The sequence below is a fragment of the Thermodesulfovibrionia bacterium genome (genome assembly GCA_030646035.1).
Taxonomy (GTDB): domain Bacteria; phylum Nitrospirota; class Thermodesulfovibrionia; order UBA6902; family UBA6902; genus JACQZG01.
Genome location: JAUSMY010000053.1, coordinates 1 through 55,430, shown reverse-complemented (window position 1 = coordinate 55,430; position 55,430 = coordinate 1). Strand labels below are relative to the sequence as shown.

57 protein-coding genes are annotated in these 55,430 nt (G+C 45.9%); 17 read left to right on the top strand and 40 right to left on the bottom strand.

Going from position 1 to position 55,430, the window contains the following annotated elements; translation table 11 throughout:
- The 4 genes from Q7U10_08380 to Q7U10_08365 all read left to right on the top strand — a co-directional run.
- Positions 1-270 (top strand): hypothetical protein (locus Q7U10_08380; protein MDO8282620.1); only part of this gene is annotated, 270 nt, incomplete at its 5' end.
- A gap of 226 nt (positions 271-496) precedes the next feature.
- Positions 497-1,567: a 3-isopropylmalate dehydrogenase gene (locus Q7U10_08375; GenBank protein MDO8282619.1), complete on the top strand. Its 1,071-nt coding sequence runs from the start codon at positions 497-499 to the stop codon at positions 1,565-1,567.
- Positions 1,568-1,606: 39 nt separating this feature from the next.
- Positions 1,607-2,620, top strand: a complete 1,014-nt coding sequence (locus tag Q7U10_08370; protein MDO8282618.1) for an aspartate-semialdehyde dehydrogenase — start codon at positions 1,607-1,609, stop codon at positions 2,618-2,620.
- Positions 2,621-2,634: 14 nt separating this feature from the next.
- Entirely contained in the window at positions 2,635-3,957 is a 1,323-nt protein-coding gene (locus tag Q7U10_08365) for an amidohydrolase family protein (GenBank protein MDO8282617.1), read from the top strand.
- Positions 3,958-3,969: 12 nt separating this feature from the next.
- Here the strand turns inward: Q7U10_08365 and Q7U10_08360 are convergent, their stop codons facing one another.
- The 5 genes from Q7U10_08360 to Q7U10_08340 all read right to left on the bottom strand — a co-directional run bounded on the left by Q7U10_08360 (position 3,970) and on the right by Q7U10_08340 (position 8,395).
- Positions 3,970-4,668: a septal ring lytic transglycosylase RlpA family protein gene (locus Q7U10_08360; protein MDO8282616.1), complete on the bottom strand. Its 699-nt coding sequence runs from the start codon at positions 4,666-4,668 to the stop codon at positions 3,970-3,972.
- Positions 4,669-4,741: 73 nt separating this feature from the next.
- Positions 4,742-5,986 carry an AmpG family muropeptide MFS transporter gene (locus Q7U10_08355; GenBank protein MDO8282615.1) on the bottom strand — a complete coding sequence of 415 codons (1,245 nt, stop codon included), beginning with the start codon at positions 5,984-5,986 and terminating at the stop codon, positions 4,742-4,744.
- A gap of 7 nt (positions 5,987-5,993) precedes the next feature.
- Positions 5,994-6,716 carry a DUF1460 domain-containing protein gene (locus tag Q7U10_08350; GenBank protein MDO8282614.1) on the bottom strand — a complete coding sequence of 241 codons (723 nt, stop codon included), beginning with the start codon at positions 6,714-6,716 and terminating at the stop codon, positions 5,994-5,996.
- 128 nt (positions 6,717-6,844) lie between these two features.
- Positions 6,845-7,609 carry a GW dipeptide domain-containing protein gene (locus tag Q7U10_08345; GenBank protein MDO8282613.1) on the bottom strand — a complete coding sequence of 255 codons (765 nt, stop codon included), beginning with the start codon at positions 7,607-7,609 and terminating at the stop codon, positions 6,845-6,847.
- A gap of 123 nt (positions 7,610-7,732) precedes the next feature.
- Positions 7,733-8,395 carry a YceH family protein gene (locus Q7U10_08340; protein ID MDO8282612.1) on the bottom strand — a complete coding sequence of 221 codons (663 nt, stop codon included), beginning with the start codon at positions 8,393-8,395 and terminating at the stop codon, positions 7,733-7,735.
- A 147-nt stretch (positions 8,396-8,542) separates the two neighbouring features.
- On the opposite strand from Q7U10_08340, the gene Q7U10_08335 reads away from it, so the two are divergent.
- From Q7U10_08335 to Q7U10_08315, 5 genes are read left to right on the top strand one after another with little or no spacing between them, the layout of a single operon-like run.
- A complete protein-coding gene (locus tag Q7U10_08335) occupies positions 8,543-8,764 on the top strand; it encodes a hypothetical protein (GenBank protein MDO8282611.1) in 222 nt (73 codons plus the stop codon).
- A gap of 8 nt (positions 8,765-8,772) precedes the next feature.
- On the top strand, positions 8,773-8,982 hold the full coding sequence (locus tag Q7U10_08330) for a hypothetical protein (protein MDO8282610.1): 210 nt from the start codon (positions 8,773-8,775) through the stop codon (positions 8,980-8,982).
- A 20-nt stretch (positions 8,983-9,002) separates the two neighbouring features.
- Positions 9,003-10,613, top strand: a complete 1,611-nt coding sequence (locus Q7U10_08325; protein MDO8282609.1) for an AAA family ATPase — start codon at positions 9,003-9,005, stop codon at positions 10,611-10,613.
- Positions 10,613-11,335 (top strand): general secretion pathway protein GspB, encoded by a 723-nt coding sequence (locus Q7U10_08320; GenBank protein ID MDO8282608.1) that lies wholly within the window; start codon positions 10,613-10,615, stop codon positions 11,333-11,335. Before Q7U10_08325 ends, Q7U10_08320 begins: the two co-directional genes overlap by 1 nt.
- Before the next feature lie 5 nt (positions 11,336-11,340).
- The gene (locus Q7U10_08315) at positions 11,341-11,670 is read left to right on the top strand and encodes a PilZ domain-containing protein (protein ID MDO8282607.1); all 330 of its coding nucleotides are present in this window, start codon (positions 11,341-11,343) and stop codon (positions 11,668-11,670) included.
- A gap of 26 nt (positions 11,671-11,696) precedes the next feature.
- Here Q7U10_08315 and Q7U10_08310 read toward each other — a convergent pair whose 3' ends face one another.
- Positions 11,697-11,945 (bottom strand): hypothetical protein, encoded by a 249-nt coding sequence (locus Q7U10_08310; protein MDO8282606.1) that lies wholly within the window; start codon positions 11,943-11,945, stop codon positions 11,697-11,699.
- Positions 11,946-12,175: 230 nt separating this feature from the next.
- Here Q7U10_08310 and Q7U10_08305 point away from each other — a divergent pair, with 230 nt between their 5' ends.
- Complete coding sequence (locus Q7U10_08305) at positions 12,176-12,376, top strand: cold-shock protein (protein ID MDO8282605.1); 201 nt, start codon at positions 12,176-12,178, stop codon at positions 12,374-12,376.
- 111 nt (positions 12,377-12,487) lie between these two features.
- Entirely contained in the window at positions 12,488-12,955 is a 468-nt protein-coding gene (locus tag Q7U10_08300; GenBank protein ID MDO8282604.1) for a tRNA (cytidine(34)-2'-O)-methyltransferase, read from the top strand.
- 6 nt (positions 12,956-12,961) lie between these two features.
- On the opposite strand, the gene Q7U10_08295 is transcribed toward Q7U10_08300, so the two are convergent.
- From Q7U10_08295 to Q7U10_08255, 9 genes are all read right to left on the bottom strand, one after another.
- Positions 12,962-13,195, bottom strand: a complete 234-nt coding sequence (locus Q7U10_08295) for a heavy metal-associated domain-containing protein (protein ID MDO8282603.1) — start codon at positions 13,193-13,195, stop codon at positions 12,962-12,964.
- 6 nt (positions 13,196-13,201) lie between these two features.
- Positions 13,202-13,615: a hypothetical protein gene (locus tag Q7U10_08290; GenBank protein MDO8282602.1), complete on the bottom strand. Its 414-nt coding sequence runs from the start codon at positions 13,613-13,615 to the stop codon at positions 13,202-13,204.
- 9 nt (positions 13,616-13,624) lie between these two features.
- Positions 13,625-13,861 (bottom strand): hypothetical protein, encoded by a 237-nt coding sequence (locus tag Q7U10_08285; protein ID MDO8282601.1) that lies wholly within the window; start codon positions 13,859-13,861, stop codon positions 13,625-13,627.
- A gap of 7 nt (positions 13,862-13,868) precedes the next feature.
- Positions 13,869-14,591 (bottom strand): restriction endonuclease, encoded by a 723-nt coding sequence (locus tag Q7U10_08280; protein ID MDO8282600.1) that lies wholly within the window; start codon positions 14,589-14,591, stop codon positions 13,869-13,871.
- Between the two features lie 48 nt (positions 14,592-14,639).
- Positions 14,640-15,566: an ACP S-malonyltransferase gene (gene fabD, locus Q7U10_08275; protein MDO8282599.1), complete on the bottom strand. Its 927-nt coding sequence runs from the start codon at positions 15,564-15,566 to the stop codon at positions 14,640-14,642.
- Positions 15,567-15,670: 104 nt separating this feature from the next.
- Positions 15,671-18,925, bottom strand: a complete 3,255-nt coding sequence (locus tag Q7U10_08270; GenBank protein MDO8282598.1) for a CusA/CzcA family heavy metal efflux RND transporter — start codon at positions 18,923-18,925, stop codon at positions 15,671-15,673.
- 13 nt (positions 18,926-18,938) lie between these two features.
- Positions 18,939-20,117, bottom strand: coding sequence for an efflux RND transporter periplasmic adaptor subunit (locus Q7U10_08265; GenBank protein MDO8282597.1), 1,179 nt, complete (start codon positions 20,115-20,117; stop codon positions 18,939-18,941).
- 36 nt (positions 20,118-20,153) lie between these two features.
- Positions 20,154-21,467: a TolC family protein gene (locus Q7U10_08260; protein MDO8282596.1), complete on the bottom strand. Its 1,314-nt coding sequence runs from the start codon at positions 21,465-21,467 to the stop codon at positions 20,154-20,156.
- A 12-nt stretch (positions 21,468-21,479) separates the two neighbouring features.
- Positions 21,480-21,869 carry a FixH family protein gene (locus Q7U10_08255; GenBank protein ID MDO8282595.1) on the bottom strand — a complete coding sequence of 130 codons (390 nt, stop codon included), beginning with the start codon at positions 21,867-21,869 and terminating at the stop codon, positions 21,480-21,482.
- A 359-nt stretch (positions 21,870-22,228) separates the two neighbouring features.
- On the opposite strand from Q7U10_08255, the gene Q7U10_08250 reads away from it, so the two are divergent.
- The 6 genes from Q7U10_08250 (at position 22,229) to Q7U10_08225 (ending at position 25,292) form a co-directional block, all read left to right on the top strand.
- On the top strand, positions 22,229-22,435 hold the full coding sequence (locus Q7U10_08250) for a 4Fe-4S binding protein (GenBank protein MDO8282594.1): 207 nt from the start codon (positions 22,229-22,231) through the stop codon (positions 22,433-22,435).
- 138 nt (positions 22,436-22,573) lie between these two features.
- The gene (locus Q7U10_08245; GenBank protein MDO8282593.1) at positions 22,574-22,888 is read left to right on the top strand and encodes a DUF6122 family protein; all 315 of its coding nucleotides are present in this window, start codon (positions 22,574-22,576) and stop codon (positions 22,886-22,888) included.
- An 89-nt stretch (positions 22,889-22,977) separates the two neighbouring features.
- Positions 22,978-23,796, top strand: coding sequence for a nitroreductase family protein (locus Q7U10_08240; GenBank protein MDO8282592.1), 819 nt, complete (start codon positions 22,978-22,980; stop codon positions 23,794-23,796).
- Between the two features lie 120 nt (positions 23,797-23,916).
- Positions 23,917-24,564, top strand: a complete 648-nt coding sequence (locus Q7U10_08235) for a hypothetical protein (protein ID MDO8282591.1) — start codon at positions 23,917-23,919, stop codon at positions 24,562-24,564.
- Between the two features lie 213 nt (positions 24,565-24,777).
- Positions 24,778-24,996 (top strand): addiction module protein, encoded by a 219-nt coding sequence (locus tag Q7U10_08230; protein ID MDO8282590.1) that lies wholly within the window; start codon positions 24,778-24,780, stop codon positions 24,994-24,996.
- Positions 24,996-25,292 (top strand): type II toxin-antitoxin system RelE/ParE family toxin, encoded by a 297-nt coding sequence (locus tag Q7U10_08225; protein MDO8282589.1) that lies wholly within the window; start codon positions 24,996-24,998, stop codon positions 25,290-25,292. Before Q7U10_08230 ends, Q7U10_08225 begins: the two co-directional genes overlap by 1 nt.
- Positions 25,293-25,299: 7 nt before the next feature.
- On the opposite strand, the gene Q7U10_08220 is transcribed toward Q7U10_08225, so the two are convergent.
- The 25 genes from Q7U10_08220 to Q7U10_08100 form a co-directional block, all read right to left on the bottom strand.
- Entirely contained in the window at positions 25,300-26,493 is a 1,194-nt protein-coding gene (locus Q7U10_08220; GenBank protein MDO8282588.1) for an FAD-binding protein, read from the bottom strand.
- On the bottom strand, positions 26,484-27,266 hold the full coding sequence (locus Q7U10_08215) for an electron transfer flavoprotein subunit beta/FixA family protein (GenBank protein MDO8282587.1): 783 nt from the start codon (positions 27,264-27,266) through the stop codon (positions 26,484-26,486). The genes Q7U10_08220 and Q7U10_08215 overlap by 10 nt, the downstream gene beginning before the upstream one ends.
- Before the next feature lie 69 nt (positions 27,267-27,335).
- Positions 27,336-30,053 carry a GNAT family N-acetyltransferase gene (locus tag Q7U10_08210; protein MDO8282586.1) on the bottom strand — a complete coding sequence of 906 codons (2,718 nt, stop codon included), beginning with the start codon at positions 30,051-30,053 and terminating at the stop codon, positions 27,336-27,338.
- A gap of 47 nt (positions 30,054-30,100) precedes the next feature.
- Positions 30,101-30,823: a TMEM175 family protein gene (locus Q7U10_08205; GenBank protein MDO8282585.1), complete on the bottom strand. Its 723-nt coding sequence runs from the start codon at positions 30,821-30,823 to the stop codon at positions 30,101-30,103.
- A 55-nt stretch (positions 30,824-30,878) separates the two neighbouring features.
- A complete protein-coding gene (locus Q7U10_08200) occupies positions 30,879-31,991 on the bottom strand; it encodes a DUF1207 domain-containing protein (GenBank protein MDO8282584.1) in 1,113 nt (370 codons plus the stop codon).
- 132 nt (positions 31,992-32,123) lie between these two features.
- Complete coding sequence (locus tag Q7U10_08195) at positions 32,124-32,345, bottom strand: DUF3185 domain-containing protein (GenBank protein MDO8282583.1); 222 nt, start codon at positions 32,343-32,345, stop codon at positions 32,124-32,126.
- A gap of 54 nt (positions 32,346-32,399) precedes the next feature.
- The gene (locus tag Q7U10_08190; protein MDO8282582.1) at positions 32,400-32,552 is read right to left on the bottom strand and encodes a lmo0937 family membrane protein; all 153 of its coding nucleotides are present in this window, start codon (positions 32,550-32,552) and stop codon (positions 32,400-32,402) included.
- A 45-nt stretch (positions 32,553-32,597) separates the two neighbouring features.
- Positions 32,598-32,939: a hypothetical protein gene (locus Q7U10_08185; protein MDO8282581.1), complete on the bottom strand. Its 342-nt coding sequence runs from the start codon at positions 32,937-32,939 to the stop codon at positions 32,598-32,600.
- A 198-nt stretch (positions 32,940-33,137) separates the two neighbouring features.
- Positions 33,138-33,452 (bottom strand): BON domain-containing protein, encoded by a 315-nt coding sequence (locus Q7U10_08180; GenBank protein MDO8282580.1) that lies wholly within the window; start codon positions 33,450-33,452, stop codon positions 33,138-33,140.
- A gap of 57 nt (positions 33,453-33,509) precedes the next feature.
- A complete protein-coding gene (locus Q7U10_08175; GenBank protein ID MDO8282579.1) occupies positions 33,510-34,796 on the bottom strand; it encodes an OmpA family protein in 1,287 nt (428 codons plus the stop codon).
- A 17-nt stretch (positions 34,797-34,813) separates the two neighbouring features.
- Positions 34,814-36,694, bottom strand: a complete 1,881-nt coding sequence (locus Q7U10_08170) for an Ig-like domain-containing protein (GenBank protein ID MDO8282578.1) — start codon at positions 36,692-36,694, stop codon at positions 34,814-34,816.
- A gap of 112 nt (positions 36,695-36,806) precedes the next feature.
- Positions 36,807-37,136 carry a putative quinol monooxygenase gene (locus tag Q7U10_08165; protein ID MDO8282577.1) on the bottom strand — a complete coding sequence of 110 codons (330 nt, stop codon included), beginning with the start codon at positions 37,134-37,136 and terminating at the stop codon, positions 36,807-36,809.
- 219 nt (positions 37,137-37,355) lie between these two features.
- Positions 37,356-38,480, bottom strand: a complete 1,125-nt coding sequence (locus Q7U10_08160) for a two-component system response regulator (protein ID MDO8282576.1) — start codon at positions 38,478-38,480, stop codon at positions 37,356-37,358.
- A gap of 24 nt (positions 38,481-38,504) precedes the next feature.
- On the bottom strand, positions 38,505-40,418 hold the full coding sequence (locus tag Q7U10_08155) for a response regulator (GenBank protein ID MDO8282575.1): 1,914 nt from the start codon (positions 40,416-40,418) through the stop codon (positions 38,505-38,507).
- A complete protein-coding gene (locus tag Q7U10_08150; protein MDO8282574.1) occupies positions 40,415-41,884 on the bottom strand; it encodes a response regulator in 1,470 nt (489 codons plus the stop codon). The genes Q7U10_08155 and Q7U10_08150 overlap by 4 nt, the downstream gene beginning before the upstream one ends.
- A 39-nt stretch (positions 41,885-41,923) precedes the next feature.
- Entirely contained in the window at positions 41,924-42,289 is a 366-nt protein-coding gene (locus Q7U10_08145; GenBank protein ID MDO8282573.1) for a response regulator, read from the bottom strand.
- A gap of 1 nt (position 42,290) precedes the next feature.
- Positions 42,291-44,630, bottom strand: a complete 2,340-nt coding sequence (locus Q7U10_08140) for a PAS domain S-box protein (protein ID MDO8282572.1) — start codon at positions 44,628-44,630, stop codon at positions 42,291-42,293.
- 32 nt (positions 44,631-44,662) lie between these two features.
- Positions 44,663-45,694, bottom strand: a complete 1,032-nt coding sequence (locus Q7U10_08135; protein ID MDO8282571.1) for an ABC transporter permease — start codon at positions 45,692-45,694, stop codon at positions 44,663-44,665.
- Positions 45,691-46,371 carry an ABC transporter ATP-binding protein gene (locus tag Q7U10_08130; GenBank protein ID MDO8282570.1) on the bottom strand — a complete coding sequence of 227 codons (681 nt, stop codon included), beginning with the start codon at positions 46,369-46,371 and terminating at the stop codon, positions 45,691-45,693. The genes Q7U10_08135 and Q7U10_08130 overlap by 4 nt, the downstream gene beginning before the upstream one ends.
- Positions 46,372-46,711: 340 nt before the next feature.
- On the bottom strand, positions 46,712-47,323 hold the full coding sequence (locus tag Q7U10_08125) for an outer membrane beta-barrel protein (GenBank protein ID MDO8282569.1): 612 nt from the start codon (positions 47,321-47,323) through the stop codon (positions 46,712-46,714).
- 496 nt (positions 47,324-47,819) lie between these two features.
- Positions 47,820-48,275, bottom strand: a complete 456-nt coding sequence (locus Q7U10_08120; protein ID MDO8282568.1) for a cyclic nucleotide-binding domain-containing protein — start codon at positions 48,273-48,275, stop codon at positions 47,820-47,822.
- Between the two features lie 92 nt (positions 48,276-48,367).
- Positions 48,368-48,844, bottom strand: a complete 477-nt coding sequence (locus tag Q7U10_08115; protein ID MDO8282567.1) for a PRC-barrel domain-containing protein — start codon at positions 48,842-48,844, stop codon at positions 48,368-48,370.
- A gap of 348 nt (positions 48,845-49,192) precedes the next feature.
- Entirely contained in the window at positions 49,193-50,686 is a 1,494-nt protein-coding gene (locus Q7U10_08110; GenBank protein MDO8282566.1) for a glycosyltransferase family 39 protein, read from the bottom strand.
- Complete coding sequence (locus tag Q7U10_08105) at positions 50,679-52,382, bottom strand: sigma 54-interacting transcriptional regulator (protein MDO8282565.1); 1,704 nt, start codon at positions 52,380-52,382, stop codon at positions 50,679-50,681. The genes Q7U10_08110 and Q7U10_08105 overlap by 8 nt, the downstream gene beginning before the upstream one ends.
- 41 nt (positions 52,383-52,423) lie before the next feature.
- A complete protein-coding gene (locus Q7U10_08100) occupies positions 52,424-55,318 on the bottom strand; it encodes a chemotaxis protein CheB (GenBank protein MDO8282564.1) in 2,895 nt (964 codons plus the stop codon).
- Positions 55,319-55,430 lie beyond the last annotated feature (112 nt).

Sequence of the window (55,430 nt, the reverse complement as noted above, 5' to 3'; positions counted from 1 at the left end):
GGCCTGCGCGACGCCATCGAGCTGGCGCGGCAAAAGGCCGACCTGCGCAAGGACGACATGAAGATCCGCGAGATCCACCCCGAGTTCAGCTTCGCGGACATGCTGCAGCTGTTGCAGCTGCTGGGTCAGGGCGGGGGCATGACGGCCGCGCAGCAGCGCCTCTTCGACCAGCAGACCGGGTTAAGCCAGGACCTGCGCCTGTCGATCCTGGGCTCCGGCAAGCCGGAGATGCTGCTGGACGACACGCCCTATCAGGGCTTCGGTTGGTAATCGGAGGGCAGGCACGGGCGGGTCCGACCCGCCTGGACCCTTCCCGTGAAGCGTCTTGGCAGGCGGCGTCTTGCGACGCCAGCGCGGCTTTGATAAACTGTTGGCCTGCCGCGTTCGTCTAGTGGCCCAGGACGCTGGCCTCTCACGCCGGTAACACGGGTTCAAATCCCGTTGGGATCACCATAAACCGCCACTGTATTAAGACCGTATTAAGAAGGAGAAAATAATGTCCAAGACTTATAACATTGCTGTTATTCCCGGAGACGGGACAGGCCCTGAGGTCATTGCTGAGGGGGTAAAGGTTCTTAATGCCATGTCCGAGAAGTCAGGCTTCAAGCTTGACCTTCACTATTATGATTTCGGCGGAGACAGATACTTAAGGACAGGTGAAGTTCTCCCGGACAGCGCAGTTGCCGACCTGAGAAAACATGATGCCATTTATCTCGGAGCTATAGGCCATCCTGATGTTAAACCAGGCATCCTTGAAAAAGGCATACTCCTGAGACTTCGCTTTGAGCTTGACCAGTACATAAACCTGAGGCCTGTAAAACTCTACCCCGGCATAGAATGCCCTCTCAAGGATAAAGGGCCTGAAGATATAGACTTTGTCGTTGTGAGAGAAAATACAGAAGGGCTTTATGTCGGCGCAGGCGGAGTTCTGAAAAAAGGCACGCCTGATGAGGTATCTGTTCAGGAGTCGATCAACACCAGAAAAGGCGTCGAGCGCTGTATCCGCTACGCGTTTGAATATTGCAAAAAGAGGAACAATCCCAAGGGGAAGAAGTTGACTCTCTGTGGAAAAACAAACGTCCTTACATTTGCATTTGACCTCTGGGAAAGGACATTCAATGAAGTTGCTAAAGAGTATCCTGGCATTAAAACAGATTACGTTCATGTTGATGCATTAACCATGTGGTTTGTAAAGAACCCTGAATGGTTCGATGTGATAGTTACAGACAATATGTTCGGAGATATCATCACAGACCTCGGCGCGATGATACAGGGCGGAATGGGAATAGCAGCAGGCGGAAATATTAATCCTGATCCCGGCGGGGTCTCGATGTTTGAGCCTATCGGCGGCTCTGCTCCAAAATACAAAGGGCAGAATATCATCAATCCTCTTGCAGCAATATGCGCGGGCGGTCTGATGCTTGAAAGCCTTGGGGAAACAGCAAGCGGCAAGGCGATAGAAGCGGCAGTCATGAAGGTCACTGCAAATGACATTAAGAGCCTCGCAGCCGGCAAGATGGGATACAGCACTACTGAAGTCGGTGACCTGGTAGTGAAGAACCTATAATTAAAATTTAATTTTAGACAGGAGTTGTAAAGAAAAACGATGCTTAAGAAAAAAGAGAAATACACCGTAGCAGTTGTAGGAGCAACCGGGGCCGTAGGAAATGAGATGGTCTCAATTCTCGAAGAAAGAAACTTCCCTGTGGGTGAGCTAAGGCTCTTTGCCTCAGAGCGTTCAGAGGGCAGTACACTCGACTTCCATGGGAAGGCTATAGCTGTCGAGGTGCTCAAAGCGGATGTCTTCAAAGGAATTGACATAGCCCTCTTCTCAGCAGGCGGCGATAGGAGCATAGAGTTTGCGCCGATAGCTGCAAAGGCAGGATGTGTTGTCATAGATAACTCAAGCGCATGGAGAATGGACCCTGAGGTCCCTCTGGTCGTTCCTGAAGTCAACCCGCATGACCTTAAATGGCATAAAGGGATAATAGCAAACCCCAACTGCTCGACGATCCAGATGGTGCTTCCTCTGAAACCCATACATGATGCCGCAAAGATCAAGAGGGTTGTGGTTACAACCTTTCAGTCAGTATCCGGCACAGGCAAGAAGGCGATGGATGAGCTTCTTGAGCAGAGCGCCGCATTCCTGAACTTCAAGGATATAACACCAAAGGTCTATCCTCATCAGATAGCATTCAACTGTCTTCCTCATATCGACAGTTTCCTGGATAATGGTTATACAAAAGAAGAGATGAAGATGATAAATGAAACGAGAAAGATACTCGGCGATTCTTCACTAAGGATAACAGCCACAACTGTGAGGGTTCCTGTCTTTAAGTGCCATTCCGAGTCTGTAAATATCGAGACCGAAAAGAAACTTTCTGCAGATGAGGTAAGGGCTCTGCTCTCAGCATCAGATGGTATAATCGTATATGACGCTCCTGAGAAGAATATCTACCCTCTTCCGATATATGTCGCAGGAAAAGATGAGACCTACATAGGAAGGATCAGGGAAGACGAGTCTGTTGAGAACGGTATAAATATGTGGATCGTTGCAGACAACATCAGGAAAGGCGCTGCATTGAACGCGGTGCAGATTGCTGAGAAGTTGATAGAGTAATTTCAAAGGATGTTATGCAAAACGTTGATCATATCATAAGGGCCGACTATCTCCTGACGATGGAAGGAGACCTGAGAGTTATCCATGACGGCGCTGTAGCTGTTTCCGGAACTGATATCATTGACGTTGACACCTTCTATGACATCTCAAAAAAATACACTTCAAAAAATATCACCGATGGCAAAGACAAGGTCGTCTTCCCAGGCCTGGTAAATACACATACCCACGCGGCAATGGTCTATTTCAGGGGCATTGCCGATGACCTTCCTCTGCAGGAATGGCTCCAGAATCATATATGGCCGAATGAGATGAAGTGGCTTTCGAGCGAATTTGTCGGCGATGCTGTTGAACTTGCATGCCTTGAGATGCTGAAGGGAGGAGTCACCACCTTCAATGATATGTACTTCTATGAAAATATAGCAGGCGAAAAACTGACCAATATCGGAATGAGGGCTGTCCTCGGTTCCGGCATTATCGACTTCCCGTGGAAAGATTATGCGACAGGCCCGGATGATTACTTTAAAAAAGCTGAAGAGCACATTAAGAATTGGAAGGGCAATGAACTTGTCACTACATCTGTTGCGCCGCACGCTACATTTACCTGCAGCCCTGATAATTACACACGTGCAAGAGTGCTTGCTGAAAAATATGATGTAGCACTGCATACCCACCTTTCTGAAACAGAGTTTGAAGTAGCCCAGTGCAAAGAGCGGTATGGAAAGACACCGGTAGAACATCTTGACTCCATAGGTTTTCTTTCAGAACGCGTCTCAGCAGCCCATTGTGTATGGCTGACTGACAGAGATATTGAGATACTCGCAGAAAGAAAGGTCGGTGTCGCACACTGCATCGAAAGCAACCTGAAGCTTGCATCAGGCTTTGCGCCTGTACCGAAACTTCTCAAAGCAGGTATAAAGGTCGGGCTCGGAACTGACGGCGCTGCAAGCAACAATGACCTTAGCATCTTAGGTGAGATGGCAACAGCTGCAAAGGTTCATAAAGCTGTCTCAGGAGACCCCACTGTTGTTAACAGCAAGGCCGCGCTTCTTATGGCAACCAAAACCGGAGCTGAGATCATCGGGCTTGGTGATAAGACAGGCTCTCTAAAACCCGGCAAAAAAGCTGACCTTGTCATAGCTGATCTTGCAAAACCTCATCTGATGCCTCTTTATGATATTTACTCGCATATCACTTATGCAATGCAGCCATCCGATATTGAAACCGTCATGGTCAACGGAAAGATCCTGCTTGATAAGAGAAGGCTGATGACTGGTGATGAAGACGCTATACTTGATAACGCGAGGAAGTGGCAGGATAGGATCAGAAGCAGTAAATAGTTAGTTAATACCTCAAAGTCCTACCACTTCAACCTTAACCTTTGCCGTTCCCTTTTCATAAAAACCAAGCATCTTTGCCGCACCCATGCTGAGGTCTATTATCCTTTTCCCTGAGTCAGCATTATGGTCGCTCGGAAACGGCCCTCTGTCATTGACCCTCACAATTATAGACCTCTTGTTCTCAAGGTTCGTCACCTTAACGTTGATGGGCAGAGGAAGAAGTTTATGAGCTGCGGTAAGTTCTTCAGGAACGAACTTCTCTCCGTTTGCAGTCATATAACCGAACTTCTTATTGCGTGTCTCATATCCATACCATGATGCTATGCCGACCTCGTTATAGGTCTTTGCCTTTTCAACAGACATGGGAAAGTACTTTTTGCCTTTGACTGTATAAGGAGAATTCTTAACTCTTCCCAGCCTGATGGCTTCCTTTACGGGAAGCCCGTCAATGGTTTCTATCTCATCATTTATCAGAGGCCAGTCAAGCGGTGCGCGGACTACGTTGAAGGTATATTTACCTATGGAATAGACAAGCTTTGTGGCGCCGGCAGTGAGTTCATATGTGCCTTTTACGGCATAATATGTCCCCTTCACAACTCCCTTGGTAATTGTGTAAGGCGCTTTGATAACAGCACAGGAAGATATAAAAGAGGTTAATACAAGACTGATACTGAAGATAACAACAAGCTTCTTGTTTAAGTAGCTCCTCATCTTTATAATGGTAATTATATTTAATATATCAACTTAATGTAAAGCTTTACGACATATGAGTAACATATTGTTATTAAACTGTTTTAACGCTTTCATTGGGACTCCATGGGGCAAACTTTAAAAGGAGAAGCATGCCTGGTATTGCAATCAGCGTACAGGCGATAAAAAACAACTCCCAGCCCATATACTTGGCAAGATAACCTGTTGGCGCTGAGGCTATAACCCTGGGCACTCCCATAAGGCTGCTCAATAACGCATATTGCGTGGCAGTAAATTTTTTGTTTGTTATGCTCCCCATAAACGCGACATACGCAGCGGTTCCCATGCCGCCGCTCAGGTTTTCAAAGACTATGACCCCGGCAAGTGCGGGAAGGCTGTGGCCGATCTGCGCAAGAAGAGCAAACCCTGCGGTGGATATCGCCTGAAAAAAACCGAAGATCCAGAGTGAACGGTTTATACCAAGGCGCAGCATAGTTATCCCGCCTATGAGACTGCCGATTATCGTTGCCCAGAAACCAAAAAGTTTAACGATCGTGCCGATCTCGGTCTTTGAAAATCCGATGTCTAAATAAAAAGGCGTTGTCATAGCGCTAGCCATCGTATCTCCGAGCTTATAAAAGAGAATAAATGCCAGTATCCACAACGCCCCTTCTCTGGAGAAATATTCAATAAGCGGGTTCAGCACAGCATCACGCATGTTCTTGGGAGTACCCATAGGATTCGCAGGTTCAGGCGTGATCAGTGTAGTAATGACACCCGGCAGCATGCATGCCGCCATTATCATATACACCCATGAAAATGATATATGGTCTGCCATAATAAGCCCGCCGCCAGAGGCAAGGAGCATACCGACACGGTAGCCGTTCACATAAAGTGAAGAGCCTAATCCAAGTTCTTCGTCAGCCATGTCCTCTCTGCGATAGGCATCCACGACAATATCCTGTGAAGCGCTGAAGAATGTGACGACAAAAGCTGCAAAAGCAACCAGCCATGGACTCTTAGCAGGGTCGGTAAACCCAAGCCCGGCGATTGAAAAGATCAATGCTATCTGAGCTATGAGCAGCCATCCCCTTCTGCGTCCCAGAAAAGGAAGGGTGAACCGGTCAAGGAAAGGTGCCCATATAAATTTGAGGGTGTATGGAAGGCCGACAAGTGACATAATGCCGATAACCGTCAGATCCACTCCGGCTTCCTTCATCCATGCCTGCAGAACCGTCATAGTAAGAAGCAGCGGCAGCCCGCAGGCAAAGCCCATGATCAATGAAACAAGCATGCGACGGCTCAGCATCACTTTAAATAACGAGAGCTTATTTTTCATTCTTCTGTCACCCTATCGGCCTCAGCACAATAATTCCCGCTTTGTTAGAAACATACTCTTTGAAATCCTCGTCAATCACTTTTCCCTTGATCGAAGAAGCATGCCTAAGAAAAATGTCCTTCCCTGTCTTTATGAGAATTCCGACATGTGAAACATCCAGCCCCGAGGCCTTCGAATAAATACCGACATAATCACCTGTCTTCAATTTATCAAGGATCACATCGTCAATATTCCCGGAAGGAAGGGATGATATGTCTCTCCATACTGGATCAATACCTTTAATAATAAAAGTGCCGTCATCTCTTTTATTCAGGTGCTTAATAGTTCTCTCAACAGTCCGGCTGCCTATCTCCTTTGTAATGTCTTTCACAAAGAGACTGTTATTTCCTATCCAGTCGGTAAAGAAATGATTCCTGCTTTTGAAAGAGACCTGCCCTTCCCTGTATCTGACCTTCTTTAGATTTTCAATGAAATCACTGAATGACCTTGATAATCTCATCGCCTCTATATAATCAATGAATGTGAAGCAGTCTACACCGTCAAGACTGACAACTAATTCTTCCGGTAACTCATGGCTGCCTATAAGAGTTGAAGCGGAATAAGAAGAATCAATAAACCTTCCGGAGAGATGATCTATACGGCTCCCTGCCTCTTTGATCTTAGATGAACTGTAGATCAGATCATTCAGTTCATCCTCTGACCATCGGCCTAACTTAAGATTTCTTTTCATAATAATTCCTGAGATTTTTTTAACAACCAGTCAATTATACATCAAAAACGGATGGCGGCTCGCAAATTATTGCGCATAAAAAAAGCCCCTTGCAGACGCAAGGGGCTTTCAAGAGTTAAGAAATTATATTACTTTGATATCGAAGCATTCTCAAGAATGACTTTATAAGCATACCCTCCGCCAAAGTCCTTGTCTTTAGCTAATGTCCCTGTGGCAGTGATCGTTTCGCCATCCAAAGGAATAGAATCTGTCGTCAAAACAAGATCATGTGTCCCTGCTGCTGCATCTCCGGTACCATCCTGAATATGCACCCAGTTCTTTCCCATAATGCTTGGGGAAACTTTAACTACTACACCTTTCACCTTGACAGACTTGGCGTTAAGGTCAGCACTCTTACTATAGAGATCAGCAATAGTATAAGAATTAGCGCCTGCAGCCTTTTCAACCTTGACCTTCTGCTTTTCAGTAACAACAGCGCCCTTGCTCATAAATGGAGCGGCATTAGGGTCACCCGCCTTGCCAACAATTCCTGGGGAAAAAATAACACTGTCAAATGTGCGGTTAAGTGTTTTGCTGGTGAAGTTGCGCATCTCATCTCCGGAATAAAAAGACATCTCTTCGCCTTTCTTAATATCAGCCTCTGTTATAGCTACCCATATCTCTTTACCATCCTTTGTCAGCTTCACATATGTATAACCGCCGCTGTTCATTGTCTCAGCAACCTTCCCTGATATGATAGGCCTGGTATCAGTGGTGATAGGGCCTGCCTGAGGTGTGGTCTGCTCCTGCTGTTTAGTCTCAGCAGGCTTCTTTTTACTGTTGCACGCTGTGTTGACTGCCGCTATTGAAATAACAAGCAGCAATAAGGCAAATAATTTTACAAATCTTTTCATCTCCGGTCTCCTTATTGTTTATGATTTAATGTTAGGGAATTAATTTCCGTATTTTTTATAATAACATACTCATTTTATATGAAACAATGAAGCCGCCGAATAAACGGTTAAAACCTCTTTAAATCATTTAAATTCAACAATGAAATCATTAAAGGCTTTTTTTAGCGCCTCAAAATCTTTTGACAGGGACTCCACCTTACTCTCAAGGCTTGCAATGCGCTCATCTTCCTCCATAACCATGACCGCTGCCGGCTCCATCGGCATTTTACATCCGGCTTCTTCCTGCTCAATAATCCCTGAGAAAAGATGCATATATCTCTGCTCTTTTCTGCCGAACTGCCTCTGAAGTTTGGTGACAACAGGTTCATCACGATCCATCAGACCAGTTAATACATCCTCGACCTCTTCTAACCCTGTGAAACTGCACATACGTCCGGCACGGCTGCGTAACTCACCCGGGGTCTGCCCGCCCCTGAGCATAAGTTCACAAAGTATCGCAATATCCCTCTCATTAAATTTAAATCTCTCTGTAAATAAGTGCTGGTACTTGGGAACCCTGCTATCTGCCTTATATATCTTCTCAACAAGCCCTTTATCCTGAAGCCTTTCAATCCCCCTCACAACTGTCTTCTCATCAAAAGAGACAACAGGATTCCGGTTGGACTTCTGACAGCATGCAGCGGTTAACGAATTCAGTGTCAAAGGATAGTAATCAGGAGTGGTTATCTTCTTCTCAATCAAAGAAGCCAGTATCCGTACTTCTATGCTATCAAGTTGAATATCCATAAGTTATATATTATAACTGAAGATCAAGTGAAAAATATTAAAACCAAATCCGCTGTAAACCCTTTTCTAATAACTAATTTTATGATAATATTAGGAAATTTAGTTCTTAATATACTGTTAATTCATAAAATAATAACGATCTGAATTATGAGCGAATTAAAGGATAAAGACGAACTCGGCTGGCTTGCCGGAAGACAATGTCCGTTATCAAACAAGCGTGTCGTTGAAAGAAGAACCCGCAGGGACAGAAGAAGTGTCTTTAAGAACCATAAATATACCGGCACTCAAAGAAGGCATATGAAAAGAAGAACTGTCATAAACAGACGGCATGTATACTACACTGATAAAGATGGCAATACCCTGTATTGATAACGGCAATGGAAGAGAAAATAATAGCAGAGCCTGATAAAGAACCTGACAAGAGCGAACTCCGCAAATTTGACAGGCGTACATGGAGAGACAGGCGAAGGGTCTGGAAAAACAAAAACTATAAAGGCCCTGAGCGCAGGAAGACGCGCAAGAGAAGATGCTCATTTGACAGAAGAGGTGTTCCTATACCTGATGAGTTAGGGAAAAACATCCCTTAGACCAATTACAACAGCCTCTTATGTATAACAAATATTTCGGATTTGAAGAACAGCCCTTTTCTATCGCGCCTGACCCACGCTACCTTTACATGAGCGAGCAGCACCGTGAGTCCCTCGCGCATTTGGTCTACGGGTTTAACAGCGACGGCGGTTTTGTCCTGCTTACCGGAGAGGTCGGAACCGGCAAGACAACGGTCTGCCGCTGCCTTCTTGAGCAGGTCCCTGACAACTCATCCATTGCGCTTGTCATCAACCCGAAACTGACTGTCAACGAATTGCTGGCAACGATATGTGATGAATTCGGCATTAAATACCCTTCAGGCAATACAAGCTTAAAAGTCTTTATTGACCTCATTAATGAATACCTGTGTGAAGCCCATGCAAAAAACAAAAAGGTCGTCCTTATCATTGATGAGGCGCAGAATCTGAGCGCTGAAGTGCTGGAGCAGTTAAGGCTGCTGACAAATCTCGAGACAAACAAGAGAAAACTGCTCCAGATAATCCTTCTTGGACAGCCCGAACTTCGCGACAAGCTCGGACAGCCGGAATTGCGGCAGCTTTCGCAAAGGATAATCGCCAGATACCACCTGGGCCCTCTTTCAAAAAAAGACCTGGGCGCATATGTTACTCACCGCATCTCTGTTGCAGGACTGGAAGATGAGCTTTTCCCTTCTTCAACAATTGACAGGCTGTATATCCTGAGCAGAGGAATTCCCCGCATTATTAATCTGTTGTGCGACAGGGCCCTATTAGGAACATTCACCCAGGGGAAACATAAGGTGAGCAGCAGGATACTCAACATAGCTGCAAAAGAAGTGCTGGAGACGCCGAAGTTCAAACATGGAATATCTACAACAATGCTTGTTGCAGCCTTGATACTTACAGCATTCAGCCTTGTCTCTGCGTCGGCTTATTTTTACTATATGACCGCCAAAAAATCATCGGCCATATCAGTAATACCTGATACAAAAGCCACTGATCAAGCACATGTGAATGTGTTGGATAAACTGAAATGGCCGGACACTATCCCGATAAAACAAAGTAAGGAGACAGCTTACAGATCAGTATTCAGTATATGGGGAATAACATACAGCGATGATAACAGCATCCCTCCCTGCCAGCAGGCACAATCGAAGGGGCTCAGATGCCTCAAAGGGCTGGGAAGCATGGAGAGCATCCGCACCTTGAACCTGCCAGTGATACTGACACTTCACAATGAAGCAGGAGAAGAGTATTATGCAACCCTCATAACACTCACTAAAGATATCGGCTCATTAAATGTTGGAGGCCGCAACATTGAAGCATCTGTCAAGGATATTGAATCACAGTGGCTCGGAGACTATACGCTGCTATGGAAGACCCCGCCTGAATATAGCGGTGATATAAAGCCGGGGGATAAAGGCGTTTTGGTAAAATGGCTTGATACGCATCTGGCTGTGATCAATAACAGAAAGCCGGTTCAGGGAGATGTTATCACTTATGACAATGCCCTTGTTAACGAATTAAAAAAGTTTCAGCTTGCTGAAGGGCTGGTGCCTGACGGGATAGCCGGTGCACAGACGATCATCCACCTTAATACTGCAACTGCTGAAGAAATGCCGACACTTACAGGAGGCATTAAGAAAAACTAATGTCATTCATTCTTGATGGATTAAAAAAGCTTGAAGAGAACCGCAACAGGGATGCAGTTCCTAATCTTCTGACCGTTCATACTCCTGAATTTCAAAAAACCAAAAAACGCCCTGTCTGGCCATATTTTATTTTTGCGGTCCTCGTCCTGAACGCTTTTCTGATATCGATATGGCTTGGGATATGGGCACCTGAAGAAAAAGTTTCAGTTAAACAGACTGAGTTAATAAAAGAAGAGACAGCCGTAAATCTGAAGCAGTTAGTTCCTGAAGTCACTACTGCTAATGAAGCGCGCACTCAAAAACAGGATCTCATAATAAAAGAAAATACTGCTGTTAAAGATAAAGAATCGATCAAGACAACTACAGCTGCCGTGCATAAGAACAATGAAGACAAAAAGCAAATTGATATCGAAAAGGCATCGTCTGAGTCTTTTTCTTTAATAGAGCAGGAAGACACAGCTGAGAACAAGTCCCAGTCTGAACCTTCAGATAAGATATTTGAGCTTAGCGAACTGCCCCTGAACATAAGGCAGGGCCTTCCGGTCATTTCTATCTCAGCCCATATATATTCCAACAATCCGTCATCAAGGCTGGTGAACATTAACGGCAGTATTATTCATGAAGGCGATAATGTAACTCCTGAGCTTGGGGTAGATGAAATCACCATGAATGGTGTAATATTGAAATATCGAGGATATCGCTTCAGCATGCGGGGGCTTTAGAATTTATGCAAGAACGAAGAAAGAGCAAAAGAATAATGGACGGATTTGAAGGCGAACTCCTGTGCTGCGACACCAGCTACCCTGGGATGATTCTTAACCTTTCAGAACACGGGCTTCACTTTGTTACCGCTACTGTAAAACACGTCAAAGACTTTACCAAAGAGACCATTGTGGAGATTTTTCTCAGGCTGCCGTCATCAAAGCCAATTAACCTGGTCTGCAAGGTAATATGGTTCAGCGATAAGGCCACTAATCATGGCGAGACATTCACACTTGGACTGGAACTGATCAACCCGCCTCAGAAATACACAGAGTTTGCAATATCAATTAAATAGACTGCCTGCCTTATCACAAATTCATACTACTTTTTAGCAGGGCCTCTTTTTATCTTATGGCATTTAAGGCATTCGAATTTAGGAGGGTGTTTTTCGGAAACCATTGCCTGGCCTTCAGGTATATGGCAACCCTTGCATAACTCAACATCTGTGACTGAAATATGATCCTCATCAGCAGGCATCTGATGGGCCCTGTCGCCTGATATGGCTATGAATAGCCCCAACACAGCAAGCATGCCGAGTACAAATAAGATATTTTTTTGAGCCTTGGTCATGCTCTGATTTTAACATAAACTGAAATAATACCGCTGTATTTTTGCAGATGCCGGTTCTACAGCTGTTAAACATGACATTGACTTATTACTATACGAATGTTATTGTCAGTACAGAAGTATCAGAAGTTTTTTGGAAGGACGAGACCACAAAGACTTTTAGCTTTGTGGTTTTTTTATTGCGCTAACACGGTCTGTTCTGATTCTTTAGTTTAAAGTAGGAGGTATTAGAGATGATTAATGGAACAGTAAAGTGGTTCAACGAATCAAAAGGCTTTGGCTTTATCTCAAGAGAAGACGGCAGTGACGTATTTGTTCACTATTCGACTATTCAAGGTGATGGATTCAAGACCCTTGCAGAAGGCGATGCAGTCAGCTTTGAGATCGAAGAAAGCTCAAAAGGCCCTAAGGCTATCAATGTTACAGCACTGTAATTGAAACAAGCCTAAAAGCCCTCCTGTTATGCAGGGGGGCTTTTTTTATTGCCTGAACTGCAATGATAATTAAGATATAATAAGCAGCAGGTTTTTTAAATTAATAACAAAATGCTGAATATCGTACTTTACAGGCCTGAGATACCTCCAAATACCGGAGCCATAGCAAGGCAGTGTGTCGGAATGGACGCACACCTCCACATCATAAAACCGATCAGTTTTGACATGAGCAGCGGAAAGGCCAAGCGTGCAGGACTCGACTACTGGGATGACCTTAAGCTTTCCTTCCATGAATCCCCTGAAGAATTTCTCCAATGGCTCGGGGAGAAGAGTCCATGGCTCATTACAAAACACGGAACATTGAGATATGACAGCCCATGCTATAAAGATGAGGATATTATCATATTCGGCAACGAGACCGGCGGGCTGCCGGAAGAATGGCTGAAGAGATGGAATGACAGAACTGTTCATGTTCCCATAATCGGCAAAGTGAGAAGCTACAACCTTGCTAATACCGTAAGCATAGTCCTTGCAGAAGCAAACCTCAAGGCAGGTATTTATGAAAGTGGGAAAAAATGAGACCTGCTATGTTTCTGAAACTATCTTAAGAGGGAACCCGAGTTTACGCACAGCGGCATAGACATCTTTCCTGTTGATCACGACGGGGTCATATTTTATTACAACAGAATCATCCGCAAAACTTACTGATACATCAACGATCCCGGGGATCTCAGTCAGTATCCCCTCCATATCACCGGCGCATGAGGTGCAGGTGATCCCGTCAGCCATTAACTTCATCTCTCTTATGCTGTCAGACATAAATGCTCACTTAATATCCTCACCTATCAGATTCTGCCTCACATCAACAAGATGCTGAAAGTAATCCATAAATGCCCTGTAGAGTTTGGCATTGTCATTTTCAAGGCTTTTAAGAAGAGGGTTGCAGAAAAAAAACGTACACCGGAACGGCCGCATCCATCTCACAAGCGAACATCCTGTGACCGTCATAAAACGGCAGGTGCTGTTTTCATCTCTACCGCTATGTTCCTGAATAAAATCCGCGCCGATAGCCTTTAGAAAGATGATGTCATCGCTGTCATAACGGCCGTGCCTGTCTGCACAGCAGATATTTTTGCAGTCCGGGCAGACAATAGAGGTATGCTTCTCGATAAACGGTGAAACAGTATTAAAAGCCTCCCTGAGCTCCTGCGCTATCTCTGTCTTGCTATCAGAAACCATACTGATGAGTTAGATCAGGCCCTTATCTTCCAGTTCCTTTACCATCCTGGCAAATTCAGAAGGATCTTGACGCCCCAGGCTCACAACTGCATCATACGGCTCCATAGTGCCTGCCGGGTCAACTGGGGGGAAGTATTTGGCAAAGACCGCATCAAAGAACTTTCTCTTATCTAAATCAAAGAAGTTGTCCTCAAGTGAATTACTTATCTTTTCCGCCGTAGACATTATTATTTCATGATCAAGCATAAATTTATTATTTCACTCCTTTTCTGTGTTCATTACAGTAAACTCCGCCTTTAAGCATCATGGAGTTGTCATTACAAAACTGAATATCTTCCTTATTTACATCATTGCCGCATACCCCGCATTTCTTTGATAAGTATTCATCCATAGACAACACATGTTGAGCTCCGATAAAACCATTCCCGGCCGTATAAGTTTCAGAAGTTTCAAACTCAAAAGCAGCCTCTTCTTTGGTATCAAAAAGATTCTTTATGAGTTCATCCCTGTCCCATAATACAACACCATTCTCTTCAGCAAACTCCCTGGCTCTGAATGTAAAGTACTTATTAGTAACCATGATAAGTTCATGACACTCATGAAACCTCATGGCATTCAATGATTCCTGTATCGGCTTCCATCCTATCTTGCCTTGATTCCTTACAGCCCGAAACAATACCTTAACACCATTCTTAACTATAAGCATATTTACTTCATGATCATCTTTATGATTTACCCATTCAATTATATATCCTAGCCTGACAACAATATCATTAAGATGACTTATAAAATCGCCAATCTCCTTTGAATCAAAATCATTAATGGATGACCTGGACAATTTATGCTCTGTCCATTGATCAAGAATAATTTTAGCAGCCAATACAGCAGTAATGATCGGAACTATATACCAAAAATCCAAGGCCAGGTCTGTCAGGGAACGCAAATAGTCTTGAAAATAACCAAACAAGATCAACATACTTATAGCATACTATGACTTAACACGGAACACAAAACGTGCATCTGTTTAAGACAATATGCCAATAGCCTCTTCAATACCCTTTGCATCACCCGCATTCAGCGTCTTCACATCTTTATCAATCCTTTTTATGAGGCCTGTAAGCACGTTCTTTGGCCCGACTTCAATAATTGTATCAACCCCGTTCTCAACCATCAGCTTGACAGTATCTTCCCATAAAAGCGGGCTGTTGAGCTGTCTTACAAGCGAATCTTTTATCTCGGCAGGATCATTCAGTATCTTTGCATCCGCATTATTAATGATAGGAATCTGAGGCATTTGGAATTCCAGAGTATTCAATAATTCTGATAGCCTTTTGGAAGCTGGGCTCATCATCTGACAGTGCGAGGGAACTGACACCGCAAGCGGCAAGGCACGCTTTGCGCCCGCCTCTTTCGCAATGTTCATCGCCTCCTCAACAGCCGCTTTCTCGCCTGCAATAACTATCTGCCCCGGAGAGTTGTAGTTTGCAGGAGATACATATCCGCTTTTAACTGAAGCGCAAATTTCATCCACCTGCGCCCTTTCAAGCCCGAGGATAGCTGCCATCAGCCCCTTGCCCTCAGGCACCGCCTCCTGCATGAACTGCCCCCTCTTCTCCGTGAGCTTTACTGTTTCCTTAAAAGAGATAATTCCTGAAGCAGGGAGTGTAGTATATTCACCAAGGCTGTGTCCTGCCATAAAAACAGGATTAACGCCTTTATTTTTCAGAATAACAAATGCCGCATAACTTGCTGTCAGGAGCGCGGGCTGTGTGCGGAATGTCTTATTGAGTTCTTCTTCAGGGCCATTGAAACTGAGGCCGGCTACATCATATCCAAGCGCATCAGATGCTTCTTTGTAGACCGCCCTCGCCTCTTCAAAATTATCATAAAGGTCTTTTCCCATCCCGACAAACTGGGAACCCTGCCCCGGAAATACAATAGCTATCTTCATAAATTACTCCTTTATGGATTGTTTTATGTCTTTCCGTTTGATACGGAATACAGGAATATCAGCTTAAAAATGTTAAATATAATACCACATAAAGCTGACAGCTTTTACACCTTAAACTTCCTTCTCTTCCACAGCAGATAGATAGCAGGATAGATGGTCAGTTCAAGTATCTCTGATGTCACGACTCCGCCGATCATCGGGGCGGCGATTCTCTTCATTATATCCGACCCGGCGCCGTGGCTGAACATGATCGGTATCAGGCCGGCGAGGATCACGAAGACGGTCATGAGCTTCGGCCTTATCCTCTTTACAGCGCCGTGCATGATAGAGTCCTTAAGGTCTGCAATGTTATTCATCTTGCCTTCTTTCTTCCACTGCTCATATGACAGGTCAAGATACAGGAGCATGACCACGCCGGTCTCAGCGTCCAAGCCCGCAAGCGCTATAATGCCGACCCAGACAGCTATGCTCATATTGTAATCAAGAAAATAGAGGAACCAGAAAGAACCTACCAAAGAGAACGGGACGGCGAGCATCACTATCATCGTCTTTATCCATGATTTTGTATTCATGTAGAGCAGCACCAATATGATGAGCAGAGTAAGAGGAATTACCATTTTGAGCCGTTCGTGCATCTTTACGATGTATTCATATTCTCCGCTCCACTCAAGCCTGTATCCTTCGGGAAGTTTGACCGCCTCTGAAACCTTCTGTTTTGCCTCCTCAACATAACCGCCGACATCACGGCCTGAGAAATCGATGTACACATACGAGGCGAGCAGGCCTTCCTCGCTCTTGATGGCTGTCGGGCCTTTAATAATTTCAATGTCAGCAATCTCACCGAGAGGAATTTGTAAAACTTGTGAACCGCTCATAGCTGACTGTTGGCCGCTGACTTCCGGCTGCCGGCTGTTCATCACAGGTATAAGTATCCGTCTTATCTTATCAACATCGTTTCTCAGTTCGCGCATATACCTGACATTGACCGAATATCGCTCTCTGCCTTCAACAGTAGTTGTAAGGTTCATTCCGCCTAATGCGCTTGCTATGATATTGTTCACATCATCCATTGACAAACCATAGCGGGCGATCTCCTCACGCTTTGGTTTAATGTCCAGAAAATAACCTGTGGTTAATCTCTCTGCATAGGCGCTCCGTGTACCTGAAATATTCCTTACCGCGTTCTCAACATCAAGCCCGATCTTTTCTATGATCTCTATATTTGGCCCGAGAACTTTTACGCCTACAGGTGTCCTGATGCCTGTTGCGAGCATATCTATCCTCGCCTTGATCGGCATAGTAAAGGAGTTCGCCACTCCCGGTATATTGAGCGCGTCATTCATCTCGTTCTTAAGCCTTTCAACAGTCATGCCCGGCCGCCACTCAGACTCAGGCTTCAGATTAATTACCGTCTCAAACATCTCAAGAGGAGCCGGGTCTGTGGCTGTCTCAGCGCGCCCTGCCTTTCCAAATACCTGTGCAACCTCCGGAATCTCTTTCAATAACTTGTCCTGCAATATAAGAAGCTTTGAGACCTCTGAGACAGAAGCGCCGGGCACAGTCACCGGCATATAGAAGAGCGAGCCTTCATAGAGCGGGGGCATGAATTCATTTCCAAGTTTAAGAGAAGGAACAGGCGTGATTCCGAACATCGGCAGTATGAATATACCGCCTGTAATAAGAACGATTATCAGAGAGAAGACGATAATGCTCTTGCTGAACCTCAGGGAGAATGCCACCCTTGGCCTGTACAGCTTGCCAAGAAAATGTACAATGGGATTCTTTTCCTCCGGTCTTATCTTCCCTCTTATAAAGAGCGTCATAAGTACAGGCGTAAGTGTGATGGCGAGGAAGGACGAAAAGAGCATTGCAAATGTCTTGGTATATGCAAGTGGCTTAAAGAGCCTGCCAGCCTGTTCCTGAAGTGTGAATACAGGCAGAAAGCCTACAGTGATAACAAGCAGAGAAAAGAAGAGCGACGGCCCGACCTCTTTTGCAGCTTCGATGATCACATCGGTTCTGGTTTGGAGGGGTACGCTCTTTAACCCCTCTGTGTCCCCCCTTGGCAAGGGGGGAATATGGGGGGTGTTTTCCCACTCTTCCAATTTCTTATGCGCATTCTCAACCATGATGATCGAGGCGTCAACCATTGCTCCGATCGCGATTGCGATACCGCCGAGGCTCATAATGTTCGAGGTCACGCCGAGGTAATGCATACAGATAAAAGAGATAATGATAGCAAGCGGCAGAGTTAAGATGACCACTAACGCGCTCGGCAGGTGGAAAAGGAATATGATGCAAACCACACTCACAGCTATGGAAAGTTTTATTATCTCCTCTTTCAGCGTGTCAATGGAGCGGTGTATAAGGTCCGTCCTGTCGTAGGTGGTGACTATCTTCACGCCTTTGGGAAGGCTCGGCTGGATATCTTTTGCGATCTTATCTTTTACACGTTCGATTACGCTCAGTACATTCTCGCCAAAACGCACAACAACAATACCGCCTGCAACCTCGCCCTTTCCGTCAAGGTCTGCAAGCCCTCTCCGTATCTCCGGGCCGAGCTGAACGGTCGCAATATCGCGGAGAAAGACCGGCGTTCCGATACCGTTAGTGCCTACCGCTATGTTCTGCAGATCCGAAATATCTTTGATATATCCCCGTCCCCTCACCATGTACTCAATGCCTGAGAACTCCAGCACCCTGCCCTCAACATCTTTGTTGCTCCTTCGGATGGCTTCCATTACATTCATCAGAGGAACGTTATAAGCGAGCAGCCTGTTGGGGTCGATGTTTACCTGATACTGTTTTACAAACCCGCCTATGCTCGCAACCTGCGACACGCCCTGAACGCTTTCGAGCGAGAGCTTGATGTTGTAATCCTGCATGGATCGGAGCTGAGACAGGTCATGCGTCTTAGTCTCATCCACCAATGCGTAACTGAAACCCCAACCAAGGCTTGTTGCATCAGGCCCTAAGACGGGATTAACATCCTGGGGAAGTTTGTTCTTGACCGATTGAATGTACTCGAGTATGCGGCTTCTTGCCCAATAGATATCAGTCCCTTCTTCAAATATTACATAGATAAAAGAGCTGCCCAGAAATGAGAAGCCACGCACCACCTGCACCTTTGGCGTTGCGAGAAGCGTGGATGTTATCGGATAGGTTATCTGGTCTTCTACAAGGTCAGGGCTCCTGCCGGGCCATTCCGTATACACGATGACCTGCGTATCGCTCAGATCCGGTATGGCGTCAAGCGGCGTATTCTTTAATGCCCAGTATCCCCACACGCAGAGAAAGGCAACCATCAGAAAAATGATGAACTTGTTCCTCGCGCTGTATTCGATTATTTTTGCGATCATTAATTCATGCCCATCAGTGATCCATCTTTAGAGGAGTTACGCCCTTTAACTGCGCTTCAGAATCTATAAGGAATGTCGCTGAGGATGCGACCTTTTCACCCGGCTTTAATCCCATCAATACCTCTGTGAAGCCGTCTGCTTTTACTCCTGTCATTATCTCTCTCGGCTCAAAGAGACCCTCGCCTTTATCAACATAGACGATCTTCCTTTTCCCTGTATCAATGATCGCGTCATCCGGAATGACGAGCTTTATTCCGGCATCTATCTTGATCTCAACATTAGTGAACATCTGCGGCTTGAGATCTCCTTTATCATTCGGTATCTCGAATCTTATAGTGGCTGTCCTTGTCGTGCCTGCGATTGAGGGATATATGAAATTGATGACAGATTCAAATTCCTTTTCAGGGAAGCTGCTCAGAGTTATCTTTGCCTTTTGTCCTGTCTTAACAAACGGCAGTTCATATTCAAAGATATCCGCCAAGACCCAAAGCCTTGAAAGGTCTGCAATATCAAAAAGCTTTTCACCCGGCATCACCCTCATACCTTCTACTGCCATCTTCTCTATAACATGGCCGTTCGACGGGCTGTATAGAGTAAGAGTCCTGAAAGGCTTGCCTGTTTCACGTATCTTATCTATCTGGTCGTCAGAGATATCCCATAGCTTCAGCCTCTGCCTTGCAGCGTCAACCAGCTTCAAGGCATCACTTGAAAGCAGGTCGCTGACCTCCCCTTGCCCCCCCTTAGTAATTGTGGGATTAGAGTGGGTAGCCCACTTCACTAAATTCAGATACTCCAACTGTGTCGCGTAAAGTTCAGGGCTGTATATCTCTGCAAGCGGCTCGCCTTTTTTCACAGGGCGTCCGGTAGAATTGATGTATAGCTTCTCTATCCAACCCTCAAATTTTATATTAACCGTGGAAAGCCTTCTCTCATCATACTCGATGCGTCCTACTGTTCTGATGGTCTTGCGGATAGATTTTACAGTGGCTTCAGTTACCCTAACCCCTATCATCTCCTGCTGTTCAGGATCGATCTCAACAGTGGGAATCTCATCAGTAGTTACAGTCTCAGCCTGAGGAGCCTGGCCTCCGCCATGTGCCGAATGATCCTGCTGGGCAAAAATTACTTTGGGAATAAACAGAAGAAGCCCTGTGAGTAAAACGAAAAATGTTAAGTATTTTATCTTCATCATGAAAACCTCTCCTTCAATATGATTACAAACAAATAACTACTGACTCTTTACCGTTGTTATAGCCTCAAGCCGTGCTATCGCCTTTTCTCTCTCTATGAACTGCTGCCAGTATAACGCCTCATAATCAATGCGGGACTTCAATCTGCTTATAACCGTCATTGCCTCGACCTTGCCGGATATATATCCTGAGAGAGAAGAATCAAAGTCCTGAGCAGTTTTCGGGATCAGGGCGTCTTTATATATCTCCATAAGTTTGGCTGAGCTGCTCAGCATCGAATAGTTGTCTCTTATCGCGGATGATATCATTAACTGCATGGATTGCAGTTCAAGTTCTGCCTGTGAACGGCGGGCCTCAGCCTCAAGCAGGGCCTGCCTCTGTTTGGTCTTGTAGAAGAGCGGGATATTGATGGTTGTAGTGAGTCCCCACATGTCTTCATAATATTTATTCTTGGCGGAATAATTTCCAGTGACCGTGAAGTCAGGATAGAATTCTTTTTCAGACATCTTTATCTTCGCCTCTGATGCCTGGATCATCTTACCCTGCGCCTTTATCTCAGGAGAGTTATTCATAGCTGTATTTATGAGATCAACGAGAGTATAAGTAAATGACGTCGGCATGACTTCCTGCGGCCTTCCGAGAGGAGAATTTATATCCCTGCCTAAAACAGCATTGAGCATCGCCTCGAGTGATTGTATCTTTTGCTTAAGCATCTCCTCTTTCTCAAGGAGCATGTACTTTTCAGTCTGCGCCATTAACACCTCTTGCTGAGGAGCCATGCCTGTGGAATATCTGGACAATGCGGCGTCCTCAATTCCTTTTAAAAGTGATGCCTTATCATTTAAAAGATCAAGGTTTTTATAAGTGAGGAAGAGTTCATAGTAGAGTTCTTTTACCCTTGCGGTGGTCTTCAGCCGGAGCGCGTCGGTCATGGCCTTTATGCCCTCGGCATCCTTTGAAGCCATGTCCGAATTCAAAGCCAGTTTGCCGGGATACGGAAGCATCTGCGAACAAGAGAACATCCATTTCGAATCAGCAGCCATCTCGTCATTAAAGGTGTATAAGTCCCGCACACCTTCGTTTTCATACCCGAACATCAGCATCGGGTCAGGAAGGCTGCCTGCCTGCGGTATCCTGTAACCTGCAGATAATTCTTTTGACCCTGAAACGAGGATGTCATTGTTATTCTTTTGCGCCTCCGCTATCAAGTCAGAAAGAATCAGTTCATCTGCAAATAGAGAAGAGACTGTAAAAATAAAGAAGTAGAGGGGAAATGCGAGATATTTGAAAAAAGCAAATCCCCCCTTTGTGCAAGGGGGGATGATATTTATATTTGCAGAATTCTGCCTCATTCGGTTCGGGCTTTATTGAGCGTCTATGCTGAACTTGACTTTAGATGTCTTTTCGCCTTTTGTTATCTTTACTAAAATATTCCATGAACCGCCCATTGAAAGGTTCATAGCTGCCTTATACTCATCTTTGTCCAATGCCGCATCAGTCTTATAGTTCATTGCCGGCATCCCGGGCATAGCGGGCATGGAGTATTCTACAACAACCTTCACATCAGTTACATAATTTCCTTGCATATCCTTCAATTTAATAGCTATATTGTTGTCACCAACAACAGGCGGATTCTTGTCAATACTCACCTCAACATTGTAATCTGCAGTTGTTTTCTTGACCTCATAGTCCTTTGCATATGCAACCCCGCAAAGAAGCAGTACCCCCATCAAAACCATCAAAATCTTCTTCATCTCTCTCATCACATCCTCCATTTAATTCTCCGCTTGTTCTATACGGATTAGTTTACACTGTTTAACAGCCTCGTTCAAACAAATAATAATGTATCACCGTGAATATAATGTGAATTCTAATGATGTCTGTAATCCGATGAAATAACTGCAAAACCCTTCTTTGACTCATATGATGCATATCATAGTTTCAGAATATTCTTTGTGCAATTATATAACTACGATAGAGCAATTAAATGGATAGCGAGCGTATTCCCTGTCTTGCTACAGGGTCAAGCGAGCGAATATAGAATAATAATTCATTACCATTAAGATTCTCCGTAGCTTGCTGCGGGGAGGCTTTAATTTCGGAGGTGATTAAAATGTTTGTAGCTGTAGTTAATTGGAATAAATGCACAGGTTGCGGTGATTGCATACCTGTCTGCCCGGTCAAGTGTTTTGTAATGTCAGACGACAAGTGCTGGGCTTATGATGCAGCCAAATGCATCGGCTGCGGCGGCTGTGAGGAAGTTTGCCATGCTGACGCCATAGGTATCTCCGAAGGTTTTGGAGGTCAGGCAAGACGCTAAAGCATCACTTTCTGTCTCCCCACACCGCTGTCATTCCGGCGCCTCCACCCGCCTACTGTTGGCCTGCCTGTCCCATTCTTCGGGATCCAGAATCCAGCCTCTTTTTATTCTCGTAATGTAAAATAATCAGGAAGGTTGATCATGCATATCTTATTACATTTTCTCATTCCGGCAATTGTAGTCGGCTTCTTCTTTCGGCGCGATTGGAAATTCGCTTATCCGGTCATGGCATCCACAATGCTCATTGACATCGACCATCTCATAGCAAGTCCGATCTATGATCCCGCACGCTGCAGCATCGGTTTCCACCCTTTACATGGTTTCTTGCCCATATTACTATATGTGTCACTCTGCTTCTTCCCAAAGACGCGTTATATCGGCATCGGGTTAGTAATTCATATGGTACTGGATTCATTAGATTGTCAATTAACCAATGGTGTCTGGTTTGTTTAATTTGTGCTTGTATTTTGCCTATTCACACAACTATAATTTTCTTATTCCAGAAAAAGTGGCACAATTATTTTTAGACAGGGAGGTTTTTCATGCTTAAATTTCGAGTCGACAAAGATCGTTGTATCCAGTGTGGTGAATGCGAGGTTGAGTGCCCCGCTGGAGTGATCAAAATAGATGACTACCCTGCAATACCCAATGAAGAGGGGTGCTACAAGTGCCAGCACTGTCTTGCTGTCTGTCCATCGGGCGCAATATCGATCCTTGGCAGAGATCCTGATGCAAGCACTTCTCTTGCTGGAAATTTCTCTGACCATACTAAGCTGGAGACGCTGATTAAGGGGCGCAGATCAGTGCGGCGGTACAGCCAAAAAGACCTTTCCCCTGAACTGATCGATGAACTTATTGAGGTTGCCAACCATGCCCCAACCGGCGTCAATGCCCAGGACGTACTCTTCACCGTAGTCAGAGAACGTGAGGTCATGCAGACTCTGCGGGAAGAAGTCATGTTACAGCTTGGGAAACTATATGAAGACGGAAAATTGCCTGAAGGCTTAGTCAAACAGTATATAGGCTTTGCTGTTCAGGAGTGGAAGGATAAGGGCAAAGACATTATCTTCAGAGGCGCACCGCATCTCCTCGTAACCAGCGCACCGAAAAACGCTCCATGTCCAGGACAAGATACCCTAATCGCACTGACAACCTTCCAGCTGATTGCACAAGCCCGCGGCGTCGGAACGGTATGGGATGGCATGTTCATGATGGCCCTTTCCCTTTGCCCTGACCTGACTTTAAGGCTGGGAATTCCCGAAGATCACATTGTTGGATATGTAATGGTCTTTGGCGAACCTGCAGTGGAATACCATCGGACAGTGCAGCGCGGCCCTGCAAGTGTGAATGTTGTGCGGTAGAAATGTGCAGGATGCGGGGGCTCCGCTTGTTTTTTTCCTATTCATACAACTATAATTTTCTTATTATGAAAAATGCCTCTATAAGTACTAATTCTTAGGAAGAAAATAGAAGATACATATATGACCAAGACCCCCCAGACGATTGACGAGTTGCAAAAACACTTACGCGACAATGTTGGTTTCTTAGAAGCATCATGTGCCTCGTTTGACTCTGGTTTTTTGGGTGAAGCGAAGAGGCTAGCCACGACTATTCGTGTTCTTCTACATGACACCAACAAATCACAATCTCTGCTGGGACTTCTCGGGATGAAAAACAGTCTAAAGTACATCAACACTGCCAACCAGCATGACCCGAACAATCTATTCGCCCACCATGGGCTACTTGGGATGCGCTTTGGCTCTGGTGGCCCTAGTTATTGGGCACCACTTGGAGATGGTCCACCGTCGCGATATAACCGGCAAACTTGCACCTTTGATGAATGGTGGAATGAAAACGTCATTATCGATAAACGTGGAGGTGTTTTTAGTCGCCGTAACCTAGTGCTTTCGCTCGCAAACATGGACGGTGGCGCACACGTCGACCCTCTACTCGATAAAGCATATTCCGAACTAACAAGAAGCGATAGTGTAGGTTGGATGATTTCTGATGGGACTGAAGCACGCCCTCTTTCTGACATCGAGCTTCACAGTGTTCGTCAGATTGCATATGAGCTTATGCAGTCGCTCAATGCCTATGGTTATAACAACAGAACTACAACAAAAAGTTAACTTAAATCCCCTTAACTTCTTTAATCTTCTTAGTCAACATCGGCACAACTTCAAAGAGGTCACCTACTATTAGGTGCTGACAAGTTCGATGTTTCTATGATAATCTTAAAGTATCTTATGCAATAAACGGAGGGATACCAAAAATGTCGTTAACGGAAAACATTATAAAACATATCCAACACCTTCCTGAATCATTCCATGAGGAGGCTTAAAATGGCAACAAATGCCCAGCATATATTGCAAGAAGTATTAACTCTTCCATTGAAAGATAGGGCAACGCTTGTTAACGACATTCTTGCAAGCCTTGACCAGCCTGACGAACAAATAGACCGTCTATGGCGTAAGGAAATTGACGATAGGATAGCTGCATATCGTGCCGGCAATATGAAAGCGGTTCCGCTTGAAGAAGTTCTGTCAAAGTATCGTAGATAATGCAGATAAGATTCCTTGAAATAGCCCAAATCGAACTTGACGACTCTATTGATTACTATAATGCTGAATCTGACGGTTTAGGTGATGAGTTTTTAGTCGAGGCGCTTCATGCACTGGATCGGATTAAGAATTTCCCGGATGCATGGCATCCGTTTACAGACATCACCCGCCGATGTCAACTGCATCGTTTCCCTTACGGAATCATATACCAGATATTGGATACAGAGATTCTCGTCGTTGCAGTTGCGAATTTGCATAGAAACCCCGCCTATTGGAAGGATAGAATAAAAGCGTAATGAACTGCTAAATCCCCTTTACTTCTTTAATCTTCTTAGTCAGCATCGGCACAACTTCAAAGAGGTCGCCGACTATTCCGTAGGTTGCGACGTTGAAGATCGGAGCATCGGCGTTCTTGTTGATAGCGATAATAATATCCGAGGACTGCATGCCCACAAGGTGCTGAACCGCTCCTGATATGCCGCATGCTATATAGATCTTGGGGCAGACGGTCTTGCCTGTCTGTCCTACCTGATGGCTGTAAGATATCCATCCTTCATCAACAGGAGCCCTTGACGCTCCGACCACGCCGTCAAGCGCCTCTGCAAGCTCCTCAAGCATCCTGAATCCTTCCTTGCCGACTCCCCTGCCGCCTGCGACTATGATCTCAGCCTCATGAATATTGACCGATAAACCTGACTCCTCTTTAACAGAATTGATAACCTTTGTTCTTGATGAGATATTGCCGTGATCGATATTGATTATCTCACCAGCTCTGCCGGGAACATGCTCTCCCCTCTTCATGACGCGCGGCCTTACTGTTGCCATCTGAGGTCTGTGATTAGGTGTGAGAATGGTTGCCATTATATTGCCGCCGAATGCCGGCCTTACCTGAAGCAGGTTCTTTGTCTCTTTATCTATCTCAAGAGAGGTACAGTCAGCAGTCAAGCCTGTTCTTAATCTTGCTGCAACACGAGGAAGAAATGACCTTCCGATAGGCGTTGCACCTGCAAGCACTACTGCGGGTTTATATTTATCAATATGTTTTGAAAGAACAATTGCATAAGGCTCATCATTGAATTTATTAAAGGACGCGTCATTGCAGTGATAAACCTTATCAGCGCCCCACTCTATTAATTCTTTAGCAGCAGATGCATCAGCGCCCAGAAGGATCGCGGAAAGTTCTTCGCCAAGGTCATCGGCAAGCTTTCTGCCGACACCAAGAAGTTCAAAAGCTACAGAAGCAAGCTCGCCATCGCGCTGCTCTGCAAAGACCAGCACACCTGAATAACCTGTAAGGTCTTTTACAGGTGCTGCATCCCCTGCCTCTTTAACCTCTGTGATTGCACCTTCGGGACAGGCTGACATGCACATGCCGCAGAGCTGGCAGAATTCAGTGATAAATGCCTTGCCGTCCTTCATCACGATGGAGTCATAAGGGCATGTGTTTATGCACTCTCCGCACGCAGTGCATTTATCACGATTAACAACTATATACATTTGATATTCCTCATCTCTTCAACCAGCGCCTTGACCTGCTCATCGGCAGAGCCTTCAAACATCCTTCTGTCAGCCTTTATCTCAGGAGCAAAGATGCTCTTGACCTGAGTAGGAGAACCTTTAAGCCCGAGGTCAGCTTCTTCTATCCCGATATCAAGCCTGTTCATCTTCTTTATCTCAGCCTTCTTGGCAGCCATCTTGCCCTTAAGAGAAGGCATTCTCGGAACATTCAATTCCTTGACAGTTGTAAGCAGCACGGGGAGTGATGATTCAACAACATCATAGCCCTCATCCATAAGGCGCTGCACTCTGATATAGCCGTCTTTTATCTCTTCGATCTTTCTGATATACGCGATGTGAGGGATGTCAAGAAATTCAGCCATCTCAGGGCCAACCTGCGCGGTATCGCCGTCAATAGCCTGTTTGCCGCAGAGTATGATGTCAGCGCCTATCTTTTTAACAGCACCGGCAAGCGCGTATGCCGTAGCCCATGTATCAGCGCCTGCAAATGCCCTGTCAGAAAGAAGCACAGCCTCATTCACTCCCAGCGAGATCGCTTCCCTGAGCGCATCCTCTGCCTGAGGAGGCCCCATTGTGAGCGCTATCACTTCGCCGCCGACCTGATCCCTGATCTGAAGCCCTGCCTCTATCGCATTGAGGTCAAACGGGTTGATAATGCTCGGAACCCCTTCCCTGATGAGAGTATTGGTCTCGGGATTGATCTTCACATCCGCTGTATCAGGTACCTGTTTTATACATACAACGATCTTCAATTCAACCTTCCTTTTTTAGTTAATCAGAAAATAATAAGTAAGGAATATTTGCGCTGTTATTATACGAATTTAGGCTGAGTGTGTAAAGGTCATAGCGCCTGGCCTAAAGAGGATGCGGGCATCCACCGCCATAGTGCCCCTGCCCTGGTCAAAGACCATGAGCGGATTTATTTCAATTGAAGCGATCTCCGGGATGTCCTCTATGAGAGCTGAAAACCGGAGGAGCACTTCCCTGAGCGCGTCAATATCTCTTGGCGTGCTCCCGCGCCAGCCCTTGAGCAGTGGAAGCCCCTTCAGCTGAGAGAACATATAATCCGGGTCAATGTCCGTGAGCGGATGAATAGAGAAGGCAACATCCTTCATAAGTTCAACCTGTATGCCGCCGAGGCCGACCATGACGAGAGGGCCGAATACAGGATCAAATGACATGCCGAGAATGACCTCCTCTCCGTCATTCACCATAGGCTGCAGGATAACGCCTTCCATCTCTTTCCCCTGCCCCGCTGTCTCAAGTCGTGTCTTCATCTCATTATATCCCTGTCTTACTTCATCTTCACTCTTGAGCCCGAGCAGAACGCCGTGTACATCGGTTTTATGCGTGATCGTTGTCGAACGAAGTTTCATCACCACCGGAAACCCTATCTCTCTCGCCGCCTTTGCCGCCTCTTCAGCGCTGAACGCTGTCCTTGTTTCAGCGGCCGGGATGCCGTATTCCTTTAACAGTCCCAGCGCGGTTTCAGGCGGAAGCCAGCCACCGTTCTTGAGTACTCCTGACGGCTCCAGATATTTTCTTGCCTTTTCCTCATCAGCATCGGGGAAGACCGGCACAAGTCCTGTTTTAAGTATCCTGTACTGTGAATATGTATATGAATGAAAGAACGCCTGCACCGCATCTTCCGGAAACATATAGACCGGAATGAGACGGTCAGGTGAGGTGCGTATCTCAATGGTATTGGTCCCGGACATCATGAAGCAGGCGACCACCGTCTTTTCACCCGCATAAGCTGCCATCTCTTTTTGTATCCCAGATGCAACCTCCTGGTACGGCCTGACAGGGATATTGATGACGATAGCCGCATCTATCGACGGATCTTCCAGAATTACAGCAAGGGCTTTTCCGAATTGCTCTCCTGTGGCTGAAGCGATCATATCCACGGGATTGGTAAGTGACGCCTCCTTCGGAAGGAGTTGAGCGAGCTTCTGCCTGGTCTCCTCTGAAAGCGGGGGCACAGAAAGCCCGTAGCTGACAGCCGCATCAACCGCTAACACGCCCGGCCCTCCCGCGTTGGTGAGGATCGCGAGCCTCGGGCCTTTCGGCAGCGGCTGGTGAGCGAGGTTCTTTGCAGCGTTGAACATCTCCTCTATCGTATTTACCCTGATAACGCCTGCCTGCCTGAAAAGCGCGTCAACAGCGATATCTGAACCGGCAAGCGCTCCTGTATGTGATGTTGCAGCCTTTCCCCCTATTTCGCTTCTGCCCGCTTTGACTGCGATGATCGGTTTCTTGCGTGTAAGCCTTCTGGCAAGGCGGCTGAACCTTCTCGGGTTGCCGAAGGTTTCGAGATAAAGAAGGATAACCTTGGTATTGTCATCATCCTCCCAGAATTCAAGAAGGTCGTTAGACGATATGTCGATGCGGTTGCCGATGCTTGCGAAGTGGGCGATACCGAGATTATTGCTCTTCACATAATCGAGCAGCGCAATGCCGAGGGCGCCGCTGTGAGAACTGATGCTTACGCTTCCGCGCGGCGGCATCATGCCGGCCATTGCGGCATTAAGACTGGTCTCAGGGTCAGTGTTCATAATACCGAGACAATTGGGGCCTATCAACCGCATGCCATAAGACAAAGCCTTTTCCCTGAGAAGCCTCTGCCTCTCTACGCCCTCGGGACCGGACTCGCTAAAGCCTGCGGAGATGACGATCACGCCTATGACGCCCTTTCTCGCACATTGGTCGATCACTTCAAGCACCTGTGCTGCAGGCACAATGATAACTGCCAGATCCACATCTCCCGGCACGTGTTCGACTGTGGGATAACTCAATACCCCGCCGACCGATGTGGTTTTCGGATTGACCGGAAAGATAACGCCGCTGAAACCTGCAAAGAGCATATTTCTGAAGACCTTGCCGCCTACCCTCTCAGGGTTGCGGGAGGCGCCGATGACCGCGACGCTCCTGGGATAAAATATCCTGCGCACGCCTGCGGAGCCTGCTATGTGTTCTCGATATGCCTGCCGTTTTGCATACTCTTCCTGCTCTTCAAGATTGAAGATCAGTTCATACGCGCCTTCATGTATCCTTTTTGAGATTGAGAACCCGCTCTCCTCAAAGACCTCAAGCATCCTGGTATTTTCCGGAAGGACGCGTGCGATAAAATGCTTGATCCTGTATTTCGCCGCCGCATCGGCAAGCTGTTCGAGGAGTGCGGTGCCTATCCCTCTTATCTGTATCGTGTCTTCAACTACAAAGGCTATCTCTGCGGTACTTTTGTCAGGAGTGAGGAACCACCGTCCGACCCCGACGATATGCTCCTCTTTTTCTTCACCGGTCAGAGCCACATATGCGTAAGTATCAGGAGGGTGTATTACAGTGAAGTAATCAAGCTCCTGATCGCTTACATAGGACTTCATATACCCGAAACGCAGGTACCTCGTCTGGGGGCTCAGCCGGTAGAAAAGGTCTTTCAGTTTCTCCTTGTCTTCATGAGTGATCGGCCGGACCTTGAGGCTCTGGCCGTCCCTGAGTATGACCCTGATTATTGAAGGCCCGTCAGCATTTGCAGCCATTATTTAAGCTCCGTTATCAACATAGTTTTTACCTTTCTATTCCCGGATCACCGCTTGCGCGAGAATGGCGGAATAAACAGCACTGCTGCCCTCAGCGTCGGCCAGCCCTTGAAGGCGAAGAACACCGCCAGGCACAAACACATACATACGCTCAGGCCGACTGACACGAAGGAAAGCGCAAACGCCGCAAGGTACAGCAGCGGCCCGTATTGGTATTGCCTGGTGATCTGCAGGATCTCCCTGTCATCCACGTTCTGTGCAAGAAGCCTTCCGTTCTTTGACGCGTGATTCCACAAGCCCCTGAATGCAAATGCTATCGCAACATAGGTGCCGGCAAAGACCGCTCCCGCAATCTTGGCCTGGGGGTGCAGGAGATATTCCGCCAGCAGGGTCGTCGGGAAAGGCATGAACGTGATGAACAAAAGCAATAAGCCGTTCCAGTAGAGAAAAGTATGATCGGTCTTCTGTATAAAACTGAAGATCCGGTGATGGTTCACCCACTTGGCAAGGATCGTAATGAAGCTTGTCACGAAGGCAAGGTAATGAGGCCACATTTTTATTAAAGTTAAGCCTAGACTGCCGTCTGCGCCAAGTTCATTAGCCTTCGGCACATTGATCCCGAGAACCAGCAGCGTTATTGCGATGGCAAAAACACCGTCGCTGAACTGCTCAATACGCACGGTCTCATTTCGCTCTAACGTCTCCGGATTTTTCAAGTCGCTCTCAGGCGTCAGTTCTTTTGTTCTTGCGGCAATATCAGCGTTAACCATTTGACCTCATTGCTCTCTCACTGCGTCCTCAGATTTCCGTGCTCAACAAACTCCGTCAGAATCCCAGAGATACCCCCATGCCGTAGTATGCAACCTTATTGTTGTAAAACTGGCCGCGCGGATTAAACCCCTTGTACCACTCGGCCATTAGGCGCAGGCGGCGCTGCCCCGGGTTGGGATGGCCGAACTCAAGGCCGGCCTTGACGCTGGTATCAATAGCCCAGTTATGGTCTTCAAAGCTCTTCAGGTCCACTCCGCCTACAGGCCTGCCGTTCCACAAAAGCGGCTCATTGCCGCGATACTCTATTCCCCAGTGGGCGCTCATAGGCTTCAAATCTGCCGGTTCCTTGTGGATCAGGTACTCACCGCCGCCGTACACACGCCATCCGCTCCATTCACGGGAATAGATGAGCTCAAGGGCTTCATAGGTGAGGTTGATCCGTTCCGGAGGATTAACGCTTTGAAGAAATTCATCACCCAGGTGTGAGCTCTGATGATAAATGCGGAAGCGGAGCGAATTATCGCCATGACGGTAGGTCACGGGAATGCCTATGGTGTAATCTGTATTAATAAGGTCGTGAGAAGGTGTGTCCATGTTGAACTGGGCGAACAGGGCGCCTTCCACGCCCACTTGCATGCCGTCCCTCTCACGGCTGCCGAATAACCTGTACATGCCAAATGTCTCTCCAAAGCCGACTGATGCCATATTGTATCTCACACCCGGTGATTTGAAGTTGTATATGCTGACAAAAAACCTCAGCTGCTTCGGGTCAGCGAGGAGCGGCAGAAACAGGTCGCCTGTCGGATAAGATTCCCCTTCGCCTGTTATCCCTATAAATCTGCTTACAGCTCCAGGTTTGCCCATCTCTGCAGGCTTCACCACGATCAATAGCTTCTGCAGTCCTTCAATATCGCGCAGCTGCTTGTCAGCCTCATCACGCCGCACCGGGTCATCCTTAAATAATGTGATCGTTGCAACCCCGTTGACGATCTTCAAAATATAGCTCTCTCTCTCCCAGTGCAGGTCACGCTCAAGGATGGAGGCTACATAGCCGTTCAAAAATTCATCGCCTGCCCTGTCCGCAGCTGCTGCAGGAAGAGTGAGCGAAAAAAGCAGTAAGCAGAGACAGGCGGTGATTCGCATCAGCATGGCCACTTCATCTTCCATTGTTTTGTCACCACTAAGTGAGGGTAAACGTCAGCCCGATGGGTCAGACGTCCTTGATCATTTAAACTTTGAGGCAGCAAGTGGTTTGACTTTCATAGCCAACCCATTATGGTTAAAACTTATTAATTTTAATCAGCTCTTTTTATTCCCCAAAACCAGCAGCAATATGCCGCCCGCTATCGCAATACCACCCGCTATGGGCGGCAGCGGAAGTGTTCTTGTCTTCTCAGCAGTAACCTCGATAGGGCCGAGGTCAACGACCTTCTCTGTGGTCGTGTAATTGATGCCTTGATACGCAAAGGCGATAACCCCTACAATGATGAGTATGATGCCTAACAGTGTATTTGTCTTCATTTTGCCCCTTTTTTTCTCTTGTTAATTTAATTGAGTTGATAACCGTCGGCACTTTTAACCCAAAGGTCTTCGCCCCCTGATAATGTTGACCAGCACCATGATAATGGCAACTACCAGCAGGATGTGAATGAACCCGCCCATCGTGTAGCTGCTCACAAATCCCAGCAGCCATAGAATTATCAGTATTACTGCGATCGTCCACAACATATGCTCCTCCTTTCAACTTAATCCCGCATTACCACTAATAAACGATTAATCACGATCCTTGTCGTCATTTCCGCGCTTCCAGCCCTTGTCCTTATCATTGTCCCTGCCCTTGTATTTAACCTCTTTTGGGTAGTGTCCCCTCGGCAGGTCCATCCACGGCCCGCTCTTTGCGTGTGAGTAGAACCAGCGGTTGTTCTGGTAGTAATAGTAATAACCGCTGTGATAGTAGTACGGTTCATCTACCAAGATCACAAGCTCCGGAAGGCGCGGCACAATGACCATTCCGGAATCCTGACGTCCGGCCGGAACCAGCACGCATGCAGCGAACATAATAAACGATGCGAAAATTACAACCATTCCTAACACCCTTAAAATACATTTTTTCATCTTTGCCTCCTTGGCGGGCGAAACCCGCATTGCTGATTTTTTTTCGATCAGTCCCTATATTTTATAATATGTCTTTTTTCATTCTGCTCTATGGAGAAAGGATACTTTCCCCTCTCCGTAAAACAACATAACCTGAAAAAAGCAGTTAAAGGGGCACTCCGGGAATTTAAGCGATTTCACGGAGTGCCCCTGTTTTATCTACTTTTTCTGTTCCATCTGCAATGTGCTCTTTACAGATTTCACGCCCTTGATCTGCCAGATCTTTGATGTGATACGCTCTTCTGCTACCTTGTCATGTATGTAGCCGGACATAACAACATTTCCATTTGTAGTTGTAACATTGATCTTCAAGAACTGTGCGTCCTGGTCTTTGACGATTATCTCATTTGCTTCTGCGGTAATGCTCGCGTCATCAATGTGCTCGCCTGCCGTTCTGCCTGTCATAGATGCACAACCCGAAAACATGGCTACTCCGAAAACCATTAATACTGACAACAAAATAAAGTTTTTCATCTTATTCCTCCTGCATTTTAATGTGCAATCATATGATTGCAATGTTGCTGTGTTTAACTATTTAATAGTGATCTCAAAAAGAACTCTCATGTTAGCCTTTGCCGCTTTTGAGTAAAGGTCTTTAGGCGCCGCCTCATACTTCTCCGGGCTTGCTTCACCATATCCGATCTCGGAAAGCCTGTCAGGTGTAGTTACATTTTCATTTATGAGGTAATCTTTGACAGCATTTGCCCTTCTTTCACTCAACTTTTGATTGTACTCTTCAGTGCCGGAAGCAGATGTATAACCGGCAATACGTATATTGGCTTTAGGGTTTTCTTTGAGCAGCTGAAGATTTCTTTTAAGTATCACCTGCGCTTCTTTTGTAAGGGTCGACTTGTCAAAATCAAAATGTATGTCTTCAAGGGCAAGGACGATTATCTTCTCCTCGATCTTCGGCTCAGATGCAACTGCGATCACCTTCTCCTCAGCCTTAGGCTCGGACACTAAGATAACTACCGGCTTTTCAACCTTTGTTTCAGTCTTTGTCTCAGCTTTTTTCTCAACTTTAGTTTCAGGTTTCTTCTCATACTTCTCTGTCTTGACAGGTACGGGTTTTTCCCTGCCGCCGAACGCAAAGGTTATACCAACGGTAGCCGCGATATTATTGTAAGACTCCTGGAATATCTCCGTGACCAGATAATCTCTCACATCAAATCTTAAGGCGATATTGTCCGTCATCCATAATTTCGCGCCTATCCCAAAATTAAAAGCAGCCATATCATGATCCGACATCTTCGGATTATAGTGAACTCCTCCGAAGCCTGCAACCAAAAATGGGTTGAAATTACCATCCGGCATTATGTGATAGATAGCATCGACATGGTAAAGGGAAAGGCGCACTTTATCCATGGGGCTTCTGAACTGTCCTTCCTTGGTACCTGTTATTGACTTGTCATCAACGCGGCTCTTCATAAATTCCACAACGCCTTCAATACCAAAGTTTTTTGTGAAATTATAGCCAAGCCGTCCGCCAAATTCAGGGCTGTCTTTCAGGTTCTGCTTGCTCTCAAAAAAATTGTATCCTACGAACGGACTCACTTCAAATGATCCAGCCTTGATCTCAGAACGGGCAGATAAGGGAAGGAGAAAAACGAATGCAGCCACAATCAGTGCTGCTCGATACATTGCTTTCATAGTACATCCTCCTTTTATATAGTTGCGTTTTACTGTTGCCTTTCCGGCTCTTTTCAAAAAGCCGTATGACATTTCTTTGTGCCAAAAGAACGAAGCGTTATAAAGAGGCAAAAGGGAGACAGTCTGAATTATGTAAAATAGCCTGTCTTCCCTTTTGCCTGCTTTCATGCCAAATACCTCATATATTAATCGCAAATACCAGGTGCGGAAATATGGCCTGGCACTGAAACTGTATTGGCGAGGAATGTAAACGCGCCAGCCCCGCTTGCCCCGGACAACAACCGGCCGCATGATGTCGCTCCGGTCCCCATCGAGATCGAAGCAGAAGCCAGTATGTTTCCCTGGAATGTAGTACCTGAGTTAAGAGTAGCTGAACTGCCCACCTGCCACCAGACGTTAGATGCCTTGGCACCGCCGGTCAGGGAAATCGTGCTGCTGACCGCCGTGGTGACTGTCGAAGATGGTGCCTGGAAGACCCAGACAGCATCAGGATCGCCCAAAGCATCGAGTGTGAGAGTTCCAGATACACCTATCGATGAGTCTGTTGCGGATATATAGACACCTGGAGGAAGAGTGGAATTGCCGGCACAACCTATGCCCGCACCTCCGCCGCCAGCGGTTCCAATAACACCGCATCCCAAAACAGTAGCGCCCGGCAGATTCGCTTTAGTGAGGCTGTTCCACTTAGCGAGCAAGGCTGCCATGACTGCATCTGCAGTGGTTGTGTCAGGATGAGTTTGTGTAATTACCAGCTCCCCGGCATTATGTGTTGGAGGAGTTCCTCCGCAGAGACCAAAATCATTTCCCGTACCAACAGCAACAGCATTGCATGTACCTAGGGGATCCAGCACTACATCACCGTTAATCTTGGTGGCCCCGGTGTTGGTTATCCCGCCGGCTGATGCGATCGCGAACGGGTCGAGAATCCCAAGTGTTACCGGAGGAGAACATGTCGTTGTGCCTGTTGTAAAGCTCCATACTTTATCAACTGCCAGCCCATTACCGGCCAGATCCTTAGCCCCGGTTGTGATTGTGGCTGTATATTTGGTGCTGTTTGCAAGATTGCTGCCTAATGTAAAAGTCGCCATCTTGGTTGGTGCATCATAGGTCACTACTCCCGGTACGTTAACTGAACCCACAAATGTCTTTAGCGTAAAAGTGGTTGCCGGAGAAACGAGCGTTGCAGGGTCCATCGCCTCATCGAAGGTTGCAGTTATTAACTGGTTGATACACGACCCTGTTGCGTCCACATCAGGGTCTGTAAGAAGCACGGTTGGTTTGGTGGTGTCTGCGGCCGCACCTGTAGTAAAGGTCCAAACTTTATTAACTGCCAGTGCATTTTGAGCCAGGTCTTTTGCCCCGGTTGTGATCGTGGCTGTATATTTGGTGCTCGGGGTAAGATCACTGTTTGGATTATAAGTAGCAGTGGTGCCAAGGTAGGTCACTACTCCAGGGACGTCAACTGCGCCCACAAATGTTTTCAGCGTAAAACTGGTTGCCGGAGAAGCGAGCGTTGCAGGGTCCATCGGCTCACTGAAGGTTGCTGTGATACTTTTATTGATGGACACATCTTCTTCTGTATCAAAAGGGTCAGTGAGAATAACCGTTGGTCTGGCGATGTCTGCGGCTGCACCTGTGGTAAATACCCATACATAGGCACTTGCCAGTGTATTACCAACTAAATCCGCGGCCCCGGTTGTGATCGTGGCTGTATATTTTGTAGAGTCCGCAAGATCGCTGGTCGGATTAAACGTTGCAGTAGTGCCAAGGTAGGTCACTACTCCAGGGACGTCAACTGCGCCCACAAATGTTTTCAACGTAAAACTGACTGCCGGAGAAACGAGCGTTGCAGGATCCATAGCCTCACTGAAGGTTGCGGTAACGTTCGTGTTCTTCGCTACCCCCTCAGCATTATTTAGAGGAGTTACGGCAATCACCATCGGCGCTGTAGTGTCGCCCGGATTCCAATGTCCGGTTTCTCCTCCACCTCCGCATCCCGTGATTAAGAAAACTCCCAGGATTAAGATAAAAACAAGATAATTTTGCTGAGCCTTAAATCTTTTCATGATAACCTCTCCTCCTTTTTCTGCTTTAATTTGAACGTCTTTTTTGAATCAGTTGCCTGCATCTTTAAGACCTCCTTAATGAATTTTGTTGTTTTCAAAACCTCAACATCTTTTATCGTATTTTCTGCCGTACCTTTTCTATCAGCTCCATTCCAGCGGTGTGCGACACAGTGTTGAACCGCAGTTCAGGCTGTTCGCTCAGAAGATCAACGAGCGCAAGCAGCCGCCTGTGATTATCTGTGAGGATGTGCCTCTCAAGATCTTCCTGTGTCTCCCATTCCTCCAGCAGGACAAAAGCATTTCTGTTCTCCACGTCTTCATATAGACGGTAAGTCAGACAGCCCCTTTCAACCCTTACGGGTTCGAGCATCCCCCGCATCGTTTCTAAAAGATCATACCGGCTTTCAGGCCGTACAACCATCCTTAATGTCGCTAGTATCATCGTACCCCCACACTCTTATATTCAGACATCGGATACCGAATTTCGTGCTTTGAGGTTATATAGAGCAGAATCTGTGCCAGGTCTGTTGATTAAATGGCAATAGCCTCTATCATGTTGAAAGTATTCATGAATAGGATAAGGATAAATGCAAGGAATAATTATCTTGAAAGATGCAGCTACTGATATATCAGGAGGCTGCTGATATATCAGGAATTATTCTTAGCCATGGCGGTATTGCTGCAGCAGGTTTTTAAGTTCAGGAATATCAAAAGCCTGTGGATCATGGTCATCATATTCCTTCTTAATAGTGAGTATCTCGTCCAGGATGAAAAAGAAAGCATCCACCACATCCGGATCAAAGTGGCTTCCGCTCCCTTCCCTGATTATGGCCAGTGCCTTTTCCACAGGGAACGGTTCCTTATATGGCCGCTTGGATGTCAAGGCATCGAATACATCAGCGATTGCAGTTATGCGGCCGGCTATTGGTATCTCTATACCCTTAAGACTATTTGGATAGCCGCTTCCATCCCACTTCTCGTGATGATTCAGGGCTATCGTCTCTCCAAGCCTTATGAATTCTGCATTTGATCCCTTGAGTATCTTGGCGCCAATGACCGCATGCATCTTCATGATCTCCCACTCCATCGGGTCAAGCTTGGCCGGTTTCGTCAGTATCAGGTCTGGTATGCCTAACTTGCCCAGATCATGCATTGGCGCTGCATAAAGAATAGTTTCAACAGTAATTTCGTCCAGTCCCATGCGGCGGGCAACGGCAGCGGAATAACGGCTCATGCGTTTTATGTGTGCGCCTGTGTCCTCGTCCTTGTACTCAGAGGCCATGGACAGCCGGTAGATAGTATCCAGCGAAGCTTCTTTTATCATCTCAAAGGCACGCTTTAATTCCTCGGTCCTGCTGGTTACCTCGGCCTCCAGCTCTTTCCGGTAATTGCTCACCAGGTCATTATAGTCCTTGACCTTAAGCAGAGATCGTACCCGGGCTAAAAGCTCCATCTTGTCAACAGGTTTTGAAAGAAAATCATCGCAGCCGGAATCAATTCCCTTTACACGGTCTTCGGATTCCCGCAGTGCGGTAACCAGAATTATCGGAAGCAGCTGATGTGTATTATCCTGCCTTATCCTGCGGGTAACTTCAAAACCATCCATGCCCGGCATCATTACATCAAGCAGGATCAGGTCGATCTGGTTTTTGGAAAGTATTTCCAGCGCATCATCACCATTTGCCGCCGTGATAATTTCATACCCCTGCGTAAAAAGATATGCTTCGAGAAGTTCAATGTTTTGAGGCTGGTCATCTACAACTAATATTGCCGGTTTGTCTTTCATTCTATATCTCTTTTGAATTTGAGTTTAAATTGGCTGGGTTCCCTTGTTTATCCCCGGCAGTTTCACAAAGAACCTGCACCCCTTTCCTGCCTCAGACTCAAGCCAGACCTTTCCACCGTGCCTCTCAACTATCCTCTGCACTATCATAAGCCCCAGCCCATCTCCGGCCTTCGCAGGATCAAGCTGATGAAACATATGAAATAACTGCTGCTGATGTCCAAGGGCTATGCTGATGCCGTTATCCTCTACGCAATAGACAGAGCTGTCACCTTCCTCATATCCTGTGACCTTTATCTCGCCTTTCCGTTCAGGGTCAAGATACTTAACTGCATTCTCCATGAGGTTTGAGAATATGCGGCTTATCTGTTCCCTGTCTCCTGTGCAATGCGGCAAGTTTGCCACTTGAAGGCTTGCGCCTGCCTCTTTCCATTTATAATTCAGATAGCCTGATATCTCTTTTATCAGCATATTCATATCTATCTCTTCCATCTTCAATTCCAGCTTGCCGGAGCGCGAAAACTCCAATAGCCCGTTCAGAAGCATTTCCATCCGTATAACGCTTTTATTGATAAAACGAAATGACTCAGGAAGTTCTTTTACAAGTGATGACAGCTTCTGTTTGATTTCAGCAGATATATCTTCCATGTCTACAACCCTGGTTATATTATCAATAGTCATTTGAAGTTCATGGGTATAACCGTTAATATTGACAAGAGGGGATTTAAGGTCGTGCGACGCAGCATATATGATCTGCTCAAGCTCTCTGTTCTTGATATCAAGTTCGCTGATAAGTCGCACCAGCTCTCCTTTCGCCGCTTTGCGCTCACTGACATCGCGGATGTTGCATTGTGCCAGGTTAGCCCTGTCAACCATATATATGTCCGTGTAGATATCTTGCCCGGACCTGGTTCTTATCGGGACATCATCGTAATTGAGAACGCCGCTCCTGTCCAATGATTTCATTATTCCCGGGAAATCACTCATGTCGAGCGAGACCCCGATATCCTGTATGGTTTTTCCGATGAACTCTCTTTCGGAGTAACCAAACATTTTCTCGGCAGCCGGATTCGCATGGATTATATGCCCTTGAAGTTTTTCGAGAAGCACTATCCCGTCGCTTGCAGTCTCAAAAAGACGCCTGTATTTCATTTCAGACTCTGTTAACAGATCTTCCAGCCGCTTGCGCTCGGTGATGTCCTCAATGGCAAGGAGGATGATCCTTTCTTTTCCCCACACTCTTTTGATCTGCCGGGCATTTAAAAGCATTACGCGCCGGCCGATGGCGGCAAAATCGTGTTCAACCTCATAGTTGTCAAAGGTTGCTTTTTGGGGAAGGATGGTCTCCAACAGTTCCCGCAGCTTTGGGATATCCCACTGTTTATCTCCCAGGTCATAGATAAGCTGCCCCACTGTCTCTTCAGGTTTTACTATGAAGAATTTATAGAAAGAACGGCTGGCAGTGACTACTCTGAGGTCTTGATCCAGTGCTATCAATGGTTCACGCACGGTGTTGATGACGCTCTCAGCATATTCATGGTCTTCATCAACTTCGTCATTCAGAAACTTTATCCTGAGAAGCGACCTAACCCGGGCTAAAAGCTCATGTTTATCAAAAGGCTTGGTGATAAAATCATCGCATCCTGCCTCAAGGGCCTTTACCTTCTCTTCGTACTCCGTATACGCTGTGACCATAATTACCGGGATACGCTGTGTCTTGTTATCGGCGCGCAATTTCGCCAGCACTTCAAAGCCGGACATCCCCGGCATCTTTACGTCGAGCAGTACCAGATCGACTGTATCACCAGAAAGTATTCCCAGCGCTTCTTCGCCGCTTTCAGCCTGAATAATTTCATATCCCTGCGTGACAAGATGCGCTTCGAGAAGTTCAATGTTCTGGAGCAGGTCGTCGACAACTAAGATTACCGGTTTGTCTTTCATTCTCCATCTCTTTTAAATTCACTGATCTCTTTAGGCAAGGTGAAGCTGAAGGTGCTGCCATTGGCTGGTATGCTTTCAGCCCATATCGATCCTCCATGGCCTTCTATTATTGCTTTGGCAATGGACAACCCGAGCCCTGAACCCTTTGAGTTCCCGGCACGATAGAAGGCGTCAAATATATAAGGCAGCTGATCTGCCGGTATTCCTATGCCTGTATCTTTAACAGAAACAAGTATCTCTTTGCCTCTGTCTGATATTTTAATAGTTACAGTTCCTTCCGGATCGGTGTATTTTATTGCGTTGACAAGAAGGTTTCTGATCACGCGATTTACCATAGCAGCATCTGCATTAGCTTGAGGAGTTATTGCATCCGGGTTTTCAAGGCATATAATTATTTTCTTCTTTTCAGCCTCGACTTTTTCTGCTTCAATATTTTTGCGGATCTCCTCTTCTATGTTAAATAGAGCGTAAACAGGCTTATATTCTATTGCTTCAAATCTCGAAAACTGCAGAAAATCTGACAGTAATTGAGATAATTTATTCAGCTCACTATGGATAATTCCAAGGTGGTTTTGCTGCTCTTCAGTCAGCGCCCCTGCCTTGCCTGAGATAAGTCTCGACAGAAAACCTTCCGATGTTACCGCAGGATTTTTCATGTCATGCGCAAACATGGAAAGGATATTCTTGCGCTCTCTTTCCAGTTTTCTGGACTTTGTAATATCTTCAATCGCAAGGAGGATCATGTGAGAACCTTTTTCCTTGTGAGTGATACGGCGGGCATTGAGAAGCATTATTTTGTGCCCAATGTTTGAAAATACATGTTCAACTTCATAGTCATCGAACTTGTTGTTTTTGGGAAGAATATCTTCAAGCAATGTCCGCAGCTTTGGAATATCCCACTGCCGGTTTCCAAGGTCATAGATAAAATTACCTATAGTTTCTTGCGGCGTGACCTTGAAAGAAGTGTAAAAGCTGCGGTTTGCTGAAAAAACCCTCAAGTCTGAATCCAGCACAATAAGGGGTTCACGCACGGTGTTGATGACGCTCTCAGAGAATTCGTGAGCTTCATCTACTTCGTCATTCAGAAGCTTTATCCTGAGAAGCGACCTTACCCTGGATAAGAGCTCATGTTTATCAAAAGGCTTGGTGATAAAATCATCGCATCCTGCCTCAAGGGCCTTTACCTTCTCTTCGTACTCTGTATACGCTGTGACCATAATTACCGGGATACGCTCTGTCTTGATATCGGCGCGCAATTTCGCCAGCACTTCAAAGCCGGACATCCTGGGCATCTTTACGTCGAGCAGTACCAGGTCGACTCTATCGCCGGAAAGTATTCTCAGCGCTTCTTCGCCGCTTTCAGCCTGAATAATTTCATATCCCTGCGTGACAAGATGCGCTTCGAGCAGTTCAATGTTTTCGGGCTGGTCATCGACAATTAAGATTACCTGTTTGTCTTTCTTCATCTTCCTCTTATTAATTCAACTTCCAAGCATTCAAGAAACTCACTTTATAAATTGACTGATATCCTTCACAAAGGTGCGCGTATCTATCGGCTTGCCTATAAATACGCTGTTCGGGATAGCGATTATCTCCTCCATGCCCTCTGCCATGACCGAGGCGGTCACAAAAATAACCGGAATACCGCATGTCTCTTTGTCCTTACGCAATATCCTGACAGCTTCAGTGCCGCGCATATCAGGAAGCCGGATATCCATTACGATAACATCAGGTTTTTCCCTTTTTGCAATGGCAATTCCATCGGTAGCATTTTCAGCTTCAAATACCTCGAAGCCTGCGACCTCTAAAAGATCTCTTTCCAGCATCAGATTATTTTTATTATCATCTACGACTAATACCCTCTTTCTCATCTCACTCCCCCCTCTTTGATATAATTGGCAATGTAAACCGTATCGAAGTTCCTTTGCCTAACCCTTCTGATCTTGCAGAAAGCTTCCCGCCGTGCAGCTCAACCAGTTTTCTGGAAAGCGGCAAACCGAGTCCCGTTCCCTCAGTTACCCTGGAATATGGGGTATCAACACGGAAAAAACCTTCAAATATCTTCTCCATGTTTTCAGGCGCAATACCGACCCCGGTATCCCAGACCACTATCTCTATCTCATTATCGGCTTTTCTCGTAGAAGCCCGCATGCCGATCCGGCCGCCCTCGGGTGTAAATTTAACTGCGTTAGAAAGCAGGTTATAAAGTATCTCTTTGACCTTGAGATCATCCGCCTCGATATTCGGCAGGTCTTCGGCTATCTCAATCAGCATTTCGATCTTCTTTTTGCTGACCATATCAGCTACCAGCAGTGAAATTTCATTTAACAGGCTTTTCATTGGCAGACTGGATAATGCAAGATTCATCTTTCCGGCCTCGACTTTTGCCATATCAAGTATCTGGTTTATCAGCAACAGAAGGTGCTTTCCGCTGGTTAAAACATTGTTAACGTATTTCTTCTGCTTCTCATTCAGCGGCCCGAACGTTTCGTCGTAAAGCACTTCAGAGAAGCCGTTAATGGAATTAAGCGGGGTCCTAAGCTCATGCGACATGTTAGCCAGGAATTCTGATTTTACCTGAGCGGTACGTTCCAACTCGGTGGCCAACTCCTTTAATTCTTCATGTGCTTTTTCCAGGCCGGCTTCTATCTCCTTACGCTCGGTGATATCTTCAATAGCAAGGAGGATTATACGCTCCTTGCCCATCCCTTGTTCAATCTGCCGAGCGTTCAAAAGCATGATGCGCCTGCCGATTGTGGCGAAATCGTGTTCAACCTCATAGTTATCAAAAGATGTCTTTTGGGGAAGGATGGTCTCCAGCAGTTCACGCAGTTTGGGGATGTCCCACTGTTTATTTCCAAGGTCATAGATAAGCTGCCCAACTGTTTCTTCAGGTTTGACCTTGAAGAATTCATAGAAAGATCGGCTGACCGTGACCACTCTGAGATCCTGATCCAAAGATATTAAAGGTTCACGCACAGTGTTGATGACACTCTCGGCGAATTCACTGACTTCATCCGCGGATTTTTTTATGACCTCCAGTTCTTTCCGGGTCTTTTCAAGGCCGGCTTCTATCTCCTTACGCTCGGTGATGTCCTCGATAGCCAAAAGAATGATACGCTCCTTTCCCAACACTCTATGGATCTGCCGGGCATTCAAAAGCATAATGCGCCTGCCGATTGTGGCAAAATCGTGTTCAACCTCGTAGTTGTCAAAGGTTGTTTTTTGTGGAAGGATGGTCTCAAGTAATTCCCGCAGTTTGGGAATATCCCACTGTTTATTTCCCAAGTCATAGATAAGCTGCCCAACTGTCTCTTCAGGTTTGACCTTGAAGAATTCATAGAAAGACCGGCTGACCGTGACCACTCTTAGATCCTGATCCAGAACGATCAATGGTTCACGAACGGTATTGATGATGCTCTCGGAGTATTCACTGACCGTCAGCACCTGCTTTGCCTTTTGTTGTTCGGTTATGTCGTGCATAATGGCTGACACGCCGTAAATCTTTCCAAACTTGTCCTTGATCGATGAAAGAGACAGAGAGATATCAATTACTACCCCGTCTTTTCTTACACGCTTTGTTTCATAATTATCAATCACTTCTCCGGACTGCAGCTTTTTAAGATGGTCAAATATTTCTTCCTGATAATCGGGTGGAGCTAATAAAGAAATATTTTTACCCTGCACCTCTTCTTCTGTATAGCCGTATATTTTTTCTGCCCCTTTGTTCCAGCTGACAATATCTCCCTCCAAAGTTTTTCCGATAATGCCGTCGACAGATGTATTAACAATTGCTGCTAAATCAAGATAAGATTTTTCCGCAATCTTGCGCTGTGTGATATCTTCGATAGCCAGGAGAATAACTTTAAGTTTTTCAGGCGGATTGGGTATCCTCCGGGCATTTAACAGCATGGTGCGCCTGCCTATGGTAGAAAAATTATGTTCAACCTCATAGTCATCAAAGGTTGCCTTTTCAGGCAGGATGGTTTCCAGGAGTTCCCGAAGCCTGGGGATATCCCACTGTTTATTGCCCAGGTTATAAATAAGCTGCCCCACGGTATTTTTCGGCATTACCTTGAAAACCTCATAAAAGGATCGGCTGGCGGTGACTACCCTTAGGTCCTGATCCAGAACGATCAATGGTTCACGCACAGTATCGACTATACTCTCTGAGTATTCGTGGGATATTGATGTCTGTTTTTTTAAGAACATTTTAGTCTCCTGTTTTACTGTGAGAATTCCATTTACATCAGCCAGCGCTTTTTCATTAAAAGATATGCCAGGAAAAAGGTTAACAGCCCGACTGCAAGAAGGTAAATCCATTCAAATGACAGATTTGATATTCTGCCGCCATCCAGGAGTATCGACCTGACCGGCTCAAAAAACTGGTAAGAAGGCAAAAAGGGTGCAACGGCAGTTAATTTTTTTGAAAAATCCGATAACGCAGAAGGAAGCAGATGCGGCAGATAAAAAATAAGCCCTAAAGTTCTGGCGCTCGCCTGATTGCGGCATAAAAAACCCAAAAATATCCCGTAAGAACTGAAACAGAAACTGCCGGCCAATATAAATGCGGCATAGCTCAGGACATTACCGAAATCAAATCCACCCATCAGATGGAGGAAGAGGACTGCTATGAATATTAAGATCATGCCTGAAAACAATTTAGCGATAAGCCACTCAATCTCCCGCATGGGGGTCTGCAAAAGGGCAAGAAGCAATTTCTTTTCCTTCTCTTCGGCAACCTGCGAAGGCATTATAATGAAGCTTACCATTAAAACCAGCATCAGGATCCAGGTAGGCAAAGTCTGTTTTTCGATCCCGCCTTTCTGAAGAGGCTTAATATCAGAGATCCAGTTTACGCTATGCCCTTCTGCTGCTATTTGCAATGCTGAAAAGCTCTCCACTATTGAAAGGGCCTGCATCGACTCTTTTTTCAAGACTATAAGATCTAAACTGTTTTCATACTTTTCAGACCTTACTAACATGCCGTCTATCTTTTTTTCTTTTAACCATAGTTTGCCTTCCGCTTCATCAGAAACAAAAGAAACTGTAAATACTCTATCTGCTGATCTGATTGCCTGCAGAATAACAGGAGCATACATCTCTTTTTGAATAAGCCCGATATTGATCTTTTTAAAATCCGTATCCGAAACATCCACTAACTTCAAAGAGAAAAATACAAAGAAAGGGATAAAGAGGATCAGAAAGATCGTCTTGTTCTTAAATGCGATGGCCAGATCATTTAATGTTAATGTAATGATATTTCTCAGCATCATTGATATAGCTTTTCATGAACTTCTGATTGGAAATATTGTTGTGGTGAACCATCGAAGACCATAGATCCCTGATGCAGGACAATTATGCGGGTTGCAAGTGTCTTTATCTCTTCAGGCCGGTGGGAAGTAAAGATGATAGTCTTTCCTGAAGCATGGAAATCTTTCATCAGCCTGTAGATCTCTTTCGTCATATCAAAGTCTATGCCTGATGTGGGTTCATCAAACAGAAGCACGGGAGGGTCTGCCAAAAGAGCGCGACCGATGCTTACCCTCTGCCTTAACCCTTTTGACAGTACCTGTATCTTGTTGTTGCGAAATGCCATCAGGTCGAATTCCTTCAGGATATCTTCTATCCGCAGGAAAGGGACTCCGAAAAGACGGGCAAATATTTTGAGGTTATATTCAACTGAAAAGAAATCAAAGAGATTGGGGGTTTCCGGTACAAAACCTATCTTCCTCACAACATCCAATCTGTTCTTCAGATCGATGCCGTCCACTAAGACATGTCCGCTGTCAGGAAGGTGCCAGCTGGATAATATTTTCAAGAGTGTAGATTTACCCGCTCCATTATGCCCGACGAGGGCGATAAGTTCTCCTTTTTCCACCCCGAAACTGGCCGACAGAAGCCCTCTTTTTTCTTTATACATTTTTGTAATATTATGGATATCTATCTGCATAATATATTTTTCTTTTATCCGCCTTAAACAAGTGATGGCCCGATGCTTTTATTAATTATCAATGCAGCTATCAAGAATAATGTATAAAGGGATGGCAACGAATGACCTTTTCAAACGTTGTCATCCCTCAGAATGTCAACAACAAGACCAGTGGCAACACATAAGACATCTTACATAAGGTTCTTATGTCCGCTGCATTAAATACATGATCCCAAATACTAAAGCTACTACAACCAAAACTCCGATTACGAAATCCATTTCACCCTCCTTCTTACTGCCGGCTGTCGAATCACTTTTGCCAGCTGGCAGTAATCAAATGTGCTGAAGTTTATGGCCAACCTTAGAAGCGAAAGCCCAGGTCAGCCGTAGTTGTGAACCCGTCTATATTGACGTTCTGCCCACCAAAGGAAGGTTTGGCCCAAAGATATCTCCCTTCGATACCTACGAATACCTCATCGGTGAGGTTGACATTCAATCCGACACCGCCATGCAATCCATAGGTTATCTTTGAGGAACCTTCGAAACTGCTGAGATTGCCGTTCACCTCAAGCTTGGTGAAATAGGCTCCTATACCAAACTCTCCATACGGCTCTATGATTCCCACCGGGAGATACACCTTTGCTGTAGCAAGCACAGGGACAACCTTCAGTCTGGTTTCGCCCGGCTCTGCTGATGGTGACCCTTTGCTTTCAAAATATCCGGCGCCAAGTTCTACGGATAAGATTGGGAGGAAGTAATGGCCTAAAGCGATCTCACCATTAAATCCGGTCTTGGTATCCAGGCGGCTCTCGTATCCTCCGTTGAAATTATCCAGGTCATATTCCTCACTGGGTGAATAAATACCGCCCTTGAGCACCATATAATTAGATGGTTTATCGGATGCTGAAACCTGGGATGCGATAGAGACCATTGCTATTGTAAAAACCATAAGCCATATTTGTGCTGCCTTCATGTTTTCTCCCTTTATCGGTCTTTGCAAGTGTTAAGGTTTCTTGCATAAGATACTTATGTCCGCTGCATTAAATACATGATCCCAAAGACTAAAGCTACAATAACCAGAATTCCAATGACAAAATCCATTTTACCCTCCTTTTTTTATGTGCGCTTCGCTAAATACATGATTCCGAAAACTAAAGCTACCACAACCAGAACTCCGATGACGAATCCCATTTTTACCCTCCTTTCATTAACTCGTTTTTGTTTAATGAAATAATTTTAACACCTATTACATCCATTGTGAAGATGCTTTGCTGTTTGCTATATATTGAATAGCAGAATGTGTGCCAGGATTGTTATTAATATGGCAGGAGACCCTATCCTCTTGAAAACATTGATGTTTACGGAAGGCTATGACGAGGGAATGATAATTTAAAAAAATGCAGGGTTCTGATATATCAGGAGGGTGCTGACATGTCAGGAATTTTTATGTCTACTTCAGGTCTGACAGATCAGAAAAAGACTGCGAGGCGGTCAATGGACTTTCTTAAACGAAACGATACGGTATGCAGCATACCCTTTAAGAGATCTGCTCCCAATTTAGGATTTGTTTCGATCAGTTTATCCAGGTTCTTCTGAGTAATGATCGCAAGAGTTACATCTTCAGTTGCCTCTGCCGTAACTGCCCTGAGGCTTTCGTCAAGAATACATAATGCGCCCTTGCTGTATATGCCAACGACCAGTTCCCTTCCCTCGAACTCTGTCTCTTTCTTTATCTCCACACTGCCTGAAACAATAAATGCTATGTAATCGTAAGGGTCTTCTTTTTTCCATAACATCCCGCCTGCAAGTATACTCTTAATTTCAAAGAAAGCAGACAGGTTCCTGATATCTTCATCACTTAGAAAATTGAATAAGCTGTCCCCTTCTTTCATGCAGGCATAGAGGCTTTTAAATATATCGTCCATGTTATCTCCTATATCATTCAAAGGCAGCCACTGGTTGACCAATGGCTGCCTGAACGACCTATACGGATCTTACAGCTTTATCACTAATGTATTTACTTAGCTTCTTTTTCCATCATATGTTCCATGTCGCTTGCTTCCCAATAGAGCTCTACGCCGTAGAATCTATATGTATCTTCAGCATATTTACGATTTGAAAAGTCAGGCCATTGTTTGCTGTTCTTTTCATAATTCGGGGCAGTTGCGAGCTTCTCTTTGCTGGCATCAAGAGTCGCGTTCTTATTATCGGTGATCTTCAGGGCGTTCATTGGCACCGGTATAAGTTTATCTCCTATTGCAAGCGCGCCGCCGTGTGTAATGACCGCGAATGTAACTATGTTGTTGCTGATCGTCAGGTCTGTGATAGTCCCCAGAGTTTCTCCCTGAAGGTTTTTAACAGTGGTCCCGATCAGATTGCTTGCCCATTGTGTGGTTGCGCTTCTGTCATTCATCATATCAGCGGCAAACGCGCCTGTTACTACGAGGACTAAAGCGATAATGTTCATTGCAATTATTGATGTAAGTTTTTTCATCTTCTTCTCCTTTGTTTTTTTAGGTTATGTTGTCAAATTACGAGTTAAGCCGATCAATATCTTTTCAGTATGCAAACCTCCTTTTTAATCATCTGATAACCTGCTGAATTTTGTTATCAGTGAATATCAACCGCACTGTCAATTTGTCTTTCAGTCTTATTCATTGCAGAATCTGTGCCAGGAGTGCCGTTGATAGGATCGTATTCTCTATCATGTTGAGAACATTGAGATTTCAGAAAAAGCTGTGAGGAAAAATGAGACAATAAAAAATTGCAGGTTTCTGATATATCAGAAGTATGCTGACATGTCAGGAATTATATTGATACTATCTAAGAATCAGCTCCCCTCTTAAGCGCCATCCTCTTTCTTCTGAAAATGCGCTATCTTTATTCTATTGAACTCAAGGTGTATCAAACCCTTTTGCTCAAAATATTTGTATAGTTTGTTCACTAATTCCGAATTGTGATTCAATATGTATTCCATGGACTCTGTTTCAGTATAATTGTCGCTGACATATTTCAGCACATCCCGGGTTTCCGAGTTATATGCCCCGCGGGAAACTATGAGCCAGAAATCATTCTTATCTATTTTTTTTACCTCCTCAAGAGAATCAACCGGGGATATTCCATTTTCATTAGAGCATGCGTATAAATCGTCACTATGAAAACATCCCTGATCGAAATAATATGAGAACGGCAGTATCTCATACGAAGCCATAATTATCACTTTATCCTCTTTCCGGCCACTCGCCTGAATATATTCAGCGGCTTTATTCCAGGGATCTTTTGTTGTTTTATTCTGCTGCACAAGCAATGCGGCAATAGATAAAACTATCAATGCTGAAATAAGTACCGGCCTGATCTCTGCCTTCATTCCGAAGATTGACCGGGAAGCTATTATGTATAAAGGAAAAGAGACAAAATAAATGTACTTTGGGATAAAGACCGGAGTAAACAATAAGGAATAAGTGAAGGGGACTAAAATGGGTATCAATATCCAGAGTGGGAAAAAGGTATTTCTTTCGAATTTATACCTAAGCACCAGCAAAGAGCATATCAGCATTAATGCTAATCCATAGAATGAGAACACAGCTCCTGAAAAAAGATTATACATGATGTAAGTTAATTGCAGAAACGACGGCCTTGAGATCCAGGAATGATAATTATCCGAGATTATGCCGGGGAGCTGGATCATCCTTGGGATATAAAACATGAGGACGATTAATTGCAGCAAGGCCCATGCCTTCACTTCCTTTGAAAGCCTGAACCTGTTTACAATAAATTGATGCAGGTTCTGTACGAGGACGATCAGTAAACCATACAGATGTGAGTATATGAGAAAAACAGTGCTTATTAAATATCCGGCAATGATCCACTTCGATGCAGCTTTGTTCAACTTAGAGTAAAAATACATTGACAATAATGTCAGCGAAAAAAAGAGAGAATATGTCCTTGCCTCCTGTGAAAAGTAAACATGCACCGGAGAAACAGCAACTAAAAGGGCAGAATATATTCCTACTTTCTTATTGAAAATATGTGCGCCTGATAAATAGATGAAATAAATAGAAGCAGTCCCGAAGAATACAGAGAGCAGCCTTATTGAGAACGCTGAGGTACCTGTGAGCTTGATCCAAAAATGAAGCAGGAGATAATAAAGCGGCGGAGAAAGGTCTTTTAAATTTACAACATGTATGAAATCCTGTTGGCTGTGATATATGGAGTAAGCTTCGTCCAGCCATATGCTCTGAGAGGATAACTTATATATTCTCAGAAGGAATCCAGCGGCAACTATAAGCCCTAAAATAAAATATGTGGATAAGGCGGGGCCTGATCTGTCAGGCATTTTTCTTATTTCTCTGGATGCCCAGCTTTTGCATCCTCGATTCAAGCGTCTTTGGATTGATGCCCAGGATCTTTGCCGCGCCGTCCTTGCCGCTTACCTTCCATCCGGTGGTGTTCAGCGCCTCGATGATGTGCCGTTTCTCTGATCCTTCAAGAGTCTCAGAATGATTTGCGCTTGACTGCGCGATCTTTGGTATATCCAGAAGCAGCACAGGCCCGGTGGTGATGATCATCGCGCGTTCAACAACATTCTTCAGCTCTCTTACGTTGCCCGGCCAGGGATAACTTTGCAAAGCTTCAACACTCTTCTGAGGTATTGATTCGATACGCTTGCCCATCCTCTTGCTGAACTCCTGCACAAAAGACCATATGAGCGGCAATATATCCTCGGGGCGCTCACGCAGAGGCGGCACGATGATCTGAAAGACGTTCAGGCGATAGTAAAGGTCTTCCCTGAACCTGCCATCAAAGACAGCCTTGCCAAGATCGCAGTTCGTAGCCGAAATTATCCTGACGTCGACCTTCATGGTCTGGGAGCTGCCGAGGCGCTCAAACTCTCCGCTCTCAAGCACCCGAAGCAGCTTTGCCTGAAGTTCCAGCGGCAGTGAGTCTATCTCATCCAGGAAAATAGTTGAAGCATTCGCAAGTTCAAAACGGCCTAACTGCTTTGACAGCGAGCCGGTAAAAGCGCCCTTCTCCCTGCCGAAGAGTTCACTTTCTATGAGCGTCGGCGGCAGGGCGGCACAGTTGATCTTGATCATGAGCCGGTCCTTTCTTGAACTCATGCCATGGATGGCATTTGCCACCAATTCCTTTCCGGTGCCTGTCTCCCCCTGTATCACGACCGTTGACTCTGTTCCAGCAACCTGTTCTATCTGCTTTAAAACGCTCCTGACTACTTCACTATTGCCGACAATCTGTTTATGTGAGTGTACCAGATCGACCTCTTCACGAAGGTAGAGATTCTCTTCGCGCAGCAGATCTTTTAACTGCTTGACTTCATTGAGCGCCTGTAGCAGCGACCCCTCTGCTTTTTTGCGTTCTTCTATTTCCAGCAAGAGTTGCTGATTTACATTAACCAGATCTTTTGTCCGTTCCTTAACGCGCAGGTCCAGCTCAACATATACCTTCCGCAGCTCCTCCTCTGCCTCTTTACGAATTGTGATGTCGCTTATCGCGGTGCGGCAACAAGCTGAAATAGCTGAGCAGTCCTTCACAGCTACGCTTTGTAACCGGACAAAGATTACAGAGCCGTCTTTTCTCTTTAGCCATATTTCACTGATCAGGCAAGCCTCTATTTTCAGCGTCTCCATGAGGTACTCCCTGAAGATGTTCAAGTCCTCTTTAATGACAAATGCTGATAACGGCTTGTTTATTAAACGCTGACGGTCAACACCCAAAAGTGCGGCGCCTGTAAGGTTGACTTCAACTATAACGCCGTTCTTGTCAAAAGTGAAATAGCCGATCGGCGCCGCATCATACAGGTCGACATACCTGCTCCGTGAAGCTTCGAGTTCCTCCTGCGCCCTGCGCATCTCTTCATTCTGCATCTCCAGCTCTATCTGGTGTGTTGCGAGTTCATGAGCAAGGGTTTTCACATCCTGCATAGAGATGCTCTTCAGCCTTTCTGTCTGCTGCTTCAGCCGCTCTTCTGCTTCTTTGCGAAGCTTTGCGAAATTCTTGATCTTTTTTTCCATGCTCTATCTTCTCCGGTTCGATGTTTTGATTGTCAGCCCCATTACTTCTTTCTCCCTGTGATGTCCTCTATAGCAAGGAGGATCATTTGGGTCTGTTTGCCGTGCTCATGGATCCTGCTGGCGTTGAGCAGCATTTTTTTGCAGCCGATATCCTGAAAGTCATGCTCAACCTCAAAATCCTCAAACTGCGAGTTCTTGGGAAGTATCTTCTCCAGAAGCTCCCTGAGCGCAGGTATGTCCCACTGCCGGTTGCCAAGATCATAAATACGTTTCTTCTCAACATCACTTTGCGACATCTTGAATGTCTGATAGAACGACTTGTTTGCCGTTATCACACGCAGCCCCTCGTCAAGAACAATAAGCGGCTCCCGCACAGTTTCAACAATGCCTTCGGCATAGGCGAGTGCATCCTTCTGTGCTTCTTCGGCATTTTTCTGCGCGGTAATATCAATAAAGGTGATAACCGCCCCGTCAATGACATTCCCCGTGGTCCGGTAAGGCAGTATCCGTGTCATGTACCATAGGCCTTCATGGTGTCTAACCACCCTCTCGTTCAAGGTGAGCATCTTCAACGTATTCTCAATATCTTTCTTCAGTTCAGGATAGTCCAGCTTTAAAGAAAAATCTCCGATAGGGCGTCCGACATCTGTATCCACAAGATTGAGCACATTGACCGTTGCCGGTGTAAAGCGTTTTATACGCAGGCAATTGTCCAGAAAGATAGTGGCGATCTGCGTGCCGGTGATAAGATTGTTTAGATCATCATTTGCCGTGGATGCCTCATCCATCTTAAGCTGCAATTCCGCGTTGATCGTCGTAAGCTCCTCATTAACCGACTGGAGCTCCTCTTTTGATGTATCCATCTCTTCAATGGTGCTTTGCAGTTCCTCGTTCGATGACTGCAGTTCCTCATTTGTCGATCTGAGTTCCTGATTCGTGGTTTCAAGTTCTTCTATAATGGTCTGGAGCTGCTCCTTTGCCGCACTCAGCTCGTGTTCCAGTTCAGCAACGTGCCGTTTCATCTTCAGCGAAGGCGGGATAGCCTTTTCTGCTTTTTGTCCTTTGGGCAGTGTGATCTCCTTGAACACAATCATAAGCAGGCCCTGCAGAGGGCCGGGCTGCCGCACTTCCAGGTTAATGGTATGGAGACCGCCGTTTGCCTTTACCTGCAGCCCGTCAACAGTTATGTCTTTCCCCAGTGTAACCGCTTTGCGGAGGGCGGCTCTCAGGTCCAGCCTTATGTCTTCGTGCGCCATTTCGATAATATTAAGGCTCGCTTTTCCGGAATGGGGCTCGAGATACCTGTTGGTCTTTCCGTAAAAATAGAGGATATCTCCTTTATCGTTAACGATCACAAAGGGCGGCGCGTGGTGGTACATAATGATCTTTTCGGCTAACGCCCCCATGTTTACCTCTTCGCGCTTCTTTATGACAGGTGCCGCTTCCGGCCCGGCGGCCCGTACGGGCGCTGCCGCTGTGCTTAACTCAAAGGGAGATGCATGAATAGCCTCTGTCCCCTTTGCCCTGAATATCTTCCATTTAGCGTGAAGAGTTGAAAACATGCCGGCATGGTCCCCTATGGTTTCAGAAGTTCCCAAACAGAGAATGCCTCCGGGCTTCAATGAGTAATGGAACATGGGGATAACCTTCTTCTGCAACTCGGCATTAAAATAGATAAGAACATTTCTGCAGCTTATCATATGCAGCTGCGTGAAAGGCGGGTCTTTGGCGATATCCTGCACGGCAAAGACGATCATCTGCCTGATCTCTTCCCTGATCTTATAACCGGAGGTTTTTTTGATGAAGAAGCGGTTCAGCCTCTCATTAGATACATCTATCGCAATGCTGTTGGGATACAGGCCGGTGCGCGCCATATCGATCGCCTCTCTGTCGATATCAGTAGCAAAGATCTGCACTTTGTATTTTTCTTTCAGCGTGCTCATATATTCCTGAACGATAATGGCTACGGAATATGCCTCTTCGCCGGTCGAGCATGCCGGTATCCAGATACGCACCGGCTGCCCGGGAGCTCGGTCTTTGAAAAGGAGCGGCAGCGCCTTCTCTTTGATCATCTCAAACGCTTCGCGGTCTCTGAAGAAGTTAGTGACTCTTATCAGAAGCTCGCTGAAGAGCAGTTCGATCTCATGAGAATTGCTGCGGAGATAAGTGACATAATCGGCCATGCTTTCGACCTGGAGAATTGCCATTCGCTTTTCTATTCTGCGCAGGATGGTATTCTGTTTATAGAGTGAAAAATCATGCCCGGTATGGTTCCGTATCAGCACAAATATTTTATACAGGGGTTCGGAAAATTTGCTTTCTGCCTTGGCCTCCGGTTTGGGAGGATGCGGATAAGCATGAGATATGTAACTCATCAATTGCCCGGGCATCTTGTCTGGCGGCAGAATATAGTCAACAAGCCCTGTGGCTATGGAGCTGGCAGGCATGCCGTCATACCGTGTGGTCTTCGGATCCTGAACGATAACCAGTCCGCCTTTTCCTTTTACCGCGCGCAGCCCTAAAGCTCCTTCGGTGCCGGTGCCTGAAAGCACAATACATACAGCCTTTTCTCCCTGGTCGTCGGCCAATGTGCGGAAAAAGAAATCTATCGGATGCCGCAGCCCCCTGCGCTCAACAGGCTCCAGCAGCCGAAGCGTCCCTTCCAGTATCGCCATATCCCTGTCAGGGGGAATGATGTACACGCAATTCGGATCGGCCTTCATTCCGTCTTCAGCCTGCAAGACGACCATCTTCGTATTCCGCTGCAGCAGCTCTGCCATCAAGCTCTTATGCTCGGGAGCAAGATGCGGGATCAGTACAAATGCCATGCCGCTGTCAGACGGCATGTTAGTAAAGAATTGCTCGAAAGCCTCCAACCCGCCTGCAGAGGCGCCTATCCCGACAATGTAGAAAACACTCTTATTAGCTGTGCGCATTGCAGTTTTATGGGGGGGGGGGGGGGGGGTTAAATGGTTCGTTTTATTTTATTCGCTTCTTTGTAACGCGCCGGTTTTTTTGCATTTTGTTTTAGTTCGGAAGAGCACACGT

Coding starts and splice junctions, on each gene's coding strand:
- Q7U10_08375 (MDO8282619.1), top strand. CDS start 497: ATGTCCAAGACTTATAACATTGCTGTTATTCCCGGAGACGGGACAGGC.
- Q7U10_08370 (MDO8282618.1), top strand. CDS start 1,607: ATGCTTAAGAAAAAAGAGAAATACACCGTAGCAGTTGTAGGAGCAACC.
- Q7U10_08365 (MDO8282617.1), top strand. CDS start 2,635: ATGCAAAACGTTGATCATATCATAAGGGCCGACTATCTCCTGACGATG.
- Q7U10_08360 (MDO8282616.1), bottom strand. CDS start 4,668: ATGAGGAGCTACTTAAACAAGAAGCTTGTTGTTATCTTCAGTATCAGT.
- Q7U10_08355 (MDO8282615.1), bottom strand. CDS start 5,986: ATGAAAAATAAGCTCTCGTTATTTAAAGTGATGCTGAGCCGTCGCATG.
- Q7U10_08350 (MDO8282614.1), bottom strand. CDS start 6,716: ATGAAAAGAAATCTTAAGTTAGGCCGATGGTCAGAGGATGAACTGAAT.
- Q7U10_08345 (MDO8282613.1), bottom strand. CDS start 7,609: ATGAAAAGATTTGTAAAATTATTTGCCTTATTGCTGCTTGTTATTTCA.
- Q7U10_08340 (MDO8282612.1), bottom strand. CDS start 8,395: ATGGATATTCAACTTGATAGCATAGAAGTACGGATACTGGCTTCTTTG.
- Q7U10_08335 (MDO8282611.1), top strand. CDS start 8,543: ATGAGCGAATTAAAGGATAAAGACGAACTCGGCTGGCTTGCCGGAAGA.
- Q7U10_08330 (MDO8282610.1), top strand. CDS start 8,773: ATGGAAGAGAAAATAATAGCAGAGCCTGATAAAGAACCTGACAAGAGC.
- Q7U10_08325 (MDO8282609.1), top strand. CDS start 9,003: ATGTATAACAAATATTTCGGATTTGAAGAACAGCCCTTTTCTATCGCG.
- Q7U10_08320 (MDO8282608.1), top strand. CDS start 10,613: ATGTCATTCATTCTTGATGGATTAAAAAAGCTTGAAGAGAACCGCAAC.
- Q7U10_08315 (MDO8282607.1), top strand. CDS start 11,341: ATGCAAGAACGAAGAAAGAGCAAAAGAATAATGGACGGATTTGAAGGC.
- Q7U10_08310 (MDO8282606.1), bottom strand. CDS start 11,945: ATGACCAAGGCTCAAAAAAATATCTTATTTGTACTCGGCATGCTTGCT.
- Q7U10_08305 (MDO8282605.1), top strand. CDS start 12,176: ATGATTAATGGAACAGTAAAGTGGTTCAACGAATCAAAAGGCTTTGGC.
- Q7U10_08300 (MDO8282604.1), top strand. CDS start 12,488: ATGCTGAATATCGTACTTTACAGGCCTGAGATACCTCCAAATACCGGA.
- Q7U10_08295 (MDO8282603.1), bottom strand. CDS start 13,195: ATGTCTGACAGCATAAGAGAGATGAAGTTAATGGCTGACGGGATCACC.
- Q7U10_08290 (MDO8282602.1), bottom strand. CDS start 13,615: ATGGTTTCTGATAGCAAGACAGAGATAGCGCAGGAGCTCAGGGAGGCT.
- Q7U10_08285 (MDO8282601.1), bottom strand. CDS start 13,861: ATGCTTGATCATGAAATAATAATGTCTACGGCGGAAAAGATAAGTAAT.
- Q7U10_08280 (MDO8282600.1), bottom strand. CDS start 14,591: ATGTTGATCTTGTTTGGTTATTTTCAAGACTATTTGCGTTCCCTGACA.
- fabD (MDO8282599.1), bottom strand. CDS start 15,566: ATGAAGATAGCTATTGTATTTCCGGGGCAGGGTTCCCAGTTTGTCGGG.
- Q7U10_08270 (MDO8282598.1), bottom strand. CDS start 18,925: ATGATCGCAAAAATAATCGAATACAGCGCGAGGAACAAGTTCATCATT.
- Q7U10_08265 (MDO8282597.1), bottom strand. CDS start 20,117: ATGATGAAGATAAAATACTTAACATTTTTCGTTTTACTCACAGGGCTT.
- Q7U10_08260 (MDO8282596.1), bottom strand. CDS start 21,467: ATGAGGCAGAATTCTGCAAATATAAATATCATCCCCCCTTGCACAAAG.
- Q7U10_08255 (MDO8282595.1), bottom strand. CDS start 21,869: ATGAAGAAGATTTTGATGGTTTTGATGGGGGTACTGCTTCTTTGCGGG.
- Q7U10_08250 (MDO8282594.1), top strand. CDS start 22,229: ATGTTTGTAGCTGTAGTTAATTGGAATAAATGCACAGGTTGCGGTGAT.
- Q7U10_08240 (MDO8282592.1), top strand. CDS start 22,978: ATGCTTAAATTTCGAGTCGACAAAGATCGTTGTATCCAGTGTGGTGAA.
- Q7U10_08235 (MDO8282591.1), top strand. CDS start 23,917: ATGACCAAGACCCCCCAGACGATTGACGAGTTGCAAAAACACTTACGC.
- Q7U10_08230 (MDO8282590.1), top strand. CDS start 24,778: ATGGCAACAAATGCCCAGCATATATTGCAAGAAGTATTAACTCTTCCA.
- Q7U10_08225 (MDO8282589.1), top strand. CDS start 24,996: ATGCAGATAAGATTCCTTGAAATAGCCCAAATCGAACTTGACGACTCT.
- Q7U10_08220 (MDO8282588.1), bottom strand. CDS start 26,493: ATGTATATAGTTGTTAATCGTGATAAATGCACTGCGTGCGGAGAGTGC.
- Q7U10_08210 (MDO8282586.1), bottom strand. CDS start 30,053: ATGGCTGCAAATGCTGACGGGCCTTCAATAATCAGGGTCATACTCAGG.
- Q7U10_08205 (MDO8282585.1), bottom strand. CDS start 30,823: ATGGTTAACGCTGATATTGCCGCAAGAACAAAAGAACTGACGCCTGAG.
- Q7U10_08200 (MDO8282584.1), bottom strand. CDS start 31,991: ATGGAAGATGAAGTGGCCATGCTGATGCGAATCACCGCCTGTCTCTGC.
- Q7U10_08195 (MDO8282583.1), bottom strand. CDS start 32,345: ATGAAGACAAATACACTGTTAGGCATCATACTCATCATTGTAGGGGTT.
- Q7U10_08190 (MDO8282582.1), bottom strand. CDS start 32,552: ATGTTGTGGACGATCGCAGTAATACTGATAATTCTATGGCTGCTGGGA.
- Q7U10_08185 (MDO8282581.1), bottom strand. CDS start 32,939: ATGAAAAAATGTATTTTAAGGGTGTTAGGAATGGTTGTAATTTTCGCA.
- Q7U10_08180 (MDO8282580.1), bottom strand. CDS start 33,452: ATGAAAAACTTTATTTTGTTGTCAGTATTAATGGTTTTCGGAGTAGCC.
- Q7U10_08175 (MDO8282579.1), bottom strand. CDS start 34,796: ATGAAAGCAGGCAAAAGGGAAGACAGGCTATTTTACATAATTCAGACT.
- Q7U10_08170 (MDO8282578.1), bottom strand. CDS start 36,694: ATGAAAAGATTTAAGGCTCAGCAAAATTATCTTGTTTTTATCTTAATC.
- Q7U10_08165 (MDO8282577.1), bottom strand. CDS start 37,136: ATGATACTAGCGACATTAAGGATGGTTGTACGGCCTGAAAGCCGGTAT.
- Q7U10_08160 (MDO8282576.1), bottom strand. CDS start 38,480: ATGAAAGACAAACCGGCAATATTAGTTGTAGATGACCAGCCTCAAAAC.
- Q7U10_08155 (MDO8282575.1), bottom strand. CDS start 40,418: ATGAAAGACAAACCGGTAATCTTAGTTGTCGACGACCTGCTCCAGAAC.
- Q7U10_08150 (MDO8282574.1), bottom strand. CDS start 41,884: ATGAAGAAAGACAAACAGGTAATCTTAATTGTCGATGACCAGCCCGAA.
- Q7U10_08145 (MDO8282573.1), bottom strand. CDS start 42,289: ATGAGAAAGAGGGTATTAGTCGTAGATGATAATAAAAATAATCTGATG.
- Q7U10_08140 (MDO8282572.1), bottom strand. CDS start 44,630: ATGTTCTTAAAAAAACAGACATCAATATCCCACGAATACTCAGAGAGT.
- Q7U10_08135 (MDO8282571.1), bottom strand. CDS start 45,694: ATGATGCTGAGAAATATCATTACATTAACATTAAATGATCTGGCCATC.
- Q7U10_08130 (MDO8282570.1), bottom strand. CDS start 46,371: ATGCAGATAGATATCCATAATATTACAAAAATGTATAAAGAAAAAAGA.
- Q7U10_08125 (MDO8282569.1), bottom strand. CDS start 47,323: ATGAAGGCAGCACAAATATGGCTTATGGTTTTTACAATAGCAATGGTC.
- Q7U10_08120 (MDO8282568.1), bottom strand. CDS start 48,275: ATGGACGATATATTTAAAAGCCTCTATGCCTGCATGAAAGAAGGGGAC.
- Q7U10_08115 (MDO8282567.1), bottom strand. CDS start 48,844: ATGAAAAAACTTACATCAATAATTGCAATGAACATTATCGCTTTAGTC.
- Q7U10_08110 (MDO8282566.1), bottom strand. CDS start 50,686: ATGCCTGACAGATCAGGCCCCGCCTTATCCACATATTTTATTTTAGGG.
- Q7U10_08105 (MDO8282565.1), bottom strand. CDS start 52,382: ATGGAAAAAAAGATCAAGAATTTCGCAAAGCTTCGCAAAGAAGCAGAA.
- Q7U10_08100 (MDO8282564.1), bottom strand. CDS start 55,318: ATGCGCACAGCTAATAAGAGTGTTTTCTACATTGTCGGGATAGGCGCC.